This window comes from Cupriavidus consociatus, assembly GCF_017814975.1.
GTDB classification, from domain to species: domain Bacteria; phylum Pseudomonadota; class Gammaproteobacteria; order Burkholderiales; family Burkholderiaceae; genus Cupriavidus; species Cupriavidus consociatus.
This window is the reverse complement of record NZ_JAGIQA010000012.1, coordinates 168,781-225,159: the sequence shown is the minus strand read 5'-3', so window position 1 is coordinate 225,159 and position 56,379 is coordinate 168,781. Positions and strand designations below refer to the sequence as shown.

49 protein-coding genes and 1 tRNA gene (2 of these 50 cut by a window edge) are annotated in these 56,379 nt (G+C 67.5%); 22 read left to right on the top strand and 28 right to left on the bottom strand.

Features of this window, described 5'->3' with window-relative positions:
• The 7 genes from J8I82_RS18390 to J8I82_RS18360 all read right to left on the bottom strand — a co-directional run.
• On the bottom strand, positions 1-302 hold the 5' portion of the coding sequence (locus J8I82_RS18390) for a class I SAM-dependent methyltransferase (protein ID WP_209760002.1). It extends 571 nt beyond the left edge of the window; only the first 302 of its 873 coding nucleotides appear in the window; its start codon is at positions 300-302; the stop codon falls past the left edge of the window.
• 47 nt (positions 303-349) lie between these two features.
• Positions 350-1,102 (bottom strand): hypothetical protein, encoded by a 753-nt coding sequence (locus J8I82_RS18385; protein WP_209760000.1) that lies wholly within the window; start codon positions 1,100-1,102, stop codon positions 350-352.
• Positions 1,103-1,264: 162 nt separating this feature from the next.
• Entirely contained in the window at positions 1,265-2,395 is a 1,131-nt protein-coding gene (locus tag J8I82_RS18380) for a PLP-dependent cysteine synthase family protein (RefSeq protein WP_209759998.1), read from the bottom strand.
• 126 nt (positions 2,396-2,521) lie between these two features.
• Positions 2,522-2,959 (bottom strand): universal stress protein, encoded by a 438-nt coding sequence (locus tag J8I82_RS18375; protein ID WP_209759996.1) that lies wholly within the window; start codon positions 2,957-2,959, stop codon positions 2,522-2,524.
• Between the two features lie 217 nt (positions 2,960-3,176).
• Positions 3,177-3,680, bottom strand: coding sequence for a DNA-deoxyinosine glycosylase (locus tag J8I82_RS18370; RefSeq protein ID WP_209759994.1), 504 nt, complete (start codon positions 3,678-3,680; stop codon positions 3,177-3,179).
• 109 nt (positions 3,681-3,789) lie between these two features.
• A complete protein-coding gene (gene htpG, locus J8I82_RS18365) occupies positions 3,790-5,694 on the bottom strand; it encodes a molecular chaperone HtpG (protein WP_209759993.1) in 1,905 nt (634 codons plus the stop codon).
• A 137-nt stretch (positions 5,695-5,831) separates the two neighbouring features.
• Complete coding sequence (locus tag J8I82_RS18360) at positions 5,832-7,370, bottom strand: aminotransferase-like domain-containing protein (protein ID WP_209759991.1); 1,539 nt, start codon at positions 7,368-7,370, stop codon at positions 5,832-5,834.
• Between the two features lie 84 nt (positions 7,371-7,454).
• On the opposite strand from J8I82_RS18360, the gene J8I82_RS18355 reads away from it, so the two are divergent.
• The 7 genes from J8I82_RS18355 to J8I82_RS18325 all read left to right on the top strand — a co-directional run bounded on the left by J8I82_RS18355 (position 7,455) and on the right by J8I82_RS18325 (position 12,961).
• Positions 7,455-8,132, top strand: a complete 678-nt coding sequence (locus J8I82_RS18355) for a VOC family protein (RefSeq protein WP_209759989.1) — start codon at positions 7,455-7,457, stop codon at positions 8,130-8,132.
• Positions 8,133-8,170: 38 nt separating this feature from the next.
• Complete coding sequence (locus tag J8I82_RS18350; protein WP_209759987.1) at positions 8,171-8,884, top strand: alanyl-tRNA editing protein; 714 nt, start codon at positions 8,171-8,173, stop codon at positions 8,882-8,884.
• Complete coding sequence (locus J8I82_RS18345) at positions 8,881-9,528, top strand: LysE family translocator (RefSeq protein WP_209759985.1); 648 nt, start codon at positions 8,881-8,883, stop codon at positions 9,526-9,528. Before J8I82_RS18350 ends, J8I82_RS18345 begins: the two co-directional genes overlap by 4 nt.
• Before the next feature lie 30 nt (positions 9,529-9,558).
• Positions 9,559-10,539, top strand: a complete 981-nt coding sequence (locus J8I82_RS18340; RefSeq protein ID WP_209759982.1) for a DMT family transporter — start codon at positions 9,559-9,561, stop codon at positions 10,537-10,539.
• 15 nt (positions 10,540-10,554) lie between these two features.
• A complete protein-coding gene (locus J8I82_RS18335) occupies positions 10,555-11,010 on the top strand; it encodes a RidA family protein (RefSeq protein WP_209759980.1) in 456 nt (151 codons plus the stop codon).
• Positions 11,011-11,092: 82 nt separating this feature from the next.
• Positions 11,093-12,283 carry an aminotransferase-like domain-containing protein gene (locus J8I82_RS18330; RefSeq protein WP_029049182.1) on the top strand — a complete coding sequence of 397 codons (1,191 nt, stop codon included), beginning with the start codon at positions 11,093-11,095 and terminating at the stop codon, positions 12,281-12,283.
• A gap of 33 nt (positions 12,284-12,316) precedes the next feature.
• Positions 12,317-12,961, top strand: coding sequence for a glutathione S-transferase family protein (locus J8I82_RS18325; RefSeq protein WP_209759978.1), 645 nt, complete (start codon positions 12,317-12,319; stop codon positions 12,959-12,961).
• 37 nt (positions 12,962-12,998) lie between these two features.
• Here the strand turns inward: J8I82_RS18325 and J8I82_RS18320 are convergent, their stop codons facing one another.
• On the bottom strand, positions 12,999-13,652 hold the full coding sequence (locus tag J8I82_RS18320; protein WP_209759976.1) for a LysE family translocator: 654 nt from the start codon (positions 13,650-13,652) through the stop codon (positions 12,999-13,001).
• A gap of 411 nt (positions 13,653-14,063) precedes the next feature.
• On the opposite strand from J8I82_RS18320, the gene J8I82_RS18315 reads away from it, so the two are divergent.
• Both J8I82_RS18315 and J8I82_RS18310 read left to right on the top strand, forming a co-directional pair.
• Positions 14,064-15,746, top strand: a complete 1,683-nt coding sequence (locus J8I82_RS18315; protein WP_209759974.1) for an L-lactate permease — start codon at positions 14,064-14,066, stop codon at positions 15,744-15,746.
• A 170-nt stretch (positions 15,747-15,916) separates the two neighbouring features.
• Complete coding sequence (locus J8I82_RS18310) at positions 15,917-17,746, top strand: ABC transporter ATP-binding protein (protein WP_209759972.1); 1,830 nt, start codon at positions 15,917-15,919, stop codon at positions 17,744-17,746.
• A gap of 161 nt (positions 17,747-17,907) precedes the next feature.
• Here J8I82_RS18310 and parC read toward each other — a convergent pair whose 3' ends face one another.
• From parC to J8I82_RS18295, 3 genes are all read right to left on the bottom strand, one after another.
• Entirely contained in the window at positions 17,908-20,247 is a 2,340-nt protein-coding gene (gene parC / locus J8I82_RS18305) for a DNA topoisomerase IV subunit A (RefSeq protein ID WP_209759970.1), read from the bottom strand.
• Between the two features lie 69 nt (positions 20,248-20,316).
• A complete protein-coding gene (locus J8I82_RS18300) occupies positions 20,317-21,138 on the bottom strand; it encodes a lytic transglycosylase domain-containing protein (RefSeq protein ID WP_209759968.1) in 822 nt (273 codons plus the stop codon).
• Between the two features lie 66 nt (positions 21,139-21,204).
• Complete coding sequence (locus J8I82_RS18295) at positions 21,205-23,196, bottom strand: DNA topoisomerase IV subunit B (protein ID WP_209759966.1); 1,992 nt, start codon at positions 23,194-23,196, stop codon at positions 21,205-21,207.
• 344 nt (positions 23,197-23,540) lie between these two features.
• Here J8I82_RS18295 and J8I82_RS18290 point away from each other — a divergent pair, with 344 nt between their 5' ends.
• A complete protein-coding gene (locus tag J8I82_RS18290) occupies positions 23,541-24,752 on the top strand; it encodes an MFS transporter (RefSeq protein ID WP_209759964.1) in 1,212 nt (403 codons plus the stop codon).
• Positions 24,749-24,892: a hypothetical protein gene (locus J8I82_RS18285; RefSeq protein ID WP_209760043.1), complete on the top strand. Its 144-nt coding sequence runs from the start codon at positions 24,749-24,751 to the stop codon at positions 24,890-24,892. The genes J8I82_RS18290 and J8I82_RS18285 overlap by 4 nt, the downstream gene beginning before the upstream one ends.
• Before the next feature lie 796 nt (positions 24,893-25,688).
• Here J8I82_RS18285 and J8I82_RS18280 read toward each other — a convergent pair.
• The gene (locus J8I82_RS18280) at positions 25,689-27,620 is read right to left on the bottom strand and encodes an ATP-binding cassette domain-containing protein (RefSeq protein ID WP_209759962.1); all 1,932 of its coding nucleotides are present in this window, start codon (positions 27,618-27,620) and stop codon (positions 25,689-25,691) included.
• A gap of 570 nt (positions 27,621-28,190) precedes the next feature.
• On the opposite strand from J8I82_RS18280, the gene J8I82_RS18275 reads away from it, so the two are divergent.
• Both J8I82_RS18275 and J8I82_RS18270 read left to right on the top strand, forming a co-directional pair.
• Positions 28,191-29,066, top strand: a complete 876-nt coding sequence (locus J8I82_RS18275) for an amino acid ABC transporter substrate-binding protein (RefSeq protein ID WP_209760041.1) — start codon at positions 28,191-28,193, stop codon at positions 29,064-29,066.
• A gap of 92 nt (positions 29,067-29,158) precedes the next feature.
• On the top strand, positions 29,159-30,337 hold the full coding sequence (locus J8I82_RS18270) for a benzoate/H(+) symporter BenE family transporter (protein ID WP_209759960.1): 1,179 nt from the start codon (positions 29,159-29,161) through the stop codon (positions 30,335-30,337).
• A 73-nt stretch (positions 30,338-30,410) separates the two neighbouring features.
• Here J8I82_RS18270 and J8I82_RS18265 read toward each other — a convergent pair whose 3' ends face one another.
• Positions 30,411-30,914 carry a hypothetical protein gene (locus tag J8I82_RS18265; RefSeq protein WP_209759958.1) on the bottom strand — a complete coding sequence of 168 codons (504 nt, stop codon included), beginning with the start codon at positions 30,912-30,914 and terminating at the stop codon, positions 30,411-30,413.
• Positions 30,915-31,166: 252 nt separating this feature from the next.
• Between J8I82_RS18265 and J8I82_RS18260 the strand changes: the two genes are divergently transcribed.
• Positions 31,167-31,499, top strand: a complete 333-nt coding sequence (locus tag J8I82_RS18260) for a DMT family transporter (protein ID WP_209759956.1) — start codon at positions 31,167-31,169, stop codon at positions 31,497-31,499.
• A gap of 371 nt (positions 31,500-31,870) precedes the next feature.
• Here J8I82_RS18260 and J8I82_RS18255 read toward each other — a convergent pair.
• The 3 genes from J8I82_RS18255 to J8I82_RS18245 all read right to left on the bottom strand — a co-directional run bounded on the left by J8I82_RS18255 (position 31,871) and on the right by J8I82_RS18245 (position 32,528).
• Positions 31,871-31,945, bottom strand: a tRNA-Arg gene (locus J8I82_RS18255).
• A gap of 66 nt (positions 31,946-32,011) precedes the next feature.
• Positions 32,012-32,185, bottom strand: a complete 174-nt coding sequence (locus J8I82_RS18250) for a hypothetical protein (protein ID WP_209759954.1) — start codon at positions 32,183-32,185, stop codon at positions 32,012-32,014.
• Positions 32,186-32,270: 85 nt separating this feature from the next.
• Complete coding sequence (locus J8I82_RS18245) at positions 32,271-32,528, bottom strand: hypothetical protein (RefSeq protein WP_209759952.1); 258 nt, start codon at positions 32,526-32,528, stop codon at positions 32,271-32,273.
• On the opposite strand from J8I82_RS18245, the gene J8I82_RS18240 reads away from it, so the two are divergent.
• Together J8I82_RS18240 and J8I82_RS18235 are read left to right on the top strand one after the other, a co-directional pair.
• On the top strand, positions 32,527-32,820 hold the full coding sequence (locus J8I82_RS18240) for a hypothetical protein (RefSeq protein WP_209759950.1): 294 nt from the start codon (positions 32,527-32,529) through the stop codon (positions 32,818-32,820). The two genes, J8I82_RS18245 and J8I82_RS18240, sit on opposite strands and share 2 nt — an antisense overlap.
• An 86-nt stretch (positions 32,821-32,906) precedes the next feature.
• Positions 32,907-33,683, top strand: a complete 777-nt coding sequence (locus tag J8I82_RS18235) for a PP2C family protein-serine/threonine phosphatase (RefSeq protein WP_209759948.1) — start codon at positions 32,907-32,909, stop codon at positions 33,681-33,683.
• Between the two features lie 18 nt (positions 33,684-33,701).
• On the opposite strand, the gene J8I82_RS18230 is transcribed toward J8I82_RS18235, so the two are convergent.
• The 10 genes from J8I82_RS18230 to J8I82_RS18185 all read right to left on the bottom strand — a co-directional run bounded on the left by J8I82_RS18230 (position 33,702) and on the right by J8I82_RS18185 (position 47,016).
• A complete protein-coding gene (locus J8I82_RS18230; protein WP_209759946.1) occupies positions 33,702-35,054 on the bottom strand; it encodes a sigma-54 interaction domain-containing protein in 1,353 nt (450 codons plus the stop codon).
• Positions 35,051-38,176 (bottom strand): peptidase domain-containing ABC transporter, encoded by a 3,126-nt coding sequence (locus J8I82_RS18225; protein WP_245179872.1) that lies wholly within the window; start codon positions 38,174-38,176, stop codon positions 35,051-35,053. Before J8I82_RS18225 ends, J8I82_RS18230 begins: the two co-directional genes overlap by 4 nt.
• Complete coding sequence (locus J8I82_RS18220; RefSeq protein ID WP_209759944.1) at positions 38,157-38,909, bottom strand: peptidylprolyl isomerase; 753 nt, start codon at positions 38,907-38,909, stop codon at positions 38,157-38,159. Before J8I82_RS18220 ends, J8I82_RS18225 begins: the two co-directional genes overlap by 20 nt.
• An 83-nt stretch (positions 38,910-38,992) precedes the next feature.
• Complete coding sequence (locus tag J8I82_RS18215; RefSeq protein ID WP_209759942.1) at positions 38,993-40,372, bottom strand: beta-barrel domain-containing protein; 1,380 nt, start codon at positions 40,370-40,372, stop codon at positions 38,993-38,995.
• Positions 40,369-42,999 carry an FHA domain-containing protein gene (locus J8I82_RS18210; RefSeq protein WP_209759940.1) on the bottom strand — a complete coding sequence of 877 codons (2,631 nt, stop codon included), beginning with the start codon at positions 42,997-42,999 and terminating at the stop codon, positions 40,369-40,371. Before J8I82_RS18210 ends, J8I82_RS18215 begins: the two co-directional genes overlap by 4 nt.
• A 260-nt stretch (positions 43,000-43,259) precedes the next feature.
• The gene (locus J8I82_RS18205) at positions 43,260-44,687 is read right to left on the bottom strand and encodes an efflux transporter outer membrane subunit (RefSeq protein WP_209760037.1); all 1,428 of its coding nucleotides are present in this window, start codon (positions 44,685-44,687) and stop codon (positions 43,260-43,262) included.
• A 237-nt stretch (positions 44,688-44,924) separates the two neighbouring features.
• A complete protein-coding gene (locus J8I82_RS18200) occupies positions 44,925-45,194 on the bottom strand; it encodes a hypothetical protein (RefSeq protein WP_209759938.1) in 270 nt (89 codons plus the stop codon).
• A gap of 52 nt (positions 45,195-45,246) precedes the next feature.
• Complete coding sequence (locus tag J8I82_RS18195) at positions 45,247-45,516, bottom strand: hypothetical protein (protein ID WP_209759936.1); 270 nt, start codon at positions 45,514-45,516, stop codon at positions 45,247-45,249.
• Between the two features lie 600 nt (positions 45,517-46,116).
• A complete protein-coding gene (locus tag J8I82_RS18190) occupies positions 46,117-46,545 on the bottom strand; it encodes a DUF4399 domain-containing protein (RefSeq protein WP_029045585.1) in 429 nt (142 codons plus the stop codon).
• 45 nt (positions 46,546-46,590) lie between these two features.
• Entirely contained in the window at positions 46,591-47,016 is a 426-nt protein-coding gene (locus J8I82_RS18185; protein WP_209759934.1) for a DUF4399 domain-containing protein, read from the bottom strand.
• A gap of 148 nt (positions 47,017-47,164) precedes the next feature.
• Between J8I82_RS18185 and J8I82_RS18180 the strand changes: the two genes are divergently transcribed.
• Positions 47,165-48,517 carry a formylglycine-generating enzyme family protein gene (locus tag J8I82_RS18180; RefSeq protein ID WP_431831557.1) on the top strand — a complete coding sequence of 451 codons (1,353 nt, stop codon included), beginning with the start codon at positions 47,165-47,167 and terminating at the stop codon, positions 48,515-48,517.
• A gap of 47 nt (positions 48,518-48,564) precedes the next feature.
• On the opposite strand, the gene J8I82_RS18175 is transcribed toward J8I82_RS18180, so the two are convergent.
• Positions 48,565-50,619 carry a serine/threonine protein kinase gene (locus J8I82_RS18175; protein ID WP_209759930.1) on the bottom strand — a complete coding sequence of 685 codons (2,055 nt, stop codon included), beginning with the start codon at positions 50,617-50,619 and terminating at the stop codon, positions 48,565-48,567.
• Positions 50,620-51,045: 426 nt separating this feature from the next.
• On the opposite strand from J8I82_RS18175, the gene J8I82_RS18170 reads away from it, so the two are divergent.
• From J8I82_RS18170 to J8I82_RS18150, 5 genes are all read left to right on the top strand, one after another.
• Positions 51,046-51,315 carry a hypothetical protein gene (locus tag J8I82_RS18170; protein ID WP_209759928.1) on the top strand — a complete coding sequence of 90 codons (270 nt, stop codon included), beginning with the start codon at positions 51,046-51,048 and terminating at the stop codon, positions 51,313-51,315.
• Between the two features lie 43 nt (positions 51,316-51,358).
• Positions 51,359-51,628 (top strand): hypothetical protein, encoded by a 270-nt coding sequence (locus J8I82_RS18165; RefSeq protein WP_209759926.1) that lies wholly within the window; start codon positions 51,359-51,361, stop codon positions 51,626-51,628.
• A 97-nt stretch (positions 51,629-51,725) separates the two neighbouring features.
• Complete coding sequence (locus J8I82_RS18160) at positions 51,726-51,998, top strand: hypothetical protein (protein ID WP_029045579.1); 273 nt, start codon at positions 51,726-51,728, stop codon at positions 51,996-51,998.
• Between the two features lie 112 nt (positions 51,999-52,110).
• Positions 52,111-52,362 (top strand): hypothetical protein, encoded by a 252-nt coding sequence (locus tag J8I82_RS18155; RefSeq protein WP_209759924.1) that lies wholly within the window; start codon positions 52,111-52,113, stop codon positions 52,360-52,362.
• Between the two features lie 857 nt (positions 52,363-53,219).
• Positions 53,220-55,166, top strand: a complete 1,947-nt coding sequence (locus J8I82_RS18150) for a DEAD/DEAH box helicase (RefSeq protein WP_209759922.1) — start codon at positions 53,220-53,222, stop codon at positions 55,164-55,166.
• Positions 55,167-55,250: 84 nt separating this feature from the next.
• Here J8I82_RS18150 and J8I82_RS18145 read toward each other — a convergent pair whose 3' ends face one another.
• Positions 55,251-56,379 carry the 3' portion of an SUMF1/EgtB/PvdO family nonheme iron enzyme gene (locus tag J8I82_RS18145; RefSeq protein WP_209759920.1) on the bottom strand. The gene runs 131 nt beyond the window's last position, so 1,129 of the gene's 1,260 nt are visible here — the last part of the coding sequence; the start codon falls outside the window, past its right edge — the gene reads right to left on this strand; it ends in the stop codon at positions 55,251-55,253.

Here is a 56,379-nt window from a genome sequence, read left to right as displayed (position 1 = left end):
AGGCCGAGCTGCACCACGTGGAATTCATCCACCGAGGGCGACAGGAACAGCAGCCACGCCATCATCTGCTGCGCGTATTCCAGCTCGATGGCATCCGGCTTGCGCAGGCGCATCGCGCCCTGCACCCACTCCGTGCCGAAATGCAGGTAGCGCACGCCATCCAGCTCCGAGAAAGTCACCGGCGCAAAGCGCGGTGTCATGCGTTTTTCTTCGCGCGCGGATTCCTGGCCACGGCTGCGCGTGCCACGTGCCGGACGGCGCGAGGCCACGGCTTCAATCGATTTTCGTTTCAGTAGGGTCATAGTGTCGAGAAATACACGGCTGCCATGCTCGGCTACCGGCAAGCACCTTACTTGCCCAGCGCCGCCTGCGCGCGCTGCAGCCACTCGCGGTTGTGTTCGCGGGCATGGCGCGGCCAGTGGCGGGCGTCGTGGACGATTTCGGCATAGAGTTCGCGCGCGCGCTCGCGGTCGGCGGCATCGGGCTGCGCTGCCAGCCAGTCAGCGAACAGGCAGCGCGGCGCGACGTCGCTGGCGCTGGTCAGTGCCTGCTCGAAGGCGGCGCGCGTGCCTGGCGCGCCGGTGGCAGCCAGCGCGCGAGCATACAGCAAGGCCGGATCGGGCTGCTGGCGCGCATGCGGGCTGGCGGCGAACAGTTTTTCCAGCGTCAGCAGCGCGGCGGCCGCGTCGCCGGTGGCGAACTGCGCCTGGGCCAGCCCCTGCAGCAGCGCCGGATCGGACGCGAACGGGCCGTTGGCGGCGGCCTGATAGTGCTGCAGCGCCTCGGCCGGCTCGCCGGCTTCGAGCAGCGCGGCGCCCAGGCGCATGCGGTGCGCCACGGTCGGTGCACGATCAAAATCGGTACGGGCCTCGCGCACCGCGCGGTTGGGATCGACCAGTTGCGAGATCGCGCGCGTGGCCACGCGCGCGCCGCGCGACTGGCGCAGCTCGGGCAGGAAGATGGCAAAGAAGTAGACCAGGCTGCCAAGCCCCGGGAACAGGAACAGGATCAGCAGCCAGTACATGTTCTGGTGCGTGCGCACCGCATGCACGGCGAAGAACAACGCAACGATGATATGGATGCTGATACCGAAGATACGCATGGATAAGTCACCCTATGGGTCGTATGGGGGGCGTATGGGGCCGTCTGGGGCCGTCTGGGGCCGTCTGGGGCCGTCTGGGGTCATCCGTCGGGCAAAGGGCCGGCGCCGAAGCGCTGGCCGCCAGCATTTTGACAGAAGGGCCGCGGCGCGATTCCCCTGCATTCAGCCAGGAATGCCGGCGCCGGCCGGCTGCAGCCCCGCCACCGCTTGCGGCGTAAGCACTGCCTCGCCCTTCACCGCGCGCGCCACCAGCGCATCCGCGGCGTCGATGGCGATCCGCTGCTCGGCATACCAGTCTTCGTCGTAATAAGTATTGCCATAGCGATCGCCGCTGTCGCACAGCAGCGCGACGATGGCACCGGCCTGCCCTGCCGCCCGCATCTGCTGCGCCAGGTACAGCACGCCGACGAAGTTGGTGCCGGTCGAGCCGCCGACGCGGCGGCCGAAGCGCCTGGCCAGGTAGCGCATCGCGGCGAACGACAGCGCATCGGGCACCTTCAGCATGGCGTCGATGCAACTGGGGATAAACGAGCGCTCCACGCGCGGCCGGCCGATGCCCTCGATGCGCGATCCGGTTGGCAGCGACAGGTCCGGTTCCGGCTTGCCCGCCAGGCAGCTGCGGAAATAATCGAAAAACACCGAATTCTCCGGATCGGCGCACAGCACGCGCGTCTTGTGGCGGCGATAGGCGACATAGCGGCCGAGCGTGGCGATGGTGCCGCCGGTGCCGCCGCTCGACACCAGCCAGGCCGGTACCGGGTACTCCTCCTCCGCCATCTGCTTGAAGATGGACTCGGCGATGTTGTTGTTGGCGCGCCAGTCGGTAGCGCGTTCGGCGTAGGTGAACTGGTCCATGAAATGGCCGCCGGTTTCCTGCGCGATGCGGTGCGACGCGGCATAGATCTCCGACGGGCTGTCGACAAGGTGGCAGCGCCCGCCATAGAACTCGATCGCCTCGACCTTGGCGCGCGACGTGCCGGCCGGGATCACCGCCACGAACGGCAGCCCCAGCAGCCTGGCGAAGTACGCCTCGGAAATCGCGGTCGAGCCGCTGGACGCTTCCACCACCGTGCTGCCCTCATGCAGCCAGCCATTGCACAGCGCATACAGGAACAGCGAGCGCGCCAGCCGGTGCTTCAGGCTGCCGGTCGGGTGGCTGGATTCATCCTTGAAATAGACACGAATGTCCGGATAGCCCGGCAAATCCAGCGGGATCAGGTGGGTGTCCGCGGAGCGGTTGAAATCCGCCTCGATCTTGCGGATGGCTTCATGGGTCCAGTCGGAAAGTGGCATGGCGGCATGCGGGCACGGTGGCCGGGCATTGGAACAGGTCGTCAGCATGCCAGAAGCGTCCACTACCGGCAAAAATATGGCCCCGCGCCAGCCCGCAAGCCGGCGGCTGACGGCAAGGCCGCAAGCTTACCGGTACACCAGCACCGGGATCTTGCTGTGCGTCAGCACCTTCAGGGTCTCGCTGCCGATCAGCAGCCCCTGGACCCCGCGTCGCCCGTGCGAGGCCATCACGATCAGGTCGCAGCCCTTCTCTTCGGCGGCCTTGATGATGGCGTCGTAGGGATGGTCATTGACGGCGTACGTGGTATCGCACTTCACGCCTGCGGCGCCGGCCTCGTCGGCCAGGCCGCGCAGGTAGCGGGTGGCATCGTCCCACGCCTGCTTCACGTAGGTTTCGCGGGTGTCCTCCAGCATTTCGACGTGGTAGGTCAGCACATGGTAGTTCGGACAGACGCGCACCGCGGTGATCTGCGCCCCTGTTTCCCGCGCCAGCGCGATCGCCTTGCGGAATGCGGATTCAGACAGGTCGGAGCCATCGACCGCCAGCAGGAGATGCTTGAACATGATTGCCTCCTTGCTCGCCAATTACGCTCACTTTCGATGCATCATCGCCTCGCGGCCGAAAGTGTGAGCCGCTAGGCGCACCACAAGGAGCGACCGATACCCCCGGTTTCGAATGATTCGTCACTCGATTGCAGTATAGGGTCGCCACGGCCCACGGCAATATGGGATGCATCACACCTGCGATGTGCCAGAAGCCGAGGTCGGCGCACGAGCCGGACTACGCTACCAGGGCGCGCCACAGGGCCAGCTTCTGCTCGAAATTGCGCGCGGCGTGCGCGGGACTGGATGAAGGCAGCACCACCGTCTGATAGCCCTGCGCGGCAAACTGCGGCGCGAAACGGCCGGATGTGCCACCGTTGAAGCCGACGCGCTCGAGCGTGGGTGCCAGCTGGCGCAGCCGCGTGAAATCATTGGCCTGCGGATAGCGGATATTGCTGTCCAGGCTGCCTTCGCGCATGCACGCGCCAAGCACGTCCCAGACGCCGATGCGATGCGCCAGCAGCCGCACCAGCCGTTCGGCATACGGCAGCGCAGGCATCGGTTCGCCGGTGAGCGCGGCCATCAGCGGCCAGAACTGGTTGCGGGGATGGGCGTAGTACTGGCGCGCGGCCAGCGACGCCGCGCCGGGGAAGCTGCCCAGCACCAGCACGCGGGTGTGGGTGTCGATGACGGGCGGCAGGCCCTGGTGAAGGTCGGTTTGAGGGGGGGCGGTGTCGGGCATGGCAAAGGGCTCGGGCTGCTGGTCGGCCACGACAGGCAATGCGAACAGCCGCGCGTGTTGTCTCCCCTCTCCCATTTATGGGAGAGGGGAGACAACCGATCGCGTACCGTCAGGCCAGCAGCTTGTTCACGCGCTGCACGTAGGCCGCCGGATCTTCCAGCATGCCGCCTTCGGCCAGCAGCGCCTGGTCGAACAGCACCTGCAGGCGATCGCTGAATGCATCCCCTTCCGGCAGGTCACGCAGCTTCTTCACCAGCGCGTGCTCGGGGTTCAGTTCCAGGATCGGCTGCGCGTCCGGCGCCTTCTGGCCGGCCTGCTTCAGCAGGCGCTGCAAGTAGCCGCTCATGTCGCCCTCGTCCGACACCAGGCACGATGCCGACTCGGTCAGGCGCAGCGTCACGCGCACGTCCTTGGCCTTGCCGGCCAGCACGGTCTTGGCGCGCTCGACCACGTCCTTCCAGTCAGCCTCGGCCTTTTCCTGCTCGGCTTTCTCGGCTTCATCCGCCAGCTTCCCCAGGTCAAGGTCGCCACGCGCCACCGACACCAGTTCCTTGCCGTCGAACTCGCGCAGGAACGACAGCATCCACTCGTCGACGCGGTCGGTCAGCAGCAGCACTTCGATGCCCTTCTTGCGGAACACTTCCAGGTGCGGGCTGTTCTTGCCTGCGGACCAGGTATCGGCCGTGACGTAGTAGATCTTGTCCTGGCCTTCCTTCATGCGGCCGACATAGGCGGCCAGCGACACGTTCTGCTCGGCGGTGTCGTTGTGCGTCGAGGCAAAGCGCAGCAGCTTGGCCACGCGCTCCTGGTTGGCCTGGTCCTCGCCGGCGCCTTCCTTCAGCGCCTGGCCGAACTGCTGCCAGAAGGTGTCGTACTTGGTGCGTTCGGCTTCGTCTTCATTGTCCGCCAGCGATTCGAGCATCGACAGCACGCGCTTGGTGCAACCTTCGCGGATCGCCTTGACGTCGCGGCTTTCCTGGAGCAGTTCGCGCGACACGTTCAGCGGCAGGTCGGAGGAATCGACCACGCCCTTGACCCAGCGCAGGTAGCCCGGCAGCAGCTGCTCGGCATCGTCCATGATGAAAACGCGCTTGACGTACAGCTTCAGGCCGGCCTTGTGGTTGCGGTCCCACAGGTCGAACGGCGCGCGTGCCGGGATGTACAGCAGCTGGGTGTATTCGCTGCGGCCTTCCACGCGGTTGTGAGTCCAGGCCAGCGGCGTCTCGCTGTCGTGGTGGGCAATGTGCTGGTAGAACGCGGCGTACTGCTCGTCGGTGATGTCGGACTTGTTGCGGGTCCACAGCGCGCTGGCCTGGTTGACGCTTTCCCACTCGTCGGTGCGCTTGTAGCTGCCGGCCTCGGCGTCCCACACTTCCTTGGGCATGCGGATCGGCAGCGAGATATGGTCCGAATACTTCTGGATGATGCTCTTCAGGCGCCAGGCCGACAGGAAATCGTCCTCGCCCTCGCGCAGGTGCAGCGTGATGGTGGTGCCGCGTTCGGCGCGCGAGATCGCGTCGACGGTGAACTCGCCATCGCCGGTGCTTTCCCAGCGCACGGCTTCCTCGGCGCCCACGCCCGCGCGGCGGGTTTCCACCGTGACCTTGTCGGCGACGATAAAGGCCGAGTAGAAGCCCACGCCGAACTGGCCGATCAGCGCGGCGTCCTTCTGCTGGTCGCCGGACAGCTGCTGGAAGAATTCCTTCGTGCCCGAGCGCGCGATGGTGCCGAGGTTGCGGATCGCCTCGTCGCGGCTCATGCCGATGCCGTTGTCGGTGATCGTCAGCGTGCGCGCCTGCGCATCGGCCTCGATGCGGATGGCCAGGTCAGCGTCGTTTTCCAGCAGGGAGGGATTCGCGATCGCCTCGAAGCGCAGCTTGTCAGTGGCGTCCGAAGCATTCGAAACCAGCTCGCGCAGGAAGATTTCCTTGTTGCTGTAGAGCGAGTGGATCATCAGGTGCAGCAGTTGCTTCACTTCCGCCTGGAAGCTCATCGTCTCGTGCGGTGCGGTCATGGTTCTCCTTTTGAATCTCGAAAACAGGGGAATCTGGGATGGTCGGTGGCCGTCGGGGGCCGGTGCCGCCAGAAATAGGGCCGCCCGGGCCATTTTTCAAGGCCCGGGGAATGTAACGGGTACAGCGAAAAGTGGGCTCAGAGCCGTTCCAGCTGGCGCGCCAGGAAGCGCAGCATGTCCGGATCGCCGCTGCTGGCGACGTTGAAGCGCATCCACCCCGACGGCATCTGCGACGGCGAGAACAGGCTGCCCGGGGCGAACAGGTAGCCCTCTTCATGCCCGGCGGTGGCAATGGCATTGGTATCGCGGCCGGTATCGGCCCACAGGTACATGCCGGCGTGCTGGCCCGGGAACAGGCGCAGGCCCAGCCGCTCCAGCTCGCGCCGGGTCTCGTCGCGGGCGCGGTCCAGCCGGGTCCGCACGCGTTCGACGTGCTTGCGGTAATGCCCCTCGGTCAGCACCTTGTACAGCACCCGCTCGTTGATCTCGGGCGAGGCCAGGCCCGCCAGCAGCTTGCTGTCGGTCAGCGCCGATGCCATCTCCGGGTGCGCGGCGATAAAGCCCACGCGCAGGTTGGCCGCCAGCGTCTTGGAAAAGCTGCCCAGGTAGATCACCCGGCGCAACTGGTCCAGGCTGGCCAGCCGGGTGGCGGCGTGGCCGGGCGGGCACAAGTCGCAGTAGATATCGTCCTCGACGATCAGGAAGTCGTACTGCTCGGCCATCTTCAGCAACTGGAACGCCTTGGCGGCGGACAGCGAGGTCCCGGTCGGGTTGTGCAGCACCGAGTTGATCACGAACAGCTTCGGCCGCCGCGCCTGCACGATGCGCTCCAGCGCCTCAAGGTCCGGCCCCTCGGCGGTGTACGGCACGCCGATCACCTGCGCGCCCTGCGCGGCAAAGCGGGCGAACATCACGAACCATGCCGGGTCGCCGACGAGCACGGCGTCGCCAGGCTGAAGGTAGAGACGGGCGATCAGGTCGAGCGCCTGGGTGATGCCGGAGGTCAGCACGATCTGCTCGGCCCCCGCGCGGATCTCCAGCTCCTCCAGCCGGGTGCGCAATTGCTGGCGCAGCGGCAGGAAGCCCTGCGGCGTGCCGCTGGCCAGGAAATGGTTGCCCGGCTGGCGTCCCAGCCCGCGCAGCGCGCTGGCGATCAGCTCGCCATCGAGCCATTCGTTGGGCAGGAAGCCCAGCCCCGGCGCCTTGTGCGCCTCGGCGGTATGGAACATGCTGCGCAGCAGCCAGGTGACATCAATATTGCGCGCCTCGGCCGCGTTGGACGACACCGGCGCGGCCGGCGCGGCCGGCGCGCGCTCGCGCACGTAGAAGCCCGAGCCGCGCCGCGATTCGAGGTAGCCGAGCGCCACCAGCCGCTCATAGGCTTCGACCACGGTAAAACGCGAGATGCCTTTTTCCTGCGCCAGCTGGCGGATCGAGGGCATGCGCATGCCGGCGCGGAACACGCGTTCGTCGATGCGCATGCGGGCCCATTCCGTCAGTTGCTCGACCAGCGTCATCTGCGCCGACGGGATCGGATCCGGCAGGCGCTCGGTGGGCGGCAGCACCAGGCGCAGCGGGCGTCCGCCGTCCTGGGCCGAGGTGCCGCGCGCGCCGCTTCCGCTATGCTGCTGGGGGGCCGCGCCGCTGGCGTCCGCGTCCCGGGTGTTCGCATCCATGTGCTGCTCCTGCAACTGTACTGAAGACGATCCGCAGAACTGTACCGGTACTGTACCGACTACCTTGTCTACCATCAAGCCAAGATGAAGCTCGCCCTGGACCACCTCGTTATCGCCGCGCCCGACCTGGACGCCGGCACCGCCCATGTCGCCGACGTGCTGGGGATTGCGCCCCATGGCGGCGGTGCGCATGCCGCCATGGGCACGCACAACCGCGTGCTCGGCATGTTCGGCGGCATCTACCTGGAAGTGATTGCGATCGACCCCGCGGCCCCCGCGCCCCAACGGCCGCGCTGGTTCGGCCTGGACAGCGAAGCGGTGCGGCAACGGCTCGCGAAAGGTCCGTTCCTGCTGCACTGGGCCGCCCGCGTCGAGCGCCCCGCCGACCTGACACTGTGGCAGTCGCAATACCCGGCCCGGATCGCGCCGGTGATCCCGATGACGCGCGGCGACCTGCGCTGGCGCATCACGGTGCCCGAGGACGGCGCCCTGCCCGGCTGGCAAGGCGAAGCCGATGCGGCCGGTGACGGCTTGTTCCCCAGCCTGATCCAGTGGGACGTGGCCGCCTATCCTGGCACCAGCCTGCCTCGGCAGGACCTGGCACTGCGCAAGCTGTGCGGCCGCCATCCGCGCGCCGAACTGCTGCGGCAAGGGCTCGCCTGGCTGGGCGCCGACCACCTGATCGCGATCGGGCAGGATGACGGCCAGCCGGAGTTGTGGGCCGAGATCGAGACCCCGCAGGGCATCCGCACCCTGCGCTAGCCATACCAGCAAGCAACAAGAATCCCCAAGGAGACACCGTGTCCGCGACCCGCAAGCGTTTCGACGACGATCCCTATCTCGATCACTGCATCGCCACCGTGCTCGCGGCCAGCGCCGAAGGCATCGAACTGGACGAGACGGTCTGCTACGCGCGCAGCGGCGGCCAGGCCGGCGACACCGCCACGCTGGCGCTGCCAGACGGGCGCACCGTGGCCATCGTCGACACGGTCTATGCCGACGACCGCAGCCGCATCCTGCATTTGCCCGCACCCGACGCCGCGCTGCCGCGCGTGGGCGAGCGCGTCACCGTCACCATCGACTGGGCGCGCCGCCACCGGCTGATGCGCCTGCATACCTGCCTGCACCTGCTGGGCTCGCTGATCCCGGTGCCGGTGACCGGCTGCGGCATCTCGCCGGACTCGGCGCGGATCGACTTCGACCTGCCGGAAGCGACGCTGGACAAGGCCGACCTGACCGAGCGCCTGAATGCGCTGATCCGCGCGGAAACGCCGGTGCGGATCACGCTGATCACGCCGCAGGAGCTGGCCGCGCAGCCGGAACTGGTGCGCACCATCGGCGCGGCGCCGCCGGCAGGGACATCGAGCATCCGCATCGTCGAGATCCCCGGCGTCGACCGCCAGCCCTGCGGCGGCACGCACGTGGGCAATACCAGCGAGATCGGCACCGTGGCGGTCACCAAGATCGAGAAGAAGAGCCGCGCCAACCGCCGCGTGGTGGTGGCGTTCGCATGAGCGCCGTGACCTCCGGCCTGCTCACCGGCCTGACGGCGGCGCAGTTCCTGGCCCTGCTGACGCTGCTGACGGTCGGCCTGTTCACGCCCGGGCCCAACACCACCATTGCCGCGGTGACCGGCGCCAACTTCGGCCTGCGCGCGACGCTGCCGCATTGCGTCGGCGTGGCGTTCGGCTTTGCCAGCATCCTGGCGCTGTGCGCGGTCGGCGTGGGCGCGCTGATCCTCGGCGAGCCGGCGCTGGCGTCGGTGGTGCACCTGGCCGGCGTGGCCTACCTGCTGTGGCTGGCGTGGAAGATCGCGCGCAGCGCGGCACTGGCCGAAAAGCAGGTGCTGCGCCCGCTCAACGTGTGGCAGTCGGCGGCGCTGCAGTACGCCAACATCAAGGCCTGGATGCTGGCGCTGGCCGTGGCGGCGTCCTACATGGCAGGCGCCCCCGCGCCGCTTCAGCGCATGCTGCTGGTATGCGGCGTATTCGCGCTGCTGGGCTTCGTCAGCAACGGCGTGTACGGCCTGCTGGGCGCGGCGCTGCGGCAATGGCTGCGCGAGGGCGGGCGCGTGCGCTGGTTCAACCGCGCCATGGGCGCGGCACTGGCGCTGACCGCGCTGTGGATCGCCGTCGGCGCCCGGCCCGGCGGGCATTGAACTGAACGACAAGAACACAAGAGGCCAACCATGCCCGCTTCCTCTCCCGCATCCTCGCCCGCCTCCATACCCGCCGCGCCGCCTTCCGGCGGCATGCTGCTCGGCTTCCTCGGCGTGGCCATCTTCAGCCAGACGCTGCCGTTCACGCGCATGGCGGTGGCCGAACTGGACCCGATCTTCGTCGCGCTGGCGCGCGCCATCCTGGCCGCGCTGCTGGCGCTGGCGGTGCTGGCCATGCGCGGTGCGCTGGCCGCGGCACGCCGCCCCCGCGGCGGCCAGTGGCCGCGGCTGGCGCTCACTGCGCTGGGCGTGGTGGTCGGCTTCCCGGTGTTCTCGTCGCTGGCGATGCGCGAGGTGCCGGCCGGCCACGGCGCCATCGTGGTCGGCCTGCTGCCGCTGGTCACGGCCGTGTTCGCGGCCTGGTTCGGGCGCGAGCGGCCGTCGGCGGGGTTCTGGCTGTCGGCCGTTGCCGGCAGCGCGCTGGTGGTCGGCTTCGCCGTCTGGCAAGGCGCCGGCGGCCTGCAGCACGCCGACTGGTACCTGTTTGCCGCGGTGGTGCTCGGGGCTCTGGGCTATGCCGAGGGCGGCAAGCTGTCGCGCGAGCTGGGCGGGTTGGAAACCATCAGCTGGGCGCTGGTGGCATCGCTGCCGGTGCTGGTGCCGGTGGTGGCCTGGCTGGCGCTGCGCGACCTGCCCGCTATCGCCGCGGCGTCGCCGCGTGCCTGGGCCGGCATGGCCTATGTTTCGGTGTTCTCGATGTTTGTCGGCTTCCTTTTCTGGTACGCCGGCCTCGCAAAAGGCGGCGTGGCCCGCGTCGGGCAGATACAATTGCTGCAGCCGTTCCTGACGCTGGCGGGCGGTGCGCTGATCCTGTCCGAGCCGCTTGACGCCCCCACCATCGCCTTCGCGGTAGCGGTGATCGGCGTCGTGGCCCTTGGCCGCCGCGCCGCCGTGCGCCAGGGCGCACCCGCCCCGGAAACGTTCCCAGTCCGTCCAGGACGCATTCACTGACCAGGAGTCCCACACATGTCCGTCTACGACACCCTTGCCCGCCTCGGCGTCGAACTGCCGACCGCCAACGCCCCTGCCGCAGCCTACGTGATGGCCGCTCAGACCGGCAACACCGTATTCCTGTCGGGCCATATCGCCCGCAAGGACGGCAAGGTATGGGCCGGCAAGCTGGGCAAGGACATCGACACCGAATCCGGCAAGGCCGCCGCGCGCGCCATCGCCATCGACCTGCTGGCCACGCTGCATGCGCATGTTGGCGACCTGAACCGCGTCACCCGCATCGTCAAGGTGATGAGCCTGGTCAACTCCACCCCCGAGTTCACCGAGCAGCACCTGGTCACCAACGGCGCTTCCGAGTTCCTGGCCGAGGTCTTCGGCGAAAAGGGCAAGCACGCGCGCAGCGCCTTCGGCGTGGCGCAGGTGCCGCTGGGCGCCTGTGTCGAGATCGAAATGATCGTCGAAGTGCAGTAATTTCCGCCGGCCGGCGCGGGCGACCGCGACTGGCCGGCCTTGCCACACAGAAACACCCTCCCCAGACCAGAAGAGACACATCATGAAATGGGCCATCTCCCGCCGGGCGCAGCAACTGACCAGCTCGGCCATCCGCGAAATCCTCAAGGTCACCGAGCGTCCGGAAGTCATTTCGTTCGCCGGCGGCCTGCCGTCGCCGGCCTCGTTCCCGGTAGCGGCCATGGAGGCAGCGACGGCCCGCGTATTCGCCGACAACCCGCAGGCGGCGCTGCAATACGCCGCGACCGAAGGCTACCTGCCGCTGCGTGAATTCGTCGCCAGGCGCCACGGCGTGGGCGTCGAGCGCGTGCTGATCGTCACCGGTTCGCAGCAGGCGCTGGACCTGATCGCCAAGGTGATGATCGACCCGGGCAGCAAGGTGATGGTAGAAACCCCCAGCTACCTCGGCGCGCTGCAGGCGTTCTCGCTGTTCGAGCCGGAATTCGTCTCGATCCCGACCGACGACAAGGGCCTGGTGCCCGAGGCGCTGACGCCCGAGCTGACCGCCGGCGCGCGCTTCCTGTACGCCCTGCCCAACTTCCAGAACCCGACCGGGCGCCGCCTGCCGCTGGAGCGCCGCCAGGCGCTGGTGGCACGCGCTCAGGAACTGGGCGTGCTGGTGGTGGAAGACGATCCGTACGGCGCGCTCAGCTACACCGGCGACCAGCTGCCGACGCTGCTGTCGATGAACCCGGATGGCGTGATCTACATGGGCTCGTTCTCCAAGATCCTGGCTCCCGGCATGCGCCTGGGCTACGTGATCGCCCCGCCCGAGCTGCACTTCAAGCTGTGCCAGGCCAAGCAGGCATCGGACCTGCACACGCCGACGTTCACGCAGCGCGTGGCCTACGAGACCGTGCGCGACGGCCTGCTCGACCGCCATATCCCGACCATCCGCGAGCTTTACAGCAAGCAGTGCCAGACCATGCTGGATGCGCTCAAGCGCCACATGCCGGAAGGCGTGACCTGGAACACGCCCGAAGGCGGCATGTTCATCTGGATGGAGCTGCCCGAGGGGCTGGACAGCATGGCTATCCTGGAAGAGGCGGTGAAGCGCAATGTGGCGTATGTGCCGGGCGCGCCGTTCTACGCCAGCAACCCGAAGCGCAATGCGCTGCGCCTGGCCTTCGTCACGGTGCCGCCCGAGCGCATCGAGCAGGGCGTGGCGATCCTGGGCGAACTGTTCCGCGAGTCCATCGCCGCCGCTGCCGCCAAGCAACCGCGCGCGGCCTGACGCCGCACGGGCGCGCGCATTCCAGGAGCCGACATGCTGCGTATCTGGGGCCGACTCTCCTCCATCAACGTGCAGAAGGTGGTCTGGTGCGCGCGCGAGCTGCACCTGGACCATGAGCGCGTCGATATCGGCGTGAACAAGGGCGACCTCGACACCGAGGCCTACGTCCGCCTGAACCCGAACCGCCAGATCCCGGTGATCGAGGATTTCCGCGGCACGGACGTGGGCGGCGAGCCCTTCGTGCTGTGGGAATCGAACGCGATCGTGCGCTACCTGTGCGCGCGCTACGGCGAGGGCACGCTGTGGCCCGAAGACGTCAAGGCGCGCGCCTCGGCCGACCGCTGGATGGACTGGCAGACTACGGCCTTCAGCCCGGCGATGGTGACGGCGTTCCTGAACCTGGTGCGCAAGCCCGCCGCAGAGCGCGACGACGCCGACATCCGGGCCTCGTGCGCGCGCACCGAGCCGCTGGCCGACCTGCTCGACAAGGCGCTGGCGGGCCGCGAGTTCATCGGCGGCGACCGCTTCACCATGGCCGACATCTCGCTGGCCTGCGCCGCGCACCGCTGGATGGGCTTGCCGGTCCCGCACCAGCCGCGGCCGGACCTGGAGCGGTGGCTGGCGGCAATGCGCGCCCGCCCTGCCGCCGGCGGCATCCTGGAACTGCCGCTGCGCTGAGCGGCGGCAGTTTTTTCCTTGCGCTGCTTCTGCCTGCCTACTTCGCGGCGCGCGAGCCCGAAGTCGCCGTAAAGATCCCCAGCCCGATAAACGCCGCACCCGTCAGGTAGCGGCCGAATGCGCGCGCCCGCCCGGCGCGGCGCAGCGCCGGCATTACCGCGGCCGCGGCCATGACGTAGCAGGCGTCAGTGGTGGCGGCGATCAGCACAAAGGCCACGCCCAGCGCCAGGCTCTGCGCCAGCGCCGAACCGGCCGGGTTCATGAACTGCGGCAGGAAGGCGGCGAAGAAGATCGCGGTCTTGGGGTTGAGCAGCGCCACCACGAAGCCGTCGCGCATCACCTGGCGCAGGCTGCGCTGCGCCACCTCCGGCGTGCCACCGTCTGCCGCGGTGCCGCCGCCCCGCAGCGCACGGATGCCCAGCCAGATCAGGTAGGCCGCCCCCGCATACTTGACCACCGAGAACGCCAGCGCGGAGACCGAGAACAGCACCGCCAGCCCCAGCGATGCGCCGATGGCGTTGCCCAGGTTGCCCAGCGCCACCGCGCCGATCGACGCCAGCCCGGCCTGCCGGCCTTGCGCCAGCGTGCGCGTCACGATGTAGACCACGGCCGGGCCGGGAGTGATGGCCAGCGCCAGGCTGGCCAGCACGAAGGCGGTCAGCAGCGGCCACGCGGGCAGGAATTCAGTCATTGGGCAGCCTCGTTCGGTATGGGGGTGCGGGCGGCGCCCGCTTGATGGCGAACGACAGTATGCGCCGCCCGGCCGCACTCGCGCCAGTCCTCGCCATGGCTGCCGGGCCAGTCATCCGGGCCGCGCGCAGGCGGGCATACTTTTGCAACAGGCGCCGTTTAGAGTACTCTCACCGGTGTGCCGGGTACGCCCCGCGTGCGCTGTAATTCCCTCAGGGAAACCCTGACCCCTGAATGTGGCTCATGCCATGCATGACGCAATGTACGTCGGCGAACACGGAACCCGTTCCTACAATCGCTGGTTCTTTCCCGGCCGCGGCGGATGCCGCACGCCGGTGCAAAGCGCAAGCGGGTCGCCCAGGGCACATAGATCGCCCGGGCTCCCCGAGCCAACCTGAGGAGGATTTCGATCGTGTGGAGTCAAGTCTATGACCCGCTGGGCAATATGGCGCTGTCGACCATTGCCGCGGGCATTCCGGTTGCCGTGCTGCTGGCAGCGCTGGCGTTCTTTCATATGCAGGCACACCTGGCAGCCGGACTGGCACTGGTGATGGGCATCATCGTGGCATCGACGGTGTTCGGCATGCCGGCGGCGATGGCCGGCAAGGCCGCGGGGCTCGGCATCGTCTCGGGGCTGTTCCCGATCGGCTGGATCGTGCTGAACATCATCTTCCTGCACCGGCTCACCACGCTGAACGGATCGTTCAAGGTGCTGCAGAACTCGATCTCCGGCATCACCGAGGACCGCCGCCTGCAGCTGCTGCTGGTGGCGTTCAGCTTTGGCGCCTTCTTCGAGGGTGCGGCCGGCTTCGGCACGCCGGTGGCCGTGACCGGCGCCATCCTGATCGGCCTCGGCTTTTCGCCGCTGGCCGCCTCGGGGCTGGCACTGATCGCCAATACCGCGCCGGTGGCCTATGGCGCGCTGGGCGCGCCCATCATCGGCCTGGCTTCGGTGACCGGCCTTGACCTGCTAGACCTGTCGGCCATGATTGGCCGACAGCTGCCGTTCTTCTCGGTGATCGTGCCGTTCTGGCTGATCTGGGCCTTTGCCGGCTTCCGCGGCATGCTGGCGATCTGGCCGGCGATCCTGGTCGCGGGCGTGAGCTTCGCCATCCCGCAGTTCCTGGTGTCGAACTTCCATGGCCCGTGGCTGGTGGACGTGATCGCGGCGCTGGTGTCGATGGGCTCGCTGACGCTGTTCCTGAAGATCTGGCATCCGAAGGAAATCTGGACTTCGACCAAGATCCTGGGCCGCCACGACGACTCCAAGGTCGACCACCCCGAAGCGCTCGAAGCCGACGCCCGCGCCAGCGCCGCCTCGGCCGGCATCTCGGTGGCGAAGGCCTGGATGCCGTGGGTGATCCTGACGGTGTTCGTGTTCGTCTGGGGCATCCCCGAGTTCAAGAAGCTGATGGATAGCCTGTGGGCGTGGAAATTCCCGGTCCCGGGCCTGGACAAGGCCATCGTCAAGGTGCCGCCGGTGGTGCCCAAGGAAGTCATCGAAGGCGCCGTGTTCAACTTCAACGTGCTGTCGATGGCCGGCACCGGCATCTTTGTCTCGGCCATCGCTGGCGGCCTGCTGATGGGCTACTCGGTGCCGCGCCTGTTCAAGGAGTACTGGGAAACCATCAAGCTGGTGCGCTACTCGCTGCTGACCATCTGCGCGATGTTCGGCGTCGGCTACCTGACCCGCTACTCGGGCCTCGATGCCACCCTGGGCCTGGCCTTCGCCCACACCGGCGTGTTCTACCCGCTGTTCGGCACCATGCTGGGCTGGCTGGGCGTGGCGCTGACCGGCTCGGACACGGCCTCGAACGTGCTGTTCGGCGGCCTGCAGAAGACCACCGCCGAGCAGCTGGGCCTGTCGCCGGTGCTGATGGCGTCGGCCAACAGCTCGGGCGGCGTGATGGGCAAGATGATCGACGCGCAGTCCATCGTGGTGGCCTCCACGGCAACCAAGTGGTACGGCCACGAAGGCGACATCCTGCGCTACGTGTTCTTCCACTCGATCGTGCTGGCGATCCTGGTGGGCCTGTTCGTGACGCTGCAGGCCTACGTGCCGCCGTTCACGCACATGGTGATCCACCACCCCTGATTGCCCTGCCGCCGCGGAAGTTTCGGCATCTCGTTTCAGTCAAGGCCCCGCCGCTGGCGGGGCTTTTCCATTGGGCAACGCGCGTATCATGTTGCGTCTGATCCGCCGCAAGCGCCCCCGGGGTCCCACAAGCCGGCTGGGCGCGCCGTGGCACACAACGGGAACCTGCCATGTTGCGTCGCCTGGAAAGACTGATCGACCCGTTCCGCCACATGCCTGACCGCGAGCCGCCAGGCCAGGTCCTGCGCTTCTACACCTGGTACTTGCGCGAAGTCTGGGGCGTGTTCGTGCTGCTGTTGCTGGTGGGCCTGGTCGGCGCGCTGATCGAGGTGGCGCTGTTCAGCTTCCTCGGCCGGCTGGTCGACATGGCGCAGAGCACGCCAGGCGCGGAATTCTTCACCCGGCATCGCGACGAACTGGTGTGGATGCTGGTGGTGGCAGTGCTGCTGCGTCCCATCTTCTTCGGCCTGCATGACGTTCTGGTGCACCAGGTCATCAATCCCAGCCTGTCCAACCTGATCCGCTGGCAGAACCACCGCTACGTGCTCAAGCAGAGCCTGTCGTTCTTCCAGAACGACTTTGCCGGGCGCATCGCCCAGCGCATCATGCAGACCGGCTTCTCGCTGCGCGACTCCGCCGTGCAGGCGGTCGACGCGCTGTGGCACGTGGTGATCTACGCGGTCAGTTCGCTGGTGCTGTTCGCGCAGGCCGACTGGCGGCTGATGATCCCGCTGCTGCTCTGGATCGTCTGCTACGTGGCCGCGCTGCTGTATTTCGTGCCGCGCGTGAAGGAGCGCTCGGTGATCGCCACCGAATCGCGCTCGCGGCTGATGGGGCGCATCGTCGATGGCTATACCAACATCACCACGCTCAAGCTGTTCGCCCATACCCGGCAGGAAGAAGACTACGCGCGCGACGCCATGGCCGAGCAGACCGAGAAGACGCGCCAGGCCGGGCGCATGGTCAGCGGCATGGACGTCACCATCACCGCGATGAACGGCGCGCTGATCGCCGGCACCACCGGGCTGGCGGTTTGGCTGTGGAGCACCGGGCATGTCACCACCGGCGCGATCGCGCTGACCACGGGGCTGGTGATCCGCATCAACAATATGTCCGGCTGGATCATGTGGGTGGTCAACGGCATCTTCGAGAACGTCGGGCAGGTGCAGGACGGCATGAAGACCATCGCCGTGCCGCGCCAGGTCACCGACCGCGCCAGGGCGCAACCGCTGCGCGTGACGCAGGGCGAAGTCCGCTTCGAGCAGGTGGGGTTCCACTATGGCAAGGGCTCGGGCGTGATCGAAGGCGTCAACCTGACGGTGCGGCCGGGCGAGAAGATCGGGCTGGTCGGCCCTTCCGGCGCCGGCAAGTCGACGCTGGTCAACCTGCTGCTGCGGCTCTATGACGTGGAAAGCGGCCGCATCCTGATCGACGGGCAGGACATCGCCGATGTCACGCAGGAAAGCCTGCGCGCGCAGATCGGCATGGTGACGCAGGACACCTCGCTGCTGCACCGCTCGATCCGTGAGAACCTGCTGTATGGCAAACCCTCCAGCACCGAGGCCGAGCTGGCCGAAGCGCTGCACCGCGCCCGCGCGGACGAGTTCACTCCTGACCTGATCGATGCCCACGGCAATACCGGGCTGGAAGCGCAGGTGGGCGAGCGCGGCGTGAAGCTGTCAGGCGGACAGCGCCAGCGCATCGCGATTGCGCGGGTGCTGCTGAAGAACGCACCGATCCTGATTCTGGACGAAGCGACCTCGGCGCTGGACTCGGAAGTGGAAGCGGCGATCCAGGACAGCCTGGAAACGCTGATGCAAGGCAAGACAGTGATCGCCATCGCGCACCGGCTGTCGACGATCGCACGCATGGACCGGCTGGTGGTGCTGGACAACGGGCACATCGTGGAGAACGGCACGCACGCGGAGTTGCTCGCGCATGGGGGACTGTATGCGCGGCTGTGGGCGCACCAGACGGGGGGATTTGTGGGGGTGGATTGAGATGTTGCCCGCCAGGTTGGGGACTCCCTCTCCCGCTTGCCGGAGAGGGTTGGGGTGAGGGCGGAAGCGTCTTCGAAGTCAAGCCTGCGGTATGCCACCGCCTGCCCTCACCCCCTGCCCCTCTCCCGCAAGCGGGAGAGGGGCGCAAACCAGCAGGCCATTCAATTGCCGCCGGCAGGCTCCACCCGCACCGGATCGATGCGCGGCTCCTTCAGCCTGGCCTCGATCTGCTTGCCCTTGCGCGCGCGCTTGCCGACATACGGCAGCAGCGTTTGCCCGGCCAGCTTCTGCGACGAAGGCTTGCCGCCTCGGCCCGCGCCCGACAGCATCAGCCCCGGCGCGCCCACGGCAACCGCCTGCAGCAGCTTCTCCTTGGGCTCCAGCTCCATCAGGATCACGCCGCGGCCACCGGCCGACAGCACCTTGACCTCGTCCAGCGCCACCAGCAGCAGGCGGCCATTGCCGGACAGGCAGGCCGCGTGCGTGGCCTCGTCGCCGATCGGCCCCGGCGGCAGCGGGGCATCGCCGTCGTCCAGCGTCAGGAACGACTTGCCGCCCTTCTGCCGGCCGGTCATGTCGCCCACCGTGGTCTGGAAGCCGTTGCCGCCGGCGGTGGCGATCAGCACGCGCTGGCTGGCGCTGCCGGCAAAGGTGTGCGCCACCTGGCTGCCGGACTGCAGCTCGATCAGCGTGGTGATGGGCACCCCGTCGCCGCGCCCGCCCGGCAGGCTGGACACCGGCACGGAATAGACCCGGCCATTGGTGCCGAACACCAGCAGCACGTCGACGGTGCGGCAGTCGAAGGTGTTGTAGAGCGCATCGCCCGCCTTGAAGGTGAACTGCTGCGGATCGTGGCCATGCCCCTGGCGCGTGCGCACCCAGCCCTTCTGCGACATGATCACTGTCACCGGCTCGTCGATCACGCGCACTTCGGCCGCGGCGCGGCGCTGTTCCTGGATCAGCGTGCGGCGCGGGTCCTTGTCTTCCGGGCTGTACTGCTTGGCGTCGGTCTCGATTTCCTTGATGATGCGACGGCGCATCATGGTCTCGGACTTGAGCAGCACGTCCAGGTCGGCCTGCTCTTCGCGCAGGTCCTTCAGTTCCTTCTCGATCTTGATCGCTTCCAGCCGCGCCAGCTGGCGCAGGCGGATTTCCAGGATGTCCTCGGCCTGGCGGTCGGTCAGCTCGAAGGCTGCGATCAGCGCGGGCTTGGGCTCGTCGCTCTCGCGGATGATGCGGATCACCTCGTCGATATTGAGCAGCACCAGCATCCGGCCTTCGAGAATGTGGATGCGGTCCTCGACCTTGCCCAGCCGATGGCGCGTGCGGCGCGTGACCGTGTCGAAGCGGAACGCGATCCACTCGCCCAGGATCTCGCGCAGGCCTTTCTGGCGCGGGCGGCCATCGGTGCCGATCATCACCAGGTTGATCGGCGCGCCCGATTCCAGGCTGGTATGCGCCAGCAACGCCTGGATAAACTCCTGCTGGTCGATGTTCTTGCTCTTGGGCTCGAACACCAGCCGCACCGGCGCGTCCTTGCCGGATTCATCGCGCACCGCGTCCAGCACTGCCAGCACGGTGGCCTTGAGCTGCTGCTGGTCCGGCGTCAGCGCCTTCTTGCCGGCCTTGATCTTGGGATTGGTGATTTCCTCGATCTCTTCCAGCACCTTCTGCGTGGAAGTATTCGGCGGCAGTTCGTTCACCACCATCTGCCACTGGCCACGCGCCAGTTCCTCGATGGTCCAGCGCGCGCGCACCTTCAGGCTGCCGCGGCCGTTCTCGTAGATCTGGGCAATATCCGCCGCCGGCGAGATGATCTGGCCGCCGCCGGGATAGTCCGGCCCCGGCATCAGCGCCAGCAGCTCGGCCAGCGAGATGCTCGGGTTGCGGATCATCGCCACGGTGGCCGCGGCGACTTCGCGCAGGTTGTGCGGCGGGATCTCGGTGGCCATGCCGACCGCGATGCCGGAGGCGCCATTAAGCAGCACGAACGGCAGCCGCGCCGGCAGCAGCTTCGGCTCCTGCATCGAGCCGTCGTAATTGGGGATGAAGTCGACCGTGCCCTGGTCGATCTCGTCGAGCAGCAGCCGCGAGATCGGCGTCAGGCGCGCTTCGGTGTAGCGCATCGCCGCCGCGCCGTCGCCGTCGCGCGAGCCGAAGTTGCCCTGGCCGTCGATCAGCGGGTAGCGCAGCGAGAAGTCCTGCGCCAGGCGCACCAGCGCGTCATAGGCGGACTGGTCGCCGTGCGGGTGGAACTTGCCCAGCACGTCGCCGACCACGCGCGCCGACTTGACCGGCTTGGCATCGGCGCGCAGGCCCATCTCGTGCATCGCGAACAGGATGCGGCGCTGCACCGGCTTCTGGCCGTCGGCCACTTCCGGCAGCGCGCGGCCCTTGACCACGCTGACGGCGTAGTCGAGGTAGGCGCGCTCGGCGTAGCGGGCCAGCGTCAGCGAATCGGCCGGCTCTTCAGGTTGAAACGTGATGTCTTGTTGTTCCATGGATAGGCAAGAATTCGGCGCGCCATGTTGAAGCAGCGCGCCGGGTTGCTTGTTGTTCAGTCACGCCGGTCAGGGCATGTCGCGCCGTCCGCCGAGCACCATTTTCACGCGCGGGCCGTCGGCAGCGGCACTGGCGCGCATCGGCCGCGCGCCCTGCGCGGACTGCGACGGTTGGTAGAACCGATAAAACTGCAGCACGGTGCTGACATACTGCCGCGTCTCGGGGTACGGCGGAATCCGGTTGTTGTAGCGCTGCACCGCGCCCTCGCCCGCGTTGTAGGCCGCCAGCACCAGCTCAAGGTCGTTCGGGAACAGCTGCATCAGCCAGCGCAGGTAGCGCACCCCGGCGGTGATGTTGGTGCGCGGATCGGCCAGTTTCTGCTCGACCGTGCGGCGCGGATCGGCGCTGACGCCGAAGCGCGCGCCGGTGTCGGGAATTACCTGCATCAGCCCGATCGCGCCCTTGGGCGAGACCGCGCCGGGATTGAAGCCCGATTCCACCGCCATCACCGCCTTGACCAGCGCGGGATCGACGTCCTGCTTGCTGGCGATCTGGTGGATCAGCGGCTCGACGGTCTTGATGTTGGGATGGTTGACGACGTAGCGGTAGAGCTTGTGCTGCTCGAGGTCGATGTCGCCTGCGTCGCCCATGCCGGCCTGCGCCTTGCCCCGCTGGATCGCGGCCAGCCGCGCGCTGTCGAGCTTGCCGCCATCTCTCATGAACAGCTTGTAGCGCGCGTCCAGCTTCTGGTCGGCAAAGTGCGCCACGCCGTCGGCGTCGATAAAGCCCCACAGCTCGGCGTGCGCCGCCGGCGCACAGGCGAGCCCGGCCAGCGCCAGCACGGCGGCTGCCGCGTTGCGCCATGGTTTGCCGGGGGATCTCGTCGTCATCGTGCGTGCCTGCTGGTCTGGCGAACCGGGGGATTATCCCCCCAATCGCGGGCCGGCGCTCCGGCGTCAGATATCGGCCTCGACTTCGTTGCCCTTCTCTTCCAGCCAGCTGCGGCGCTGCGCGGCCTCGCCCTTGCCCATGAGCATGTTCATCATCTCCACGGTCTGCGGCAGGTCATATTCGCCCAGCGTCACGGGCAGCAAGCGGCGCGTGTCGGGGTTCATGGTGGTTTCCCACAGCTGCTCGGCGCTCATCTCGCCCAGGCCCTTGAAGCGCGAGATCTGCCAGCTGCCATCCTTGACGCCGTCCTTGACCAGCTTGTCCTGGATGGCCACCAGTTCGCCTTCATCCAGCGCGTACAGTTTCTGTGCCGGCTTCTTGCCGCGCGCGGGGGCATCGACACGGAACAGCGGCGGCCGCGCCACATAGACGTTGCCGGCCTCGATCAGCTTGGGGAAGTGACGGAAAAACAGCGTCAGCAGCAGCACCTGGATATGCGCGCCGTCCACGTCCGCATCCGACAGGATGCTGATCTTGCCGTAGCGCAGGTTGGACAGGTCGGGTTCATCGTTGGCGCCATGCGGATCCACGCCGATCGCCACTGCGATGTCGTGCACCTCATTGTTCGCGAACAGGCGGTCGCGCTCGGTCTCCCAGGTGTTGAGCACCTTGCCGCGCAGCGGCAGGATGGCCTGGAACTCCTTGTCGCGGCCCATCTTGGCCGAGCCGCCGGCGGAATCGCCCTCGACCAGGAACAGCTCGTTGCGGGTCACGTCGGTGGACTCGCAGTCGGTCAGCTTGCCGGGCAGCACGGCCACGCCCGAGCCCTTCTTTTTCTCGACCTTCTGCGCCGCACGCGTGCGCGCCTGCGCCTGGCGGATCACCAGCTCGGCCAGCTTCTTGCCGTACTCGACATGGTGGTTCAGCCACAGCTCCAGCGCCGGGCGGCTGAAGGTGGAGACCAGCCGCACCGCGTCGCGGCTGTTCAGCCGTTCCTTGATCTGGCCCTGGAACTGCGGGTCGAGCACCTTGGCCGACAGCACGAACGAAGCGCGCGCGAACACGTCTTCGCTCATCAGCTTGACGCCCTTGGGCTGCAGCGCGTGCATCTCGATAAAGCTCTTGACCGCCTGGAACAGGCCTTCGCGCAGGCCGGATTCATGCGTGCCGCCGGCCGGCGTGGGGATCAGGTTGACGTAGGACTCGCGCACCGGCGCGCCATCCTCGGTCCAGGCCACCACCCACGACGCGCCTTCGCCGTCGGCAAAGCCTTCTTCGCCCGGGTTGGCATCGGGGTCGGCGAAATGCTCGCCCTCGAACATCGGGATCACCAGTTCCGAGCCGCTGCCCTGGGCCAGCGCTTCGACCAGGTAGCCCTTCAGGCCCTGGTCGTACTGCCAGGTCTGGGTTTCGCCGCTCTTCTCGATCACCAGCGTCACCTTGACGCCGGGCAGCAGCACGGCCTTGCTGCGCAGCAGCCGCTGCAACTCGGCCTGCGGGATCGCGGCCGAATCGAAATACTTCGCGTCCGGCCACACCTGCACGCGCGTGCCATTCTTCTTCTCGCCGCGCTCGAGCTTGCGCGAGGCCAGCGGCGAGGTCACGTCGCCGCCGGAGAAGGTCAGCGTCGAGTTCATGCCGTCGCGCCAGACGGTCACGTCCAGCTGCGTCGACAGCGCGTTGGTCACCGACACGCCCACGCCGTGCAGGCCGCCCGAGAAGGCATAGGCGCCGCCCTTGCCCTTGTCGAACTTGCCGCCGGCATGCAGCCGGGTAAAGACGATCTCGACCACCGGCACGCCTTCTTCCGGGTGGATGCCCACCGGGATGCCGCGGCCGTCGTCCTCCACGCTGACGCTGCCGTCGCGATGCAGGGTCACCAGGATCTCGGAGCCGTGGCCGCCCAGGGCCTCGTCGGAGGCGTTGTCGATCACCTCCTGCACGATATGCAGGGGGTTGTCGGTCCGGGTGTACATGCCGGGGCGCTGCTTGACCGGCTCCAGGCCCTTCAGGACCCGGATGGAAGATTCGCTGTACTGACTGGTTTTGCTCGCCATGGAGTCGCTACGAAAGTGGATGTCCCGGCTGCCGCGGGCGTACAACTGTGCACGCGCCGGGGCACCGGGCACTGCATTGTAATGGATGCCGGCGGCGGTATTCCCGCTGAAAGGCGCGTGCCGCTGCCATCGGGGCCCGGCGCCGCATTTGCCACGGCACCGCCACTTTTTACCGTGCCGCCGCCTTCAAAGGGCGGCGTACGCGTTTTCCGCGCCCGGGGTAAACTCGCCACCACCCGGCCCATGGCAAGCCTGATTGCCGTCCCGGCACGGTCCACAACAAGCACAGACAATCCCTGCCGGCGCCGCGCCACCGCGCGGTCAGCCGCACACCGAGCCAAGACATGCAAAACCGACAACTCTCCCTGAGCACCGTGCTGGTGTGCGGGGGCCTGCTCGTAACGCTCTCGATGGGCATCCGCCACGGCTTCGGCCTGTTCAACCTGCCGATCACGCAGGCGCACGGCTGGAACCGCGAGACCTTCGCCTTCGCGCTGGCGCTGCAGAACCTGATGTGGGGCGCCAGCCAGCCCTTCGCCGGCGCGCTGGCCGACAAGTTCGGCTCGCTGCGCATCATGCTGGTCGGCGTGGCGCTGTACGTGGCCGGCCTGGTGGTCATGGCGCTGGCGACCAGCGGCACAGCCTTTGCCACCGGCGCCGGGGTGATGATCGGCATCGCCCAGTCGGGCACCACCTACAGCATTGTCTATGGCGTGATCGGCCGCGTGGCCAGCCCCGAGAAGCGCGTGTGGGCGATGGGCATTGCCGCCGCGGCCGGCTCGTTCGGGCAGTTCCTGATGATCCCGGTGGAACAGGGGCTGATTTCCGGCCTGGGCTGGCAGAACGCGCTGTATGTGATGGCGCTGATGGCCTGCGTGATGCTGCCGCTGGCGCTGACCCTGCGCGAACCGCCCGAGATGGCGCACGGCGCCGGCCAGCACCAGACCATCGGCCAGGCGATCCATGAAGCCTTCAGCAACCGCAATTTCCAGCTGCTGACGCTGGGCTACTTCGTGTGCGGCTTCCAGGTGGTGTTTATCGGCGTGCACCTGGCGCCGTACCTGAAGGACCAGGGCCTGACCGACCCGAAGGTGGCCGTGGTGGCGCTGGCGCTGATCGGGCTGTTCAACGTGTTCGGCACCTATACCGCCGGCGCCATGGGCCAGCGGCTGCCCAAGCGCTACCTGCTCGCGTTCATCTACCTGGCGCGCGCGGTCGTGATCGCCGGCTACCTGCTGTTGCCGCTGACGGTGGCCAGCACCTGGGTGTTCGCGGCGCTGATGGGCTTCCTGTGGCTGTCGACGGTGCCGCTGACCAACGGCATCATCGCGCAGGTGTTCGGGGTGAAGTACCTGTCGATGCTGTCGGGGGTGGTGTTCTTTTCGCACCAGATCGGCAGCTTCCTGGGGGCGTGGCTTGGCGGCTATCTCTATGACCGCACCGGCGGGTACAACACGGTGTGGCTGATTTCGATCGGGCTGGGGGTGATGGCGGCGCTGGTCAACCTGCCGATCCGGGAGCAGGCGCTGGTGCGCACCCAGCCGGCGGCGGCATGATGGTGGCGGCCCGCGCGCGCATGGCGAAGGCAGCCTTGCTGGCGGTGCTGGCGGGGGTGCTGGCGCTTGGGTTCGTGGGGTATCTGCGGCCGTCGTTCATGGTCGATCTGACCAATATGGTGCTGGGTTGGTGTGGGTGAGACTTTGGGCGCTACGATCGCTGTTTATGACATGCTATCGGCCGTTGAACCGCCTGGTTCCGCTCTCCTGGGCGGGTCACTTTTTGGCCGAGCGCCAAGAAGTAACCAAAAAACGCGTCGCCTGAGCGGCTGGCTATCAAGTTGGCGGCGTGGGTGGTACGGACGGTGGCGATTTCCGTTCGATGTGGCTGGTGTTTCGAACCTGCTACGCCAGGTGAGTTTGAGATCGTGGCTGCGTCGACCCACTATTGAACGATCCCCGTGCAGGGCGTAGGCCGCCTGCTGCTGGCGTCAACGCAGGAACGCCTGCGGCTGCGCTGCGCGCCGGCAGTACCGGGGATTTAGGGCTCGGGCACGGAGTGCGTCGCTGCGCTCGCACAGCGCCGTCGTGAAAGACGCCGGCCCCGAAGCCGGGCGAGGACGTGGGCGGCAACCGTGCCTATAGGGCCGGCCGGCCGGCGCGCAGCGCAGCCGTAGGCGTTCCTACCATGCCGCCAGCAGCAGGGGCCACCCACAGCTCTGGGCTCGTTCAATCCCCGCATCAATCCCAAGCCACCGTGGCGCACCACGGCGTCAGGCAGTCCTGCCCTGCAACGAAGCCAAGCCCCGTACGAAAGCCTCAGCTCACTACGATAAGGGTGGCCGCCCGCAGGGCAGTCAACGCGCTTTTTGGTTACTTTTTGCCGCTCGGGCAAAAAGTGACCCGCCCAGGAGGGCGGAACCCAGCGGTTCAACGGCCGACAGCATGCCACCCACCGCGACACCGGCGCTTAAACAAGCCAAGAGCATGTACCCCTTATACCCCCTCCCCCTTCACCTTCCCCTCCAACACCTCCCACCTCTCCAGCGCCTCCAGCAGCTCCATCTCGATCTCGTCATGCCGCGTGGCCAACTGCGCGGCCCTGGTCGCGTCGCTGACGTAGAGCGAGCCATCCTCCAACTGCCCCGAAATCGTCTTCTGCTCGGTTTCCAGCGCAGCGATACGCTCCGGCAAGCCGTCCAGCTCGCGCTGCTCCTTGTATGACAGCTTGACGGTCCGGTTGGCACCGCGCGCCTCGCGCGAATCCTTGCCCTTGGCCGGCTCGGCCGCCTTCTGCTCCGGCTTGCTCGCCGCCTGGATCGACGCGGCACGGGCCGATTGCTCGACCCAGTCGGAATAGCCGCCCACCGACTCGCGCCATACGCCTTCGCCCTCGGCGGCGATGGTGGACGTCACCACGTTGTCCAGGAACGCACGGTCGTGCGAGACCAGGAACACCGTGCCGCTGTAGTCCTGCAGCAGTTCTTCCAGCAGCTCCAGCGTATCGATATCGAGGTCGTTGGTCGGCTCGTCCAGTACCAGCACGTTGGCCGGCCGCGCGAACAGCCGCGCCAGCAGCAGGCGGTTGCGCTCGCCGCCCGACAGCGACTTGACCGGCGAACGCGCGCGTTCCGGCGCGAACAGGAAGTCGCCCAGGTAGCTCATCACGTGCTTGCGCTGGCCGTTGACCTCGACCCAGTCGCTGCCCGGGCTGATGGTGTCGGCCAGCGATTTTTCCAGGTCGAGCGCAGTGCGCATCTGGTCGAAGTACGCCACCTGCAGGTTGCTGCCGTTGCGCACCGTGCCGCTATCCGGCGCCAGCTCGCCCAGGATCAGGCGCAGCAGCGTGGTCTTGCCGGCGCCATTGGGGCCGATCAGGCCGACCTTGTCGCCGCGCATGATGGTGGCGGTGAAATCCCGCACCACCACCTTGTCGCCATAGGCCTTGTTCACATCGGTCAGCTCGGACACGATCTTGCCGGAGCGGTCGGCCTGCGACACCTCCAGCTTGACGTTGCCCTGCACCTCGCGGCGCGCGGCGCGCTCGGTGCGCATCGCCACCAGCCGCTGGATGCGCGACACGCTGCGCGTGCGACGCGCCTCCACGCCCTTGCGGATCCACACTTCTTCCTGCGCCAGCAGCTTGTCGAACTTGGCCTGCTCGACCTGCTCGGCGGCCAGCATTTCTTCCTTGCGCGCCTGGTACGCGGCAAAGTTGCCCGGGAAAGACACCAGCCGGCCGCGGTCCAGTTCGACGATGCGGGTGGCCACGCGGTCCAGGAAGGCGCGGTCATGGGTGATCAGCAGCACGCTTCCGCGGAACGCCAGCAGCAGGTCTTCCAGCCAGCGGATGGCTTCCACGTCGAGGTGGTTGGTCGGCTCGTCCAGCAGCAGGATGTCGGGTTCGGCCACCAGCGCCTGCGCCAGCGCCACCCGCTTCTGCAGGCCGCCGGAGAGCGCGTCGACGCGCGTGTGCGAGTCCAGCCCCAGCCGGGCCAGCGTGGTTTCCACGCGGGTGCGCAGCTGCCAGGCGCCGGTGGCGTCCAGCTCGGACTGCAGCCGGTGCAGTTCGGCCAGCGCCGCTTCGTCGTCGTGGTGCTCGGCGACGCGATCGGCAGCGGCCTCGTAGCGCATCAGCAGGTCGTGCGCGTCGCCCATGCCCTGAGACACCGCGTCGAACACGGTAATGCCCGGCTCGAACTGCGGCTCCTGCGGCACGTAGGCGCTGGTGACGCCGCTCTGGCGCGCGATCAGTCCGTCGTCCGGCGCAGACAGCCCGGCCACGATCTTCAGCAGCGAGGACTTGCCCGAGCCATTGCGCCCGATCAGGCCCACGCGCTCGCCGGCCTCCAGCGAAAAATCGGCGTGGTCGAGCAAAGCCACGTGCCCGAAGGCGAGCTGGGCGTCGGTGATGGAAAACAGGGCCATGGGAGAAGACGACGAATGGAAAGACGGAGCCGGATGGGAGGGGGATGGGTTGCCGGGCATGGCGCGGCAGCCCGCATTGTAGACGACCCCGGCCACAGGCGGCCCCCGGTGGAGCGGCCCTGGGCAGGCGGCCAAAAAAGAAGGGCCCGCGCACTGCGGGCCCAAGAGTCTCTCCTCGGTGCCCTGCTCGCAAGGCACGCAAGCAGAATATCAATGCGCCCGGCCCCGCTCCAGTCGGACAACTCCGTAAGGGAAAGTCCCGTCAACCCGGGCGTTGCTCGCCGGGCACGCCTGCCGCGCCGGCAGTTGTCCGCACCCGGCGCCGCGTGGAACAATGGCTCGTCCTGCACCCGGGGTGCCGGCACGACAAGCAAGACAACGCAGAGCCGGCGCCAGAGCCGGCCAGACGGAACGGGTGGCCGGCCTCCGGCAGGCCGCCCGCACCGGTTCCAGTCATTTTTGTACGGGGGTTACATGTTCGATCCGGGTCCGGGGCGCCTGCGCGGGAAGCGCGCGCCCGTCTTTTCATGCCTTGCCCCGGCCGCGCTGGCGGTGGCGCTGGCCGCGGCCATGCCAGCGCCATCCGCCGCCGCCACCGACCCTGCCGCCACGGCGCCGTCCGACGGCGCGCCGGTGCTGCGCCGGATCCGGCAGACCGGCGCCATCCGCATCGCCCACCGCGAGAGTTCGGTGCCGTTCTCCTTCGTCGCCGACGGCAAGCCGCTTGGCTATGCCGTCGACCTGTGCCTGAAGGTCGCCGACGCCGTACGCGGCACGCTGAAGCTGCCGTCGCTGCGCGTGGACTGGGTGCCGGTCACGCCCGCCAGCCGCATTCCGGCCATTGTCGAGGGCAAGGCCGACCTGGAATGCGGCTCCACCACCAACAACCGCGAGCGACGCGAGCAGGTTGCCTTCACCATCCCGCACTACATCGCCGGCAGCCGCATGCTGGTCAAGGCGGCGTCGGGCATCAACAAGTGGCCGGACCTGCGCGGCAAGACCGTGGTCTCCACCACGGGCACGACGCCGCTGGCCACCCTGCGCAAGATGGATGAGTCCGGCGCGCTGCAGCTGCGGCTGGTCGAGGCCAGGGACCACGCCCAGGCCTTCGCCATGGTCGAGGCCGGCAAGGCCGATGCCTTCGTGATGGACGACGTGCTGCTCTATGGCCTGCGCGCCAACGCCGCCCACCCGGACGACTACCGCGTTACCGGCGACCTGCTCACTATCGAACCGTACGCCGTCATGCTGTCGCGCCACGACGCCGCCTTCAAGCAGCTGGTCGACAAGACGCTGGTGGCGTCGATCTACGACCAGGACACGCAGCGGCTTTACCGCAAGTGGTTCCAGGCACCGATTCCGCCGCACGGGATCCGGCTCGATATCCCGATGAGCTACCTGCTGCGCGACTCGTTCAAGTTCCCGAGCGACAAGGTGTCGGACTGACGCGGGCAAGGGAAGGCGCGCCGGATAGAACGGCCAAGGCACTCGTGCGAAGATGTCGGCCTGCCAATGAGTGCCCGTTCCGCGCCTCCCCGATGACCACCGCTTCACTGAAATTTTCCGACCTGTCCGTCTCCGCGCTCGTCGCCGGGCTGGTTGCCACGCTGACCGGCTATACCAGCTCGCTGGTGCTGATGATCCAGGCCGGCCAGGCCGCGCACCTGACTGACGCGCAGGTTTCGTCGTGGATCTGGGCGCTGTCGATCGGCATGGGCGTCACCACCCTCGGCCTGTCGCTGGCGGCGCGCATGCCGATCGTGGTGGCCTGGTCCACCCCTGGCGCCGCGTTGCTGATCGCCAGCCTGCCCGGCGTGCCCTACCCCGAGGCCATCGGCGCGTTCCTGATGGCCGCATTTTTGATGGTGGCCGCTGGCATGACCGGCTGGTTCGACAAGCTGATGCGCGCGCTGCCGGCCAGCATTGCCTCGGCGCTGCTCGCCGGCATCCTGTTCCGCATCAGCGTGGATGTGTTCGTGCAGGCTCAGTACCAGACCGTGCTGCTGCTGGCAATGTTCGCCGCCTACCTGCTGGGCAGGAAGCTGTGGCCGGCCTACGCGGTGCCTGGCGTGCTGGTGACAGGCGTGGCGGTGGCGGGCGCGCTCGGCCAGCTTGACTTCTCCGGCCTGCGGCTGGAACTGGCGGTGCCGATGTGGACCACGCCGGCGTTCTCGCTGTCGGCCTTCGTCAGCATGGCGATCCCGCTGTTTATCGTCGCGCTCGCGTCGCAGAACATCCCCGGGCTGGCGGTACTGCGCGCCGACGGCTACCACGTGCCGGCCTCGCGCCTGATCACGGTCACCGGGCTGGCGTCAGCCGCGCTGGCACCGTTCGGCTCGCACGGCATCAACCTGGCGGCGATCACCGCCGCCATCTGCACCGGCCCGCAGGCCGACCCGGACCGTAACCGCGGCTATACCGCTGCGGTGGTCTGCGGCATCGGCTACCTGGTGGCGGGCACGCTGGCCGCGAGCATCGCCGCGCTGTTCGCCGCCTTTCCCAAGGCGCTGGTGGTCGGCGTCACGGCGTTCGCGCTGCTGGGCTCGATCGCCAACGGCCTGACCGTTGCCATGCAGACGCCGGCCGAGCGCGAAGCCGCGCTGCTGACCTTCATGATCACCGCCTCGGGCATGACCCTGGCTGGCGTCGGCTCTGCGTTCTGGGGCGTGGTCGGCGGCATGCTGGCGTTCTACGTGCTGCGCCCGCGCGCGGACTGAGCGGCCAGAGCGACCTGAGTCGGCCCAGACGGCCCGGACGGCCCGGGCGCCCTGAACGTCTCCCCAGGCGCCGCTACAGCATCAGGAAGGCAACGTCGGCCGCGCTGACCGCATCCGGCAGGACGCCCTTGCGGCGCTGGAACAGGATGTGCTGCAGCACGCGCTCGCGGTGCGTGGCAAAGGTCTGCGGGTCCAGCCGCAACGCCATGCGGGCGTAGTGCTCGGCCATCAGCTTGTAGACCCGGTGGCGCACCAGCAGCATCTCGTTCTCTGCCTTGAACCGGCTCATCACCCCGGTGTGGTCGTCTTCCAGCTGGCGCATGCCGACCACTACCCGCGCATGCATGCCCCGGTAGCGGTCGATTTCGGCATGGGCCTTGCGCAGGTCTTCCCGCAGCGACCGGACCTCCTGCATCAGCTTCAGGTTGTGCTGCACGCCCCGCTGGATGCGCGTGGCTTCTTCCAACGCATGGTCCGCCGCGGCGATGGTGTCCTGCCATGGCGTCGCGTCCGGCTCCGGCTCCCCGGACTGCGTGGTCGGCCAATCGGTCGTGCCGTCGATGTCCGTGTGACTCATACCGCTCCCCTTACCCCAAAAGCCAGCCGCCGGCATCGTAAGGTTCGTGCCGGCTTGGTCAGGCCGCAATACCGCGACTGCCTGGTAACGCACGCCAGCGGGGCGTGCCTTGTTCTCTGTTTTGTCCCATTGAAAACCGCAACGCCGCTTCGCACAACCACCGCGACGGAGGGACGCGGCTTTGGCGCAACATGGCGGCGGCGCTAAGATGCCGGTTTGGCGCATTGCCGCCACCGATTTCCAGCCCCAGCCATGAACGGATACCTGCTCCTCGCCCTCGCCATCGTCGCCGAAGTCATCGCCACCAGCAGCCTGAAAGCGTCGCAGGGATTTACGCGGCTCGTGCCCAGCGTGCTGGTGGTGGGCGGCTACGTGGCGGCATTCTGGCTGCTGATGATGGTGATGCGGACAGTGCCGGTAGGAATCGCGTATGCAATCTGGAGCGGCGCCGGAATCGTGCTGGTGACACTGATTGCGGTAGTGCTGTACCGGCAGATTCCCGATCTGGCGGCTTGCCTGGGGATCAGCCTGATTATTGCCGGCGTCGCGGTGATTCAGCTTTTTTCGAAGACCAGCGCGCACTGAGCAACGCCATGCTCAGACCGTAACGTGCGACCGGCTTGACTGCTGGCAGCTGGACGACTTACCGCACCTCGCACGGCCCAGGCGTACATGTCACGGTGGAGCCCGGCGGTACGATGATCGTACGGCCGCTCGGCGGCGGATCAGAAACGGTTCGCTGCACCGAGATGCAGCCGGCGAGTCCGAGAAGCGGCAACAACACTAGTGAACGTACCAGAAGTCCGACGCGTGCCATGGCGATCTCCCTGTATGGCAAGGCTGCGGCCGGCAGGTGTCCGGAACGCAACCTTTGCCTCTGCGGAAGTATAGGCAAGCACGGCGCAACTGGCGCCAATGGTCATCGAGCCGGGATGGGAAGAACTGGATGGAGGCTATGGTCCCGCCGACAGGAATCGAACCTGTATCTAGCGCTTAGGAGGCGCTCGTTCTATCCATTGAACTACGGCGAGGGGACCCTGAAGCAGGAGGGGAGTATATCAAAATCCTCTTGCCGGAAGTGAGGCACCGCGCGCGCCTCAGTGCGAATGGATATCCGCCGCGAACGCCAGCGCCTGTCCAAGCGACTCGCATTCGGTGAGGTTGCCGAAGTCGTCCGTCACGCATATCTCCCGCTGCCCCAGGAAAGGCGTCCGGACCACGCTTAGTCCAAGCCGGTTCAAGGGTTCGACGATGGTCAGCAGGATCAGCATGACGCCCTCGCAGGATGCATGAGGGCACAGTGTCGCTGCGGGATGCATGCCGCATCGGTGGCCTGCGGCACATAACGGGGGAGTATTACGGCTGAAGCGGGGTTTTGCCGGTGTTCAGAACAGTGATGGAGAATTTCCGACATGTGTTTGTGATGGTGTCGGTGCCAGGCCAACGCATGCTGCCGGTCCGCTGATGGCGCGAGGCCGTACCGCCAGCCAGCAAACCGCGCCGCATCGCGCCCTCGCGCCAACCCGGCCGGCGGCCGCCACCCTTGGCACGCGCCTTGCTGTATTCCCGGTACCGCCCCGGCACCACGCCGCCACCACCCGGAGACAGAAACATGTCCACCCTTGCTATCCACGATCTTGCCAGCTGCCGCGAACTTGCATCCGACGCCATGACCCGCGTGCGCGGTGCCGGCGGGCAGTGGGTGTTCGGGTGGATCCGCCCGTTCGTGCCGTCGTCTCCGGTGCCGGCCGGCGCGGTGTTCAACTTTTACGAGATCAACTACAGCTTCTATGCTGATCAGATGAACAACCAGTTCCAGAACATCGATATCCGCAACAACGCGCCCAACTCCAATATCAGCGTCCAGGGCGACCAGGGCGCGAGGAACGACGGCCGCCTGGTCTGAGCGACCGTCGTGGCATGCCCCGGCGCGACGGGGCATGAGAGGGGCAGCAACCGGACAAAGGGCGCGATGCGGAGCGGAGGCTAGATTTGGGTTTCGATTCGCACTTCCAGTGGACTTCGGCGGCCTGCACCGACGTCGGCCGAGTACGCGAACGCAACGAGGATGCGTGCCTGGACCTGCCCGCGCAGCAGCTGTGGGCGGTCGCCGACGGCATGGGAGGACACGCCGTCGGCGACTTTGCCAGCCAGGCCGTGGTCCAGGCGTTGGCCGCGCTGCCGCCGCAGCCGCTGCTGGAAGACCGGATGGAGGCCACCCGCGCGGCAATGCAGGGCGTCAACCTGGCGCTGGTCGACGAAGCCGCGCGGCTGGGGGTGCGCTGCATCGGCAGCACGGTGGTGGTGCTGCTGGCCGGCGACCGGCGCTGCGGCTGCCTGTGGGCGGGCGACAGCCGGCTGTACCGGCTGCGCGGCGGCGAGCTGGTGCGGCTGACGCGCGACCACAACCAGGTCGAGCGCCTGCTGGCGCGCGGGCTGATCACGCCAGAACAGGCGCGCCACCATCCCGCGCAGAACACCATCACGCGCGCCGTCGGCGCCGCGGCAACGCTGGCGCCGGAGCAGCTGCTGACCGAAGTTGCCGATGGCGACGTCTTCCTGCTGTGCAGCGACGGCCTGAGCAATGAGGTCGACGACCCCGACATCGCCGCGGTGCTGGCGCAACAGGATCCGCCGCAAGCCGCGCAGACGCTGCTGCAAATGGCGCTCGATGCCGGCGGGCGCGACAACATCTCGGTGGTGGTGATCCGCGCTGCCGATCCCTACGGCTCGGACAAGACGCTGGTCAATCCCGAGCTGGACACCTGAGCGGCGCCGTAACTCGTGCTACCCCTTGCTTCCGTCAGCCTGCCGGCTGGCGCGGAAATCCTTGGAATGGATGCCGTGCTTCTTCAGCAGCATCTGCACGTGCGAGCGGTTCATGTCGAAGCGACGCGCCAGCTCGGCGACGGTGCCGCCGACTTCCTGCAGGCCGCGCTCCAGGAACGCGCGCTCGGCTTCGTCGCTGGCCGCGCGCTTGGCCTCGCTGAGCGAGGTCGGCATGGCGATGTCGGCCCCCGTTCCCCCTGCTGCCGCCGTACCCACCACCGCCAGCGCCGCCGGCCTGGGCCGGATGTCCTGCGGCAATTGCGCCAGGTCGGCGGTATCGCCGGCCAGGCATGAGAGCCGGTACATCAGGTTGCGCAGCTCGCGGATATTGCCGGGATAGTCGTAGTGCAGCAGGAAGTCGCGCAGCCGCGGCGTCAGCCTGACCGGCGCGCGCTTGAGCATGCTGGCAGCCTCGTCGCTGAAGTAGGACACCAGCAGCGGGATCTCGTCGTGCCGCTCGCGCAGCGCGGGCAGGCTGACATGGATCACGCTCAGGCGGTAGAACAGGTCTTCGCGGAAGGTGCCGGCCTCGCTCATCTTGCGCAGGTCCTTGTTGGTGGCGGCGACGATGCGCGCATCGACCGAGATGATCTCGTCCGAGCCCACACGCTGGATCTCGTGCGCTTCCAGCACACGCAGCAGCTTGACCTGCCCGGTCAGCGGCAGCTCGCCGATCTCGTCGAGGAAGATGGTGCCGGTATGCGCGCTTTCGAACTTGCCGCGCCGGTCATTGCTGGCGCCGGTGAAGGCGCCCTTCTTGTGGCCGAACAGTTCGGATTCGAGCAGGCTGTCGGGGATCGCGCCACAGTTGACCGAGATGAACGGCTTGTCGGTGCGCGAACCGTTGGCGTGGATCACCTTGGCCATCAGCTCCTTGCCGGTGCCGCTCTCGCCGTCGATCAGCACCGGCAGGTCGGTCGGCGCGGCTTTCTCGGCGATTTCCAGGGCTTCGAGCAGCTTGGGGTTGTCGCCAAAGGTTCCTTCGAAGATAAAGCTGCGCTCCATCAGCGCCTGGCGCCGCTCGCGCGGCATGCGTTCGACTTCCTGCTGCGGCGGCGCGCTTTCGCCCGCGCTTCCGGCCGCGGTTTCAGCGGATGACGCCGCCTGCACGAAGCGCTCCTTGTGCGACAGCCCCATGACCTCGTCGCGCAGCGTGGTGGCCTGCTTGAGCAGCTTCTCGATCTCGGGGCGGTCGAGGCGCGACGCCCAGCGCAGCGTCGAGCGCAGGATCTCGATCTTCTCGATCAGGCCGGCGAACGACACCGGCGACGTGACCGAGGCGGGGGTGGCACCCTGGTTGTATAGCTTCATGCTGCGCTCAGTTGCTTCTGCACCAGTTGGTAATACATGCCCTTGCGTTCCAGCAGCTCTTCATGCCGGCCCTGCTCGACGATCGCGCCTTCATACAGCACCAGGATCTTGTCAGCCTGCATGATGGTGCTGAGGCGGTGCGCGATGATGACCGCGGTGCGCCCGCGCAGGATCTCCTGCATGTTCGCCAGGATGTTGCTCTCGGATTGCGTGTCGAGCGCCGAGGTCGCCTCGTCGAACACCAGCAGCCGCGGGTCGTGGTACAGCGCGCGGGCGATGCACAGCCGCTGGATCTGCCCGCCCGACAAGCCCATGCCGCGCTCGCCCACCACCTGCTCGTAGCCGAGCGGCAGCTTGCTGATAAAGGCATGGGCGTCGGCCATGCGCGCCACTTCCTCGATGCGGCGCCGGTCGGGGCTGTCGTCGCCGCAGGCGATGTTCTCGGCGATGGTGCCGGAGAACAGCAGGTTGGACTGCATCACATAGCCGACCTGCGCGCGGTAGAACGCGGCGTCGATCACGTTGAGGTCGTAGCCGTCGACCGACATCGAGCCCTCTGTCGGCTTGTAGAAGCCGACCAGCAACTTGGCCAGCGTGGTCTTGCCCGAGCCGCTGCGCCCGACGATGGCGACCATCTCGCCCGGCCGGATAGTGAAGCTGATGTTCTCCAGCACGTAGGGCGTGTCCTCGCCGCCGTAGCGGAAGTACAGGTCCTTCATCACGATCTCGCCCTGCAGGTCGGGCAGCATCACCCGCGACAGCACGTCCTGAGGCTTCTGCTCGGGCTCCAGGTCGAGCACGTCGCCGAGCCGCTCCATCGCCACGCCCGCATCGTTGAGCTGGCCCCACAACGCCACCAGCCCCATCAGCGGCGCCAGCACGCTGCCCATGAAGGCGTTGAAGGCGATCAGCTGGCCGATGGTCAGCTCGCGCTCGAGCACCAGCGTCGCTCCCACCCACAGCACCGCGATGGTGGTCGCCGCATTGAGCAGCTGGCTCACCAGCCCCACCAGGATGTGAAACGCCTGCGCCTTGTATTGCGATTCCAGCGCCTTGGTGTACTTGCGCTCCCAGCGCAGCCGCACCGGACGCTCGATGCCCATGCCCTTGACAGTCTCCGCGCCGCCCAGCGTTTCCATCAGGTAGGCCTTGGCATCGGTCGAGGTGGCAAAGACCTCGCGCGCATAGGTCTTGACCTTGGGCGTCACCACCACCGTCAGCGCCGCGATCGGGATCACGAAGGCGATCAGCAGCAGCGTCAGCTTGACGTTGTAGAGGAACATGATGGTGAAGTAGATAAACACCATCAGCAGGTTCAGCGCCGTGGTCACCGTCGACTCCGTCAGGAAGGCGCGGATGGTCTGGTTCTCCTGGAAGCGCGCGAAGATGTCGCCGGTCTTGCGCTTGGCGAAGAACGACAGCGGCAGCGACAGCGTGTGCTTGAAGAAGTGCGACATCATGGCGAAATCCATGTTGCGCACCATGAAGTTGGCCAGGTACGCGCGGATCGTCGACATCAGCTGCGAGAACACGTTGGCGATGATCAGCCCGACGATCAGCAGGTGCAGCAGCCCCACGTTCTGGTGCACGACCACGCCGTCGAGGATGTTCTGGATGATCAGCGGCGGCACCACGCCCAGCATCTGGATCACGAAGGTCGCCAGGAACAGGTGCGCCAGGATCTTCTTGTACGGCGCCAGGTAGCCGATGAAGCGCAGCCACGGCGAGCGCTGCACCGACAGCTGCGTCATGCTCTCGCCCGGCGAGAACAGCAGGCAGGTGCCGCTCCAGCCGCGCTCGAACTCCTCGGCGCTCATCTTGCGGAAGCCGATGGCGGGATCGGCCACCCACACCCAGCGCGACGAGATGCCGTACACCACCACGTAGTGGTAGCCCTCCCAGTGCACGATGAACGGCAGCTCGAAGCCCATCAGCGAGTCGCGCGTGCACTGCACCCCGCGCGTGGTAAAGCCCAGCGACTCCCCCGCACGCGCCAGGCTGTCGAGCGTGGCGCCCTGCGTGGTCACGTTGGCCAGCTCGCGCAGCTTGCCCAGCGTCATCGGGATGCCGTAGTGGCGGCATATCATCGCCAGGCAGGCGGCGCCGCAGTCCATTTCCTCGGCCTGCTCGACCAGGCCGAAGCGGCGGATCAGCTTTTCGCCCAGCTCTGGCTTCGAATGCAGGTCCAGCAACACCGGGCGCTTGCGCCGCTCGGCCAGCTTCTTCTGCCGATGCAGCTCGCGATCGAGCGCGCGGATGCGTTCTTCCAGCACCTCGCGCAGGCGCGGGTTGCGCTCCAGGATCAGCTGCACGGTCTTCTCCGGGATGACCAGCAGGCGCACGTCGGTCTCGGCAACGGCCGATGCCAGCTGCTCCTGCCGCATCACGCAGGCGCGCTCGCCAAAGATATCGCCCTGCCCGAGTGTCGCCAGCGGAAACTCGCTGCCCTCTTCGCTGCGCACCACGCGCACGGTGCCCTGGCGCACTACATACAGGCGCCGGTCCTCGCGCCCGTCCTGCTTCAGGATCTCCTTGCCGGCACTGACGCGCTTGACGCCCACGCTGCGCACGGCATCGGCCAGTTCCTGCTTGTCGAGCTTGCCGCGCAGGTCGAACAGCCGCGCGACAAAGCCGCCGGCGGAACTGATCGCGACATAGCTCGTGACAAAGGCCAGCGCGGCCGGGTTGCCGGCGACCACCGGCTCAGCCACGCTGCGCGGGATCATCAACAGTTCGGTCTTGCCCGAGGCGCGCACCGACGATTCATGCCGGTACTCGCGCAGCAGCGCGATATCGGCAAAGACCTCGCCGGCCTTGCGCACGCCCATGCTGATTTCCTTGCCGTGTTCTTCGTTGAACACGCGCACCGATCCCGACTTGACGATAAACAGGCCGGCCGCCGCGTCGCCGGCATTGCAGACGGTATCGCCAAAGCCAAAGGTCAGCACCTGCGCAGCATCGGCCAGGCGCGCCAGTTCCTCAGGTGTCAGCACCGACAGGATTTCCACGCCGGCGAGGAAAGCGGCCAGTGCGGAGCCGCCCTCGGGCCTCTCCGACGCAGTCGGGGCAGCCGGGGCGGCGGCGGAGGCTTCGCCAGAGTCGCTAGCGGGCTTCGATGACATGTTCCTGCGCCCTGCCCATCAGCCAGTCTTCGCGCAGCAGGCGCCGCACTTCCACCGCAACTTCGCTGTCGAGCGTGGCGGGATGCTTGGCGCGCACCAGGAAGACTTCGAAGAAAGAGCGGTCCGGCGCGGGAAACGGCCCCAGCAGGTCGCCCGGCTCCGCGTTGAATACCTTGGCCTCGATATCGGTCTTGAGCGAGCCGCGCAGCACCTTGCCGATCTCGCCGCCGTGCTCGCGCGTGTCGGCGATCGAATGTTCGCGCGCCATGTCGGCGAACGCCTCGGGATCGTCCTGCAGGTACGAGATCAGTTCCTTGGCCTTGCCTTCGCTGTCGACCACGATATGGCTGACCTCGATGCTGTCGAAGCGCGGCGAGTTCAGCGCAAAGTACTCCTGCACCGCGGCGTCGCTGCAGACCTGCTCCATCATCCGTTCCTGGTACAGGTTGTCGGTGATGAACGCCTCGAACTCGTCGAGGCTGACATTGAGCGCATCGAGGTAGTGGTTCATGTCGGCGGCGCGGTGCAGCCCCTGCACGCGGCGGAACTGGTCGGCGCGCTCCTGGATTTCGTCGGGCGTGACCACCATGCCCTGACGCTTCGCGGCGTGCACGGTCAGCTTGTCGCGCACCATCTGCTCGACCAGCCCTTCGAACTGCCCTGTCAGCTTGAGCAGCCGCACGAATTCCTCGACGCCGAGCACCTCGTCGTCGATACGGACAATGCCAGTCATGTCTAGGCTCCTTTGACGGCCCGGCGCATGCGCACGGGCATCCAGATCGGCTGTTGCTGTGTTCCCCCGGCTGCCGCCGGCATTTATCCCGCCACCTCGCGGAAGGGGTCGAGCCCCAGGTCGATCAGGCGGCGCTCGCGCACCACGATCTCCGCCGTGGCAGTCATGCCATAGCGCAACGGATACTTGTTGTCGGCCACGGTGTAGTAGTCGCGCGCCAGGCGCACCCTGCCCTCGTACACCGGCTGCTTGTCCGGGCCCGGCTTGGTCGCGGGCGAGATGAATTCCAGCGTGCCTTCGATGATCCCGTAGCGCTGGTACGGGAATGCGCTGAACTTGAGCTTGACCAGCAAGCCTTCGCGCAGGAAGGCGCGGTCGCGCTCGGCAATGACGATCTTGACCACCGGGCGCGCATCCTTGGGCGCGATCCCCCCCAGCGGCGTATTGGCCTGCACCTTGTCGCCACGCTGGGTGGAGGTGACATCGGTGATCACGCCCGACACCGGCGCCAGGATCAGCAGGAAATTGTCCTTGTCGATATTCTCGAAGCGGATGCGCGCGGCCGCGTCGGCCACCAGCCGTGCGGTCTGCACCTGCAGCCGCAGCTTGTCTTCGGTACTGGCGATCTCGCGCAGCGCGGCGTCGTACTGCACGCGCAGCCCGGCGAGGTCCTGCCCGCTGCTTTCGAGCAGCGCGCTGGCCTGTGTCATCTCGCGCGACAAGCGGGCATCGAGTTCGCTCAGCCGCGACTGCGCCACGCGCAGGTTGTTCTCGGCGTCCTGTGCCGCGGCACGCTTGGCATCGAGCTGCGACTGCGACACGCCGCCCCCGCCTGGCAGCGCCAGCAGACGTGCATAGCGGTCCTGCTCCTGGCGCGCGAACTCGCGCGCGCGCCGGGCGTTTTCCAGGTTGCTGCGTGCTTCCTGCAGCTGCGCGCGCTGCTCCTCGGCCAGCCGCGTGGTGCCCTGGGCGAGACGGTTCTCATGCTGGCGCGTGGCCACGTCGATCTGCTGCTTGAGCGCGTTGGCGCGGCGTTCCATCAGCGCCTTCTTCTCCGGGAACTGCTTCCAGTCGCGCTCGGAATCCTCCAGCTTGAGCTGCGCTTCGAGCGCATTGGCGGCGGCCTCGATCGCGCCGCGCGCGTTCAGCCGCGCCAGCACGTCGTCCTTGGACACCGGCTGGCCTTCGGCGACGTACAGGTCGGCCAGCTCGCCGTCGACCGGCGCATAGAAGCGCCGCACTTCCGATTCGGGTGCCAGCGTGCCCTGCGCGGTGACGATGACGTCGGCGTGACCGACGAAGGACCACACCAGACCGCATACCACCAGCGCAAACGTGGTGACGATGGTCAGCATGCCCAGCCGCGACGGTTCCGCAGTGAGCAGGCCGATACCCTCGGCGCTGTGGTCTTCCAGCGCTTCGGACAGCGGCTTCAGGCCGGCCTGGCGGGAATCGTCCTTCATGGCTGCCTCGCTGGCTGCTGCGGCGTCGGGGTCGGGTCGGCCGCTTCACCCGGAGCGGCATCCGCGGGCACCTTGCCGCTGTCTTCGCCGCCGATCAGCTCGAGCTTGGTCTTGAGGACGGCGGGATCGAGCACGGTGCGCAGCTCGCGCAGCGCATGGCGCTGCTGGTCGGCCTCGGTGCGGATCTCTTCCTCGACCTTGGCCAGCTGCGCCAGGTCCGCGCTTTCGCCGGCGCGCAGCTGCGTAAAGATGCGCATGCCCTGGCGCGCATCATCCTGCGCCTGCGACAACAGCCGGGCCTGCGCGCGGAACTTTGGCGAGATGCCGGGCTCGAGCCGCTGCTCGCTGCCGATCACGCCGTTGCTGCGGTATTGCTTCCACGCGGCGACGGCGCTGCCCATCAGCTCGCGCGCGCGCCGCAGCGCGCTGTCGCGCACGCCGTTGACATCGGCTTCCACCGCCCTGGCGAAGAACTTGTCGTCGTCGGCGTCGAGCATGGCGTAGAAGCCGAGCAGGCGGTCTTCATAGCCCTTGCTGCCGCGCGCCGACTGCAGCTCGGCAAACTGCGCCGCCACCTTCTGCTTGTGCGCGAGGTCGCGCGCGAGATCATCGCTCCATGCACCGCCCTGAATCTGCCTGAATCCCGCCAGCGCGGCGTTGCTGTCGCCCTTCTGCCACGCGCTGGCGGCGCTGGCGTACTGCGTTGCCATCTCCGGCGGCGGCAGCCGCGGCGCCAGTTGCCCAAACTGCGCCTGGAACGGCGGCGTGGCAAAGCGGCTGTCGGCCAGCCGCGCCACCAGCGTGCCGGGGCGGCGCGCGCGCAAGGCCTGCAGCAGCGCAGTGTAGCGGTCCAGGTCCGCCTGCACCTGGTCCAGGCCCGCCAGCCGCGGGTATTTCTCGCGATAGTCGGCAATCACCGGTTGCAGCGCTTCCGGGCGATCGCGGCCGAGTTCGGCGGCGATGCTGGCGTCGAGCCGCGCGATCGCCGCGAGATAGACCGACGCATCGTTCTGCAGCCGGCGCACGTCGCTGAGCGCATCGGCATAGAGATCGCGGAATGCCGGCACGTCGGCCGCGATGCGGCCCAGCGCGCGCTGGTGCGCGGTGGTGTCCTGGTTCCAGTGCGCCAGCAGCTGGCGGATCGGCGCCTCGTCGCTGTAGAGGCGGATCGGCGCATCGGCGCCGCGCTGCGCGGCATAGTGTTCGAGCCGGCCGATCCACTCGAGTTCACCCACCAGCGGCCGGGCGTCTGCATTATGCGTGCCGAGCTGCCGCATCTGCGCGAGCGCGGCATCGGCACCGCCGAAGTCGCCGGCCTTGAGCTTCGCGACCCAGCCGGGCACATAGGCGCGCAGCAGCGCTTCGGTGCCGAGCGCCTGCACCTCGGCATCGTCGGGATGGCGTGCGAGATAGCCGTTGGCCGCCTTCGCGGCGCCGGCGTAATCGCCCGCCGCATGCAGGGTATGCACCGCGCGCTCGTCAGCGCCACGCCAGTAGAGCGCCACGCCGGCCAGCAAGGCCAGCAGCAACAGCGCGCTGCCCCAGCGCGCGGCACGCCGCAGGCGTGCGCCGTCGTCGAGGCCGAAGCTGCGTGCGGCCTCGGCCAGCAGCAGCGCAACGCGCCCGCGCTTGCGCGCCGGATGCGCGCGGTCCGGCGCGGCAGTCGCGGCAGCAGCCTGGGCTTCGGCGTCGGCGTTGACTTCGTCTTCCTGGCGCGAAGCGTAGTCGACGCAGAAGATGTCCAGGAAGGAATCGGCCGCGCCGACAAAGGTGGTGCGGTCGTCTTCGTCGTGTGCCGCCGGCTCCGCCGCCGCTGGCGATGCTGGCGCCGATACGGCAGGCTCCAGCGTGGTCCGCGTCGCGGTGGCATCGTCGTCGCCGGCACGGCGGACTTCGGCCTTGTAGACGAAATGGCTGCCGCCGAACGCAATGCGGTCGCCGTTGTCCAGCGGCACGCCGTGGTCCGCCAGGCGCGTGCCATTGACGAAAGTGCCGTTGGTGCTGCCCAGGTCTTCCACGAACGGCACGCCGCCCTTCAGGTACACGTGCGCGTGCCGGCGCGACAGGTAGTTGACCTGCTGCGGATAGTTGTCGCGATAGCGCGCGAAGGCATCGTCGGCCTTGCTGATCAGGTACGGAAAGCCGTCGACATGGATCGGCTGCAGCCCCACATCGCCGCGCTCCGGCAGCAGCGTCAACGCGACCCGCGGCGGCTCCGGCTGCGGCGCGCGCGGCGACAAGCGCACGCGGAACGACAGCGCGGGACCGAATGCCAGCTCATCGCCATCGCGCAGCTGCGCCGGCTGCCGCGCCACCGCCGCGCCATTCACGCGCGTGCCGTTCTTGCTGCCCAGATCGGCGACATAGACGGCGCCTTGCTCGGCAAAGATGCGCGCATGGCGCCGCGACAGCGGCGCCGCGAGGTCTTCGGGGTAGGCGGCGAATGGCAGCTCGGTGCGGCCGACCGGGAACAGGTCTTCGTCGATGCGGATCTCGCCCAGGTCCGGCCGCGAGACCGGCGTCAGGAACACATCGAATTCCCTTGCCAGATCCTGGCTCGACTCCCGAGCGATTCCCTGGGCCATTTTCACCGGCATTTCCATGATCAGTGCTTCGTCAGGAGCCATGTTTCCAGGGAGCCAACAGCGCGGCTGCCGCGGCGGCCGGCCAAGGGGGGTGAAGCGACTAAGAACATAGTAGGCGACGGCTTAGGCTAGTCAATTGGCGGCGGCACGCGCGCAGCCGCGTGTTTTCACTGAGTTGAGCATGGAATGAGGCAGGATCGGCACGCTGCGTGGCAGGCATTGCGCAACGCGTTGCGTACGCATGCGTCACGCCGCGCGCGAAGGGGCAGCGGGCACCGGCGCGCTGCGCGGCAGCGAGCGCGCTATTGCGGCTGGCTGGCCGCCGTGTTGCGCACTTCGGTGTCGGGCCAGCCGCCGCCAAGCGCCTTGTACAGCGTGACAGTGTCGGCCAGGATCTGTTGGTGGACCGCCAACAATTGCAGCTGAGCGTTCAGCAGCGAGCGCTCGGTCTCGAACACCTCGAGCTGCGACACCACGCCTTCCCTGAGTTGCGCCTCGATCTGGGCCGAGACCACGCGCAGCTGCTCCACCTGCTGCTGCAGCTCGACGCGCTGCTTCTTGTGCGCATCGACATTGACCAGTGCGCTCTCCACCTCTTCGAATGCAGTCATCACGGCCCGGCCATATTCGTTTTCCGCCACGCCCACCTGCGCCTCGGTGGTCTTCACGCGCGCGCGCACGCTGGGATCGAGCATGGGCAGGTTGATGCTCGGCATGAAGCCGAAGGTGAAGGACTTGAGCAGGTCGCTCAGCGCAAAGCTGGCGGTGCCGCCGCGCGCGGTCAGGCTGATGCTGGGCAACTGCGCCAGCCGCGCCTGGCCGACGATGTTGTAGGCCGCCAGCACGCGATATTCGGCCGCGACGATATCGGGCCGGCGCGCCAGCAACTGCGACGGCAGGCCGGCCGGCACGCTGGGCGGCTTGACGCGGTCCTGCAGGCGTCCCGCCGGCACCTTGAGATTGCCCGCGGGCACGCCCACCAGTGTCGCCAGCGCGTTCTCCGCCACATCGCGCGAACGGCGCAGTTCCAGCAGGTCCTTGTTGAGCCGGTTGATTTCCGCCTGTTGCTGCATCACGCGGATCTTGGGCACCAGGCCGTTCTGGTACATGGCCTGGTAGGTGGTGAGGATCTGCCCGTTCTTGGCGACGGTGCGCGTCTGCTGCTCGATCTGCTCGTCGAACTGCAGGATCGTGAAGTAAGTGGTCGATACATTGGACACCAGCGTCAGGTAGCCGGCGCGCCAGTCAGCCTCGGTGGCGCGGAACTCGGCGGTCTGCGCCTGCACGCCCTTCTCTACCTTGCCCCAGATATCGATATCCCAGTTCAGCTGCGCGCCGGCGTTATAGGTCCAGGTGGACTTCTGCCGGGTGCTTTTCTCGAAGCTCGCACCGGCACCGATATCGATTACCGGAAGCCCGCCGGCACGCGCTTCGCCGATCTGCGCATTCGCCACGCGGATGCGCGCGGCCAGCACCTTGATGTCGTAGTTGCCGGCCAGCGCCTGGTCGATCAGGCCGTCCAGGTACGGGTCGTTGAAGTTGTGCCACCAGTTGGGCTGCACCGCTTCCCTGGGCGACACCGTGATCGAATCCTGGCGCGACCATTCGGCCTTGGCCGGCGTTTCCGGGCGCTGGTACACCGGTGGCCGGAAATCGGCGCAGCCGGCCAGCAGCGCGGCGCATGCGGCGGATGCGAGCCAGGCAAGGCGGCGCGAGGCTTGGGTCGGCATGACCCGGGAAGCGGCGGTAAGGGATACGGGCACGGTGCGATCCTGCGTGCGTGCGCGGCGGGGCGGGACGCACTGGCGTGCCGTGGCCGCGGATGTCTGTCTGTATTGTGGTGCGCGCGGGCGCGCGCTCCAACCCCGATCTGCATCAGGCGAAATCACGTGCAGTCGGCCATGGATGGGCACATAAGGCGCGCCGCGGAGACGTCCCCGCGGCGCAGCGCCATCTCAACAAGCTTCTCAACGATAGATATTGTTGCTGGCGTTCTGGTTGGTATCCACATGCGAACGGACATGGTCCAGGAAGGCCGAGCCGTTGCCATTCAGGTTGGTGACAGACTGCATCTGCGCGATTTCCTGCGTGGCGGTGATGCTGCTGTCGAGCTTGAGCTTGATCGGGGCGTAGACCGCCGCGAAGGGCATGTAGCTGAGGCCGCCGCGCACGGCGTGCATGCGCTTGCTGTCGAGGGTTTCGGTGGCGGGCAGGTCCTTGATGGTCAGCGTGGTCATGATCGTTCTCCGGGTATCGGTATGGGTGCGTGGGCAGCTATGGCGCGAGGACTCAGCCGTAGATGTTGTTGCTGGCGTTCTGGTTGGTGTGGACGTTCGACTTGACGTGGTCCAGGAACGCGGAGCCGTTGCCGTTCATGTTGGTGACGGTCTGCATTTGCGCGATTTCCTGCGTGGCGGTGATGCTCTTGTCGATCGACAGCTTCAGCGGCATGTAGGCGGCGACGAACGGCACGTAGGCGAAGCCGCCGCGGACGGCGTGCATGCGCTTCTGGTCCAGGGTGTCGATGGTGGTCAGGTCGTTGATGGTCAGCGTGGTCATGATGGGCTCCTGGTGAGGATGGTGTTGCCTGGGTTGGGTTCGAGCATCGGGTTGGTGTCGCGCTCGGTTGGGATATCGCAGGGAGCGTGCCAGGGGGTTGTGTTCTTGGGCTGGCGTTTTGTAAACGCCTGAAAATACGGGGGTTTTTGTTTGATTTTGCCTTCCTGGCCGGGGCTAGCGATGTTGATGAAGCGCGGCGGATGGTGGGTTCGGCCCAACAGATTGAGGGTGGGTGTTGGATGAGCTGTGACAGCGGGGGTGGGCGCTCTCGAGGGTGCGCTTGCGCTTGGAATCTGGTGGTTGTTTTTGTGCCCAGTTCCGCCCTGAAGGGCGGGTAACTTTTTGTCCGAGCGACAAAAAGTCACCAAAAATCGCGTTTACTGCCCTCGGCGGGCGGCCACTTTTATCGTACTGGGCCGGGACTTTCGTTCGGGGCTGCGCTTCATTGCAGAGCGGGACTGCCTGCCGCCGTGGTGCGCCTCGGTGACTCGGGAACGATGCGATGTTTGAACGAGCCCAGAGCTGTGGGTGGCCCCTGCTGCTGGCGTCAACGTAGGAACGCCTACGGCTGCGCTGCGCGCCGGTCCTATGTGGGGCGTTTTACTTTACGTAGATCGTGATGCGCTTTGAATACACGGGCGGATTTGTGGGGATGTGCTTGTCATCCCCCATGATCAGCTGCAACGTATGCTTGCCGGGCGGCAGCTCCAGCATGGTCTCGGTCTCGCCTGCGCCAAAGTGCAGGTGGTTCCGGTCGTTCGGGATTTCCTTGTCCATCGGCGGCAGGTCGACATCGATCAGCAGATGATGGTGTCCGGTGTTCTTGAACTTCACATCCTTCGGCGCCACCCCCATGTTGCGCAATCCAAACCATACCTTGAACGGCTTGCCGGCAGGCATCACCTGCCCGTCATTGGGCCACCCGATATAGAGATAGGCATTCGCCGGCGCTGGCGTGGATCCGCCCTGGGCCGCGAACGATACCAGCACGCTGGCAGCCAGCGCAGCGGCAGCAAGTAGTCTGGACATAACCCTCTCCCTTGGTGACCGTGCAACGCCACGCCGCACGCAACGCTAGCGCACGGTGATCGTGATCTTCTTCGAATAGATCGGCGGCTCGAACGGTATGTGCTTGGCGTCGCCCATCAGCAGCTGCAGGGTGTGCTTGCCCGGCGGCAGTTCGATGCGCGCGTCGGTCTCGCCCGCGCCGAAGTGCAGGTGGTTCCGGTCGTTCGGAATTTCCTTGTCCAGCGGCGGCAACTCGACGTCGATCAACAGGTGGTGGTGGCCGCAGCGCGGCAGCTCGATGCCCTTGGGGCACACGCCCATGTTGCGCAGCCCCATGCGCACCCAGAACTTGCCGCCGCTGATCACCGTGCCATCGTGTGGCCAGATGATGTAAGCCTCGGCATTGGGTGGAGCGGCTGTCGACAGTGACAGCGATGGCGCGGCCGCGAACACGACAGCCGCCGCCAGGCGGAACAGGAATCGTCTGGACATACGCCCTCCCCGGAGATCTGCCCGAAACCCGATCACGTTGTCCCGTCAGCCCATTCTTGTTGCTTGTTGGCCAGCGCTCGGCGATTCGTCATTCAGGTTAGGACGCAAGCCTGGAAAATGCGACCCCGGCGAAGCGTGGGGCTTTGCAATGCTTCGCCCGGGACACAGGCGCTGTGCTATCTTGAAGCAAGCCGGTCGAGGTCTCGGCAACACCACAATGCGCCCGCAGGGCATGTGCCGGCATGCAAACGGGTTCGCTGCCGTCCGACGAGGTGTGAAGATGTGGCGCAATCTACCAGTCGTGCACCTGGCCGCGATGGCCGGGGTTCTCGCCTCCACCGCACTTTCCATGGGTGCGGCGTCTGCAGCGTCCACGGACCCGCTGCTGCTCGCAGGCATCCTGCCCAAGAACACCGACGAGCAGTATGAGCTCAGCTTCTGGGAATCGATCAAGAACAGCAATTACGCCGCGGACTACGAGGCGTACCTGAAGCAATATCCCAATGGTCGCTTCGCGGTGCTGGCCAAGGCACGGCTCGAACGGCTGCGTGCGTCGGCACCGGCATCGGCACCAGCGCCCGCGCCGAAGGCACAGCAGCAGCCCACCCCGGCGCCCCGGCCCGGCACTTCCTCGGGCGGGCAGGTCTCGCGAGCGCCGGCTGCGTCCGCGCCTGCCGCTGCCCGTTCCGCGCCGGCTCCTGCTCCGGCTCCGCCCTCGGCGGCAGCGCCCAAGGCCGGCACCGCTGCCGTTGGCTCGGTCAGTGTGGCGCCGCCGCCAGCCCGCGCCGGCGAAATTCGCGATTGCCCTGCTTGCCCTGTACTGATCGCGCTGCCCGCGGGCAGCTTCATCATGGGCAGCAGCGCCAGCGATCCGGCGGAGAAGCCGCCGCACCACGTCACCATCGGGCAGCCGTTCGCGATCGGCCGCTTCGAAGTCACGGTCGAGCAGTGGAACGCCTGTGTCGACGCCGGCGGCTGCCAGCGCGTGCCAACCGTTGCGGAAAGCGCGAAGAACTCACCGGTACGCGATGTCAGCTGGGATGATGCGCAACAGTATGTGGAGTGGCTGAGCAAGACCACCGGCAAGGCCTACCGCCTGCCGACAGAATCGGAATGGGAATACGCCGCGCGCGGCGGCACCACCAGCGCGTTCTGGTGGGGCGACCAGATGCGCAAGGGCAACGCCAACTGCAAGGAATGCGGCGATCCGTGGAGCAACGATGCGCCGGCGCCGGTGGGTTCGTTCGGCGCCAACCCGTGGGGCCTGCATGATGTCAACGGCAGCGTGTGGGAATGGGTGGCCGATTGCTGGCACAGTTCGTACAAGGGCGCGCCCGCGGACGGACGCGCCTGGAACGAGAACGCCTGCGGCACGCGCGTGATCCGCGGTGGCTCGTGGCGCGAAGGGGCCAGCTATATGGTGTCTTCCACGCGCTTCAAGTACAGCCCGAGCGTGCGGCAGTCGCAGAATGGCTTCCGCGTGGCGCGCGACATGAAATAGCGCGCAGCAGTGCCTGGCATCAAGTGCAAGCCGACGCGTGCGCGCCGTCAGCGCGCACGCGTCGAGATCTGCACTACGTCCGCGCTGATGCGGTCGTTGCCATAGGTACGCGCCATCTGCGCCAGCGGCTTTTCCAGCGCGCGCAGGTATTCCTGCCGGCCTTCCACCTCGGTGCGGCGCCCTTCGAACAGTGGCACCGGCGTCGTCAGCAACACCACCAGCTCGGTGCCGAAGGGGGCCGACACGACCCACGCGCCGCCTTCGCCGATCGTCGCCTGGTGGCCTGCCGGGGCCTGGTGGGCCGACACGCGCGTGCTGGGCACCATGTGCGCGACCTTGCCGTCGGCGGCGAAGTAATCGACGTAGACATAGGATTCCTGTGCCGGCGTACGCAGCTCCAGCACCAGCGGCGAGCCATCGGTCAGCTGCGAGCTCTTGCCGCGCAGCCGCAACGACGAGGCGCTGCCGCCTTCGCGATTGCCGGACCAGTACGGCGCAACCAGCTTCGCCACATCGCACTTGTCCTCGGCAAGGGGCTGCGTCTCGACGGTCACGCCCTTCACGCCGGGCAACGCCGCCAACTGCTCGCGCAGGCGCGCCGGCCCCACGCTGTCGGCCAGGAAGCCGCGCACGCGCAGTGTATGGGCCTTCTCGCTGGCGCTGAGCAGCGAACACGGCACGGCGGCGAGCGCCTTGGTGACCTCGGCCATGGAAAACACCGCTGGGCGCGCCGGCGCAGGCGGTTCTGCCGGTGGCGGTACGGGCGGCGTGACGGGCGGCGTGACGGGCGCTTCCGCACGCGTCTGGGCGGGCGGCGCGGCGGGCTGGCGCTGCGCATGCCAGGCGTAGTAGCCGATCGCCGACACCCCGGCGAGCACGGCAGCGACACCGCCGATCATCATCGGCGAGCGCTGCGACGGCGTGGTCATCGGCACCGCGCTCATGCCGTGCAGGAAGCGCGCAACGGTTGGCGTGCGCGTGGCGCGATCCAGCGACAGCGCCTCGCGCATCGTCTTCCACTGCGTGCGGCTGAGCTGCGGCGGCTGCGGGGGCTTGACGCCTGCTTCGCGCGCCTGGTTGGCCGACATGCGCTGGTACGGATGCTTGCCTGTGATCAGTTCGTAGGTCACGCAGGCCAGCGCGTAGATGTCATCGCGCGGGTCGGGCTCGCGGTGCTCGAACATCTCGGGGCTCGCATAGGCCGGCGTCATGCCGCCCAGCGAGCCGGGATCGAACACGGTGCGGTCGGACTCGTCAGCCGGCGGCAGGAAGCCGCGCGCGATGCCGAAGTCGATCACCTTGACCTCGCCGCTGTCGGTCAGGAACACGTTGGCGGGCTTGAAGTCGCAGTGCACGAAGCCGCGCTCGTGCGCATAGGCCAGTGCGTTGCCCATGCCGTTGATGATAGGCATGGCGCGCGCCATCGGCATGCCGCTGAATCCAGGCGCCTTCAGCACATGGTTGAGCGAATTGCCCGACAGGTATTCCATGGTCAGGAAGACCACCGGCCCGTCGCGGTCGAAGTCGTAAACAGTAACGATATTCCGGTGCGCCAGCGTCTGCGCCTTGCGCGCCTCGCGCTGCAACGCGATCAGCGACTTGGGATGGCCGCTGAACTGCAGGTTCAGCACCTTGATGGCGATATAGGGCTTGCGGTCAGACGCCTCCAGCTTGCGCAGGTCGAGCGCCTTGTACACCGTGCCCATGCCGCCCACGCCCAGGCACTCTTCCAGCACGAAGCGGCCGTTCAGCGTATCGCCCACGCCCTTGGCATGCGCCGCCGGCGGCAGCGTGCCGGCCTCGGGCGAGGTCGCGTAGAGCGAACCTGTCTGCGGCCCGGTGGCCATGCGCGTGGCTTCGGTGACGCCCTCGAACTGCGTGGCGCTGCGCCGCTCGATGCGCCGCATCACTTCGGCATAGACCGCTGGCGGGAACGGGAAGCGCGTGTTTTCCTCGATCACCACGCGCGCCGCCTGGCTGGGCGAGGTGGGGTCCTCGGCCAGTGCAGTCTCGAACGACGCAACGAATTCGTCGTCGGACAGGCCTCCGTTCTGGAACTTTCGGATCAGGTCTTTAAGACTGGCCACGGCTCGCCCTGACATGGTTTTCGGGCAGGGTTGCCCGCGCTGTGTGCAGTGCGAAGTTGCCCTGTCTTCGATGGATACTAGTGCGCACCCATGGCATGCGCAATCCGTGCGCTTGCGCAGCGCTGTCGGCATGCAACGCCGCGCGCTTGTGGCGTCGCCGTGCTTCGGCCACGATCGGCGCCGACTGTCACTGCCGGGCCAACACCGGCGCCACAGGTGTTGGCCTGGCAGCGCCATCCAAGGCCGCACAATGCCCCGCGCGGGCGGTGCCGCCAAGCCGACATGTCCGGCAAAAACCCCTTGTTTTCAGGCATTTGCGCGCGGCGCACGCAGCTGGCCTCGGCGCTGGCACGCTCCCTGCGATATCCCAACCGAGCGCGACACCAACCCGATGCTCGAATCCAAACCCAAACGCAATACCTTCCGCCACTGGAGACCATCATGACCACGCTGACCATCAAGGACCTGTCCTCCGCCGAAACCCTGGACCGCAAGGGCATGCAAGCCGTGCGCGGCGGCATGACCTACATGCCGTTCGCCGCGGTGTACAGCCCGCTGAAGCTGTCGTTCGACAGCAGCATCACCGCCGTGCAGGAGATCGCGCAGATGCAGACCGTCAACAACCTGAACGGCAATGGCTCGGCCTTCCTGGATCACGTCAAGTCCAACGTGCATACCGACCAGAACGCCAGCAACAACATCTCGCGCTAAGCCCCATCGCTGCCAACGCATCCACCGAGACCCGGAGACCATCATGACCACGCTGACCATCAAAGACCTGTCCGCCGCCGAAACCCTCGACAGCAAGCGCATGCACGCCGTGCGCGGCGGCCTCGCCTACCTGCCCTTCGCCGCCGTCTACGCGCCGATCAAGCTGGCGTTCGACAGCAGCATCGACGCCAAGCAGTCGATCGCGCAGATGCAGTCCGTCACCAACCTGAACGGCAACGGTTCGGCCTTCCTGGATCACGTCAAGTCCAACGTGCACACCAACCAGAACGCCACCAACAACATCTACGGCTGATCCAGCCGCGGCCGCGGCGCGCGGTGGGTACGTGGATACGCAACCTCCGCGCCAGCCGCCCCGGAACCCTCATCGCATCACCCGAAGGAGCACCATCATGTCATCGATCATCGTTCGTGACCTCGCCGTCAGCAAAGACCTCGACCGTGCCTCGCTGCGCGCCGTGCGCGGCGGCAATTCCTGGCTCAGCCGCGGTGTCGGCAGCGTCGGCCCGCTGGCCAACGTGACCGTCAACGTCAACCAGAACATCGCCCAGTTGCAGAGCATCAATGTCAACACGCTCAACAACAGCTTCGTCGGCCACGGCGTGGGCCCGGTGAGCGTCGATGTCAACCCGTCGCAATGGGCCGGCAACTTTGCCGCGGTCTGAGCGTCCGGGTACGGGGAGCGGCGTCGGCCCGCGGTGAGCACCGCGGGCCGGCGCCTATACTGAAGCGGTCCCGCGGCCGCATGGCCGTGGCGCCGCGTTACCGGAGACAGCCATGGCAGTAATCGTCATCAAGGATTTGTCCGACAGCATGGATCTCGACCGGCAGGCCATGACCGCCATCCTGGGCGGCGGGCGCACTGCCGGCGGCCAGGGATGGCATGGGCTGCGGCGCAGCGGACCGGCGCGCATCGTCGATTACCCGGGCGGCCTGCCCGGCAATCGCCATGTGATGCCACGGGAGGTCCCGCTGGGCCGGTTGCCCCGAAAACCGGCAGGACCGGCAGACGAGGGGACGGGCGGCTAAGCGCGGGCGGCAACGGGTAGAGAGAAACGGTCAATCAAATGAAAAGCCCGCCAGTAACTGGCGGGCTTGGTTGCGGACGGGCCCGGACCTTCTCGGTCACGCGGTCAACAGTTCGGTCATTCTTTGCCAGGCAGGCTTCCCATGATTCCGCCCATGAAGCGGACGCCCATCCGGACCACCCGGAGAGTCGCAGGAAGACTGGCGCTTGGGGCAATGACCGCAATGCTTGCCGCTAGCAGTGGCGCAATGCCGCTGGAGGAGGTCAAAGCGGGAACGTTTTCGTCCGCCCCATGCGGGCACCTGTATGCTCGCGACTCCAGTATAGGCAGGGCCCGCGGCCTTTCAACCCGGCTGGCGCCTGCGGCGCGCCCGTGTGGCGCGGGCGGCGCATGCAGGTGACGCCAGGCTGACATATCTGGTTACGTTTTCGCAGTGCAACAAAAATTTCTCACTCTGCTATAATCCGCGCCGTGAGTTTCGCAACTGTGAGATCCGCCAAGCGCCCGGCACCAGCTTCACCTCAATGCCGCGGCGAATCCGCTGCCCTCCCAAGCTCTGTTTCCTCGCTGCCGGACGCCTAGTTGTTGTTTGCGCCAGCCGCCCAGCAGAACGCACCGCTCACCTGACGTCGCCTCGTCTCCGATCCTGTTGAACAGCCCGAAACCTGAGCTGTTTGCCTGCCAGGGACATGGCCGGACCGCCTAGCGGAACCAGCCAACGCCCTGCCTGCCGCCGTACTGCCAGCTGTGTCTGTCGTAACGGCCTCACCGATTGGCGCCGAAGCCTTTTTAAGACTTTGCACTGCGCCCACCCCATTTTGCGTTCGGGGTGCCATGCATTTATTTGATCATTACGACATGACCCAGCACGACATTCGTGCGGAGCAAGCTATTGCCTCCGCGACCGACGCTTCGATCACTTCCGACGCTGCCCAGATTATCGAGAGCCCGCTCGACAAGCTCGACGCCATGCTCAATGGCAGCCCGGCAGCCGAAGCCCCGGCCGCCACGGAAACCGCAGCGACCGAAAGCGGCTTTGCGAAGCTTGGCCTCGACGGGGCCATCCTGCGCGCGCTTTCCGAACTGAACTACAACACGCCGACGCCGGTGCAGGCCCAGGCCATTCCCGCCTTCCTGGCCGGCCGCGACCTGCTGGTGTCGAGCCAGACCGGCTCGGGCAAGACCGCCGCGTTCATGCTGCCCGCGATCCAGCGCATCAGCGAAATGCCGGCGCCGCAGCGCCCGACCGAGCCCGCCAAGCGCATGAAGGGCAAGCGCCCTCGTCCGGCGCCGGCGCAGCCCGCGCTGCTGGTGCTGACCCCGACCCGCGAACTGGCGCTGCAGGTGACCGAAGCCGCCGCCAAGTACGGCCGCCACCTGCGCCGCATCGTCTGCGCCAGCATCCTGGGCGGCATGCCCTACCCCAAGCAGCTGGCCATGCTGGCCAAGATGCCTGACATCCTGGTGGCGACGCCGGGCCGCCTGCTCGACCATATCGACGCCGGCCGTATCGACCTGTCGGCACTGCAGATGCTGGTGTTCGACGAGGCTGACCGCATGCTGGACATGGGCTTTGCCGACGACATCGATGCCATCGTCAACGCCACGCCGGCTTCGCGCCAGACGCTGATGTTCTCGGCCACGCTGGATGCGCGCATCGCCCAGCTCGCCTCGCGCCAGCTGCGCGACCCGCAGCGCATCGAGATCGCCGCGGCCCGCGCCGACCAGAGCCATATCGAGCAGCGCCTGCACTACACCGACGACATGTCGCACAAGGAGCGCCTGCTGGACCACCTGCTGCGCGACGTCGGCCTGAAGCAGGCCATCGTCTTCACCGCGACCAAGCGCGATGCCGACTCGCTGGCCGAGCGCCTGTCCGATACCGGCTTTGCCGCCGGCGCGCTGCACGGCGACATGACCCAGGGCGCGCGCAACCGCACGCTGACCGCATTGCGCCGCGGCAACCTGCGCATCCTGGTGGCCACCGACGTGGCTGCGCGCGGCATCGACGTGCCCGACATCACCCACGTGGTGAACTTCGACCTGCCCAAGCAGGCCGAGGACTACGTGCACCGCATCGGCCGTACCGGCCGCGCGGGCCGCTCGGGCATCGCCATCAACCTGGTCAATCACGGCGACGTGTTCCAGTGGCGCCGCATCGAGCGCTTTACCAACCAGCGCGTCGACGCTTCGGTGATCGAAGGCCTGGAACCGCGCCGCCAGCCCAAGCCGCGCTCGAACTTCGGCGGCAAGCCGGGCGGCCGTGGTGATTTCCGTGGCAACGGCGGCGGCTACCGTGGCGGCGAGCGCAGCTTCGGTGACCGCAGCTTTGGCGAGCGCAAGTTCGGCGGCGGCGAGCGCAGCTTTGGCGAACGCAAGTTCGGCGGCGAAAGCCGCGGCTTCGGCAACCGCACGGAAGGCGCGCGCCCGTTCGGCGACGACAACCGCGGCGGCTTCGGCAACCGTGAAGGCGGCTACCGTGGCCAGGCCGGCAATGGCGGCTACCGCGGCGGCAACGATGGTGCGCGCGGCTTCGCCAATCGCGAAGGCGGCCGCAGCTTCAACGACGACCGTGGCGACCGCGGCTTCGGTAATCGCGATGGCGCGCGCAGCTTTGGCGACGACAACCGCGGTTTTGGCAACCGCAGCGGCGGCGGCTATCGCGGCAACGGCGAAGGCCGCAGCTTCGGCAACCGCGATGGCAACCGCGACGGCAACCGCGGCTTTGGCGGCGGTTACAGTGGCAACGGTGGCAACGGTGGCAATGGCCCCAACCGCAACAGCCGCTCGCGCTACGAGCGTTGATGCGTCGGTGCGCCGAGCGCACCTTGCCGAAGACAGCAAAAAGGGCACCCGAGGGTGCCCTTTTTGCATGCGCAAGCAGAGACGCTACAGCGCGCAGGTCCGGAAGCCGACGAACGCCAGGTCATCCTCCGGCAGCAGCGCCCAGCGCGCCCGCGCATGGCGCAGCCGCGACGGGCTGGCGAACGATACGCCGCGCACCGCCTGGTGCGTGCCGAAACGGCCGACAAACTCGCCGTCCGACGGCGCCGCGTTGAAGCCCGCGTAAGGCTCGTACGGCGTCGCCGTCCACTCGCGCAACGCGCCCCACTGCAACCCGCGGTTCTGCGTTGCCGCCAGCTCCCATTCCGATTCCGCCGGCAGGCGCCGGCCGGCCCAGGCACACCACGCCTGCGCTTCGAACAGCGTCACGTGGCGCACTGCCTCGTGGGGATTGAGCGTGCGCAGCGTGCCGAAGCGCTCCACCATCCATTGGCGCGAGTCCGGGTGGCGCGACCAGTAGCGCGGGGACGAGCGCTCCTGCGTCATCAGCCACTGGCGGCCCGACGCCGACCACCACGCGGGCCGCTCGTAGCCGCCGTCCTGTATGAATTCCAGGAACTGCGCGTTGCTGACCGGCGCGACGTCCATCTCGAAAGCCGGCACATAGGTCGGTTGCGGCGGCAATTCGTCGGGCCACGCAAAGCCGTCGGGCTCGCTCCAGCCAAGCGTGAAGCGCCCGCCCGGGAACTGCAGCGTACCGCCCTGCCCGACCTGCCGGGCACCGCCAGCGGCGGGCGCCGATTCCGCGGGCGCCAGGCCCAGCGCCTGCAGCAGCGCTGCCAGCCTCTCGCCCTGCGCATCTTCATGGAACAGCGCGCGGCGGTACGGGTACAGGGTCAGGTCGCTGTCGTCGGGCAGCAATGCGATCCGGCGCAGCAAGCCGTCGAGCACATCGGCGGCATAGCGCTTGACCACGGCCACGTCGGGCAGCGTGACTTCCCAGCGCTCGTCCGGGCCGATACGGTCGGGATCGAACCATTCGTCGGCGCCGTCGAGCAGCGAAGGCTCGGACGCCACCGGCACCGGCACGCCACCACGGTCTACCTGGCGCACGCCGCGCAGGCACCACCACTCGGCATGCCAGGCGACATGGCCCAGCGTCCATAGCGGCGGGTCGGCATCGTACTGGCGCGGCACGTCCCAGGCGCGGCGGGTCTGGCCGAACGGTGCCAGC

Excerpts from the sequence above, each read along its gene's own strand:
- J8I82_RS18385 (WP_209760000.1), bottom strand. The coding sequence starts at position 1,102 with ATGCGTATCTTCGGTATCAGCATCCATATCATCGTTGCGTTGTTCTTC.
- J8I82_RS18380 (WP_209759998.1), bottom strand. The coding sequence starts at position 2,395 with ATGCCACTTTCCGACTGGACCCATGAAGCCATCCGCAAGATCGAGGCG.
- J8I82_RS18375 (WP_209759996.1), bottom strand. The coding sequence starts at position 2,959 with ATGTTCAAGCATCTCCTGCTGGCGGTCGATGGCTCCGACCTGTCTGAA.
- J8I82_RS18370 (WP_209759994.1), bottom strand. The coding sequence starts at position 3,680 with ATGCCCGACACCGCCCCCCCTCAAACCGACCTTCACCAGGGCCTGCCG.
- htpG (WP_209759993.1), bottom strand. The coding sequence starts at position 5,694 with ATGACCGCACCGCACGAGACGATGAGCTTCCAGGCGGAAGTGAAGCAA.
- J8I82_RS18360 (WP_209759991.1), bottom strand. The coding sequence starts at position 7,370 with ATGGATGCGAACACCCGGGACGCGGACGCCAGCGGCGCGGCCCCCCAG.
- J8I82_RS18355 (WP_209759989.1), top strand. The coding sequence starts at position 7,455 with ATGAAGCTCGCCCTGGACCACCTCGTTATCGCCGCGCCCGACCTGGAC.
- J8I82_RS18345 (WP_209759985.1), top strand. The coding sequence starts at position 8,881 with ATGAGCGCCGTGACCTCCGGCCTGCTCACCGGCCTGACGGCGGCGCAG.
- J8I82_RS18340 (WP_209759982.1), top strand. The coding sequence starts at position 9,559 with ATGCCCGCTTCCTCTCCCGCATCCTCGCCCGCCTCCATACCCGCCGCG.
- J8I82_RS18335 (WP_209759980.1), top strand. The coding sequence starts at position 10,555 with ATGTCCGTCTACGACACCCTTGCCCGCCTCGGCGTCGAACTGCCGACC.
- J8I82_RS18330 (WP_029049182.1), top strand. The coding sequence starts at position 11,093 with ATGAAATGGGCCATCTCCCGCCGGGCGCAGCAACTGACCAGCTCGGCC.
- J8I82_RS18325 (WP_209759978.1), top strand. The coding sequence starts at position 12,317 with ATGCTGCGTATCTGGGGCCGACTCTCCTCCATCAACGTGCAGAAGGTG.
- J8I82_RS18320 (WP_209759976.1), bottom strand. The coding sequence starts at position 13,652 with ATGACTGAATTCCTGCCCGCGTGGCCGCTGCTGACCGCCTTCGTGCTG.
- J8I82_RS18310 (WP_209759972.1), top strand. The coding sequence starts at position 15,917 with ATGTTGCGTCGCCTGGAAAGACTGATCGACCCGTTCCGCCACATGCCT.
- parC (WP_209759970.1), bottom strand. The coding sequence starts at position 20,247 with ATGGAACAACAAGACATCACGTTTCAACCTGAAGAGCCGGCCGATTCG.
- J8I82_RS18300 (WP_209759968.1), bottom strand. The coding sequence starts at position 21,138 with ATGACGACGAGATCCCCCGGCAAACCATGGCGCAACGCGGCAGCCGCC.
- J8I82_RS18295 (WP_209759966.1), bottom strand. The coding sequence starts at position 23,196 with ATGGCGAGCAAAACCAGTCAGTACAGCGAATCTTCCATCCGGGTCCTG.
- J8I82_RS18290 (WP_209759964.1), top strand. The coding sequence starts at position 23,541 with ATGCAAAACCGACAACTCTCCCTGAGCACCGTGCTGGTGTGCGGGGGC.
- J8I82_RS18285 (WP_209760043.1), top strand. The coding sequence starts at position 24,749 with ATGATGGTGGCGGCCCGCGCGCGCATGGCGAAGGCAGCCTTGCTGGCG.
- J8I82_RS18280 (WP_209759962.1), bottom strand. The coding sequence starts at position 27,620 with ATGGCCCTGTTTTCCATCACCGACGCCCAGCTCGCCTTCGGGCACGTG.
- J8I82_RS18275 (WP_209760041.1), top strand. The coding sequence starts at position 28,191 with ATGCCAGCGCCATCCGCCGCCGCCACCGACCCTGCCGCCACGGCGCCG.
- J8I82_RS18270 (WP_209759960.1), top strand. The coding sequence starts at position 29,159 with ATGACCACCGCTTCACTGAAATTTTCCGACCTGTCCGTCTCCGCGCTC.
- J8I82_RS18265 (WP_209759958.1), bottom strand. The coding sequence starts at position 30,914 with ATGAGTCACACGGACATCGACGGCACGACCGATTGGCCGACCACGCAG.
- J8I82_RS18260 (WP_209759956.1), top strand. The coding sequence starts at position 31,167 with ATGAACGGATACCTGCTCCTCGCCCTCGCCATCGTCGCCGAAGTCATC.
- J8I82_RS18250 (WP_209759954.1), bottom strand. The coding sequence starts at position 32,185 with ATGCTGATCCTGCTGACCATCGTCGAACCCTTGAACCGGCTTGGACTA.
- J8I82_RS18240 (WP_209759950.1), top strand. The coding sequence starts at position 32,527 with ATGTCCACCCTTGCTATCCACGATCTTGCCAGCTGCCGCGAACTTGCA.
- J8I82_RS18245 (WP_209759952.1), bottom strand. The coding sequence starts at position 32,528 with ATGTTTCTGTCTCCGGGTGGTGGCGGCGTGGTGCCGGGGCGGTACCGG.
- J8I82_RS18230 (WP_209759946.1), bottom strand. The coding sequence starts at position 35,054 with ATGAAGCTATACAACCAGGGTGCCACCCCCGCCTCGGTCACGTCGCCG.
- J8I82_RS18225 (WP_245179872.1), bottom strand. The coding sequence starts at position 38,176 with ATGTCATCGAAGCCCGCTAGCGACTCTGGCGAAGCCTCCGCCGCCGCC.
- J8I82_RS18220 (WP_209759944.1), bottom strand. The coding sequence starts at position 38,909 with ATGACTGGCATTGTCCGTATCGACGACGAGGTGCTCGGCGTCGAGGAA.
- J8I82_RS18215 (WP_209759942.1), bottom strand. The coding sequence starts at position 40,372 with ATGAAGGACGATTCCCGCCAGGCCGGCCTGAAGCCGCTGTCCGAAGCG.
- J8I82_RS18210 (WP_209759940.1), bottom strand. The coding sequence starts at position 42,999 with ATGGCTCCTGACGAAGCACTGATCATGGAAATGCCGGTGAAAATGGCC.
- J8I82_RS18205 (WP_209760037.1), bottom strand. The coding sequence starts at position 44,687 with ATGCCGACCCAAGCCTCGCGCCGCCTTGCCTGGCTCGCATCCGCCGCA.
- J8I82_RS18200 (WP_209759938.1), bottom strand. The coding sequence starts at position 45,194 with ATGACCACGCTGACCATCAAGGACCTGCCCGCCACCGAAACCCTCGAC.
- J8I82_RS18195 (WP_209759936.1), bottom strand. The coding sequence starts at position 45,516 with ATGACCACGCTGACCATCAACGACCTGACCACCATCGACACCCTGGAC.
- J8I82_RS18190 (WP_029045585.1), bottom strand. The coding sequence starts at position 46,545 with ATGTCCAGACTACTTGCTGCCGCTGCGCTGGCTGCCAGCGTGCTGGTA.
- J8I82_RS18185 (WP_209759934.1), bottom strand. The coding sequence starts at position 47,016 with ATGTCCAGACGATTCCTGTTCCGCCTGGCGGCGGCTGTCGTGTTCGCG.
- J8I82_RS18180 (WP_431831557.1), top strand. The coding sequence starts at position 47,165 with ATGCTTCGCCCGGGACACAGGCGCTGTGCTATCTTGAAGCAAGCCGGT.
- J8I82_RS18175 (WP_209759930.1), bottom strand. The coding sequence starts at position 50,619 with ATGTCAGGGCGAGCCGTGGCCAGTCTTAAAGACCTGATCCGAAAGTTC.
- J8I82_RS18170 (WP_209759928.1), top strand. The coding sequence starts at position 51,046 with ATGACCACGCTGACCATCAAGGACCTGTCCTCCGCCGAAACCCTGGAC.
- J8I82_RS18165 (WP_209759926.1), top strand. The coding sequence starts at position 51,359 with ATGACCACGCTGACCATCAAAGACCTGTCCGCCGCCGAAACCCTCGAC.
- J8I82_RS18160 (WP_029045579.1), top strand. The coding sequence starts at position 51,726 with ATGTCATCGATCATCGTTCGTGACCTCGCCGTCAGCAAAGACCTCGAC.
- J8I82_RS18155 (WP_209759924.1), top strand. The coding sequence starts at position 52,111 with ATGGCAGTAATCGTCATCAAGGATTTGTCCGACAGCATGGATCTCGAC.
- J8I82_RS18150 (WP_209759922.1), top strand. The coding sequence starts at position 53,220 with ATGACCCAGCACGACATTCGTGCGGAGCAAGCTATTGCCTCCGCGACC.